The 52,779-nt window shown below is 56.2% G+C and carries 43 protein-coding genes and 1 pseudogene; 20 read left to right on the top strand and 24 right to left on the bottom strand.

Annotated elements, in window-relative coordinates; genetic code table 11:
* The 5 genes from kdgD to JWR17_RS01605 form a co-directional block, all read right to left on the bottom strand.
* The coding region (gene kdgD, locus JWR17_RS01625; RefSeq protein ID WP_299827653.1) for a 5-dehydro-4-deoxyglucarate dehydratase at positions 1-809 on the bottom strand (809 nt) is incomplete at its 3' end.
* Between the two features lie 243 nt (positions 810-1,052).
* Positions 1,053-1,802, bottom strand: a complete 750-nt coding sequence (locus JWR17_RS01620) for a FadR/GntR family transcriptional regulator (RefSeq protein WP_299827651.1) — start codon at positions 1,800-1,802, stop codon at positions 1,053-1,055.
* Between the two features lie 94 nt (positions 1,803-1,896).
* Positions 1,897-3,633 carry an ABC transporter ATP-binding protein/permease gene (locus tag JWR17_RS01615; protein WP_299827649.1) on the bottom strand — a complete coding sequence of 579 codons (1,737 nt, stop codon included), beginning with the start codon at positions 3,631-3,633 and terminating at the stop codon, positions 1,897-1,899.
* 97 nt (positions 3,634-3,730) lie between these two features.
* Positions 3,731-4,291 (bottom strand): response regulator transcription factor, encoded by a 561-nt coding sequence (locus JWR17_RS01610; RefSeq protein ID WP_299827647.1) that lies wholly within the window; start codon positions 4,289-4,291, stop codon positions 3,731-3,733.
* Positions 4,284-5,546: an ATP-binding protein gene (locus JWR17_RS01605; protein WP_299827645.1), complete on the bottom strand. Its 1,263-nt coding sequence runs from the start codon at positions 5,544-5,546 to the stop codon at positions 4,284-4,286. The genes JWR17_RS01610 and JWR17_RS01605 overlap by 8 nt, the downstream gene beginning before the upstream one ends.
* Positions 5,547-5,809: 263 nt before the next feature.
* Between JWR17_RS01605 and JWR17_RS01600 the strand changes: the two genes are divergently transcribed.
* From JWR17_RS01600 to JWR17_RS01560, 9 genes are all read left to right on the top strand, one after another.
* A complete protein-coding gene (locus JWR17_RS01600; RefSeq protein WP_299827643.1) occupies positions 5,810-6,523 on the top strand; it encodes an SIMPL domain-containing protein in 714 nt (237 codons plus the stop codon).
* 106 nt (positions 6,524-6,629) lie between these two features.
* A complete protein-coding gene (locus tag JWR17_RS01595) occupies positions 6,630-8,228 on the top strand; it encodes an ABC transporter substrate-binding protein (protein WP_299827641.1) in 1,599 nt (532 codons plus the stop codon).
* A 265-nt stretch (positions 8,229-8,493) separates the two neighbouring features.
* Positions 8,494-10,122, top strand: coding sequence for an ABC transporter substrate-binding protein (locus JWR17_RS01590; protein ID WP_299827639.1), 1,629 nt, complete (start codon positions 8,494-8,496; stop codon positions 10,120-10,122).
* Between the two features lie 376 nt (positions 10,123-10,498).
* Positions 10,499-11,875, top strand: coding sequence for an OprD family porin (locus tag JWR17_RS01585; protein WP_299827638.1), 1,377 nt, complete (start codon positions 10,499-10,501; stop codon positions 11,873-11,875).
* A 92-nt stretch (positions 11,876-11,967) separates the two neighbouring features.
* Positions 11,968-13,563, top strand: coding sequence for an ABC transporter substrate-binding protein (locus JWR17_RS01580; RefSeq protein WP_299827636.1), 1,596 nt, complete (start codon positions 11,968-11,970; stop codon positions 13,561-13,563).
* A gap of 75 nt (positions 13,564-13,638) precedes the next feature.
* The gene (locus tag JWR17_RS01575) at positions 13,639-14,649 is read left to right on the top strand and encodes an ABC transporter permease subunit (RefSeq protein WP_299827634.1); all 1,011 of its coding nucleotides are present in this window, start codon (positions 13,639-13,641) and stop codon (positions 14,647-14,649) included.
* Positions 14,650-14,659: 10 nt separating this feature from the next.
* Positions 14,660-15,571 (top strand): ABC transporter permease subunit, encoded by a 912-nt coding sequence (locus JWR17_RS01570; protein ID WP_299827632.1) that lies wholly within the window; start codon positions 14,660-14,662, stop codon positions 15,569-15,571.
* Between the two features lie 10 nt (positions 15,572-15,581).
* The gene (locus JWR17_RS01565) at positions 15,582-16,550 is read left to right on the top strand and encodes an ABC transporter ATP-binding protein (RefSeq protein WP_299827630.1); all 969 of its coding nucleotides are present in this window, start codon (positions 15,582-15,584) and stop codon (positions 16,548-16,550) included.
* Positions 16,550-17,533 (top strand): peptide ABC transporter ATP-binding protein, encoded by a 984-nt coding sequence (locus tag JWR17_RS01560; RefSeq protein ID WP_299827628.1) that lies wholly within the window; start codon positions 16,550-16,552, stop codon positions 17,531-17,533. The genes JWR17_RS01565 and JWR17_RS01560 overlap by 1 nt, the downstream gene beginning before the upstream one ends.
* A gap of 93 nt (positions 17,534-17,626) precedes the next feature.
* On the opposite strand, the gene JWR17_RS01555 is transcribed toward JWR17_RS01560, so the two are convergent.
* Both JWR17_RS01555 and JWR17_RS01550 read right to left on the bottom strand, forming a co-directional pair.
* A complete protein-coding gene (locus tag JWR17_RS01555; RefSeq protein WP_299827626.1) occupies positions 17,627-19,999 on the bottom strand; it encodes a sulfite reductase flavoprotein subunit alpha in 2,373 nt (790 codons plus the stop codon).
* 119 nt (positions 20,000-20,118) lie between these two features.
* The gene (locus JWR17_RS01550; protein ID WP_299827624.1) at positions 20,119-22,413 is read right to left on the bottom strand and encodes a TonB-dependent siderophore receptor; all 2,295 of its coding nucleotides are present in this window, start codon (positions 22,411-22,413) and stop codon (positions 20,119-20,121) included.
* Between the two features lie 191 nt (positions 22,414-22,604).
* Between JWR17_RS01550 and JWR17_RS01545 the strand changes: the two genes are divergently transcribed.
* From JWR17_RS01545 to JWR17_RS01525, 5 genes are all read left to right on the top strand, one after another.
* Entirely contained in the window at positions 22,605-23,285 is a 681-nt protein-coding gene (locus JWR17_RS01545; RefSeq protein ID WP_299827622.1) for a Fe2+-dependent dioxygenase, read from the top strand.
* A 4-nt stretch (positions 23,286-23,289) separates the two neighbouring features.
* On the top strand, positions 23,290-24,099 hold the full coding sequence (locus tag JWR17_RS01540; RefSeq protein ID WP_299827620.1) for a tetratricopeptide repeat protein: 810 nt from the start codon (positions 23,290-23,292) through the stop codon (positions 24,097-24,099).
* A 249-nt stretch (positions 24,100-24,348) separates the two neighbouring features.
* A complete protein-coding gene (locus JWR17_RS01535) occupies positions 24,349-25,569 on the top strand; it encodes an alpha-xenorhabdolysin family binary toxin subunit A (RefSeq protein WP_299827618.1) in 1,221 nt (406 codons plus the stop codon).
* A gap of 37 nt (positions 25,570-25,606) precedes the next feature.
* The gene (locus tag JWR17_RS01530) at positions 25,607-26,602 is read left to right on the top strand and encodes an alpha-xenorhabdolysin family binary toxin subunit B (RefSeq protein ID WP_299827616.1); all 996 of its coding nucleotides are present in this window, start codon (positions 25,607-25,609) and stop codon (positions 26,600-26,602) included.
* Between the two features lie 102 nt (positions 26,603-26,704).
* Positions 26,705-27,535 carry a hypothetical protein gene (locus tag JWR17_RS01525; protein ID WP_299827614.1) on the top strand — a complete coding sequence of 277 codons (831 nt, stop codon included), beginning with the start codon at positions 26,705-26,707 and terminating at the stop codon, positions 27,533-27,535.
* Positions 27,536-27,600: 65 nt separating this feature from the next.
* Here the strand turns inward: JWR17_RS01525 and JWR17_RS01520 are convergent, their stop codons facing one another.
* The 5 genes from JWR17_RS01520 to JWR17_RS01500 form a co-directional block, all read right to left on the bottom strand.
* Positions 27,601-28,764 carry a type III PLP-dependent enzyme gene (locus JWR17_RS01520; protein WP_299827611.1) on the bottom strand — a complete coding sequence of 388 codons (1,164 nt, stop codon included), beginning with the start codon at positions 28,762-28,764 and terminating at the stop codon, positions 27,601-27,603.
* Between the two features lie 427 nt (positions 28,765-29,191).
* A complete protein-coding gene (locus JWR17_RS01515) occupies positions 29,192-30,352 on the bottom strand; it encodes an ABC transporter ATP-binding protein (protein ID WP_299827658.1) in 1,161 nt (386 codons plus the stop codon).
* A gap of 14 nt (positions 30,353-30,366) precedes the next feature.
* Complete coding sequence (locus JWR17_RS01510) at positions 30,367-31,020, bottom strand: ABC transporter permease (RefSeq protein WP_299827609.1); 654 nt, start codon at positions 31,018-31,020, stop codon at positions 30,367-30,369.
* Positions 31,021-31,033: 13 nt separating this feature from the next.
* Positions 31,034-31,927, bottom strand: a complete 894-nt coding sequence (locus JWR17_RS01505; protein ID WP_299827607.1) for a glycine betaine ABC transporter substrate-binding protein — start codon at positions 31,925-31,927, stop codon at positions 31,034-31,036.
* 16 nt (positions 31,928-31,943) lie between these two features.
* Positions 31,944-32,657: an ABC transporter permease gene (locus JWR17_RS01500; protein WP_299827605.1), complete on the bottom strand. Its 714-nt coding sequence runs from the start codon at positions 32,655-32,657 to the stop codon at positions 31,944-31,946.
* Between the two features lie 351 nt (positions 32,658-33,008).
* On the opposite strand from JWR17_RS01500, the gene JWR17_RS01495 reads away from it, so the two are divergent.
* Positions 33,009-34,592: a peptide chain release factor 3 gene (locus JWR17_RS01495; RefSeq protein ID WP_299827604.1), complete on the top strand. Its 1,584-nt coding sequence runs from the start codon at positions 33,009-33,011 to the stop codon at positions 34,590-34,592.
* A 122-nt stretch (positions 34,593-34,714) separates the two neighbouring features.
* Here the strand turns inward: JWR17_RS01495 and JWR17_RS01490 are convergent, their stop codons facing one another.
* The 5 genes from JWR17_RS01490 to JWR17_RS01470 all read right to left on the bottom strand — a co-directional run bounded on the left by JWR17_RS01490 (position 34,715) and on the right by JWR17_RS01470 (position 39,665).
* A complete protein-coding gene (locus JWR17_RS01490; RefSeq protein ID WP_299827603.1) occupies positions 34,715-35,620 on the bottom strand; it encodes an NAD-dependent epimerase/dehydratase family protein in 906 nt (301 codons plus the stop codon).
* Between the two features lie 112 nt (positions 35,621-35,732).
* Positions 35,733-36,875: an alpha/beta hydrolase gene (locus tag JWR17_RS01485; protein WP_299827601.1), complete on the bottom strand. Its 1,143-nt coding sequence runs from the start codon at positions 36,873-36,875 to the stop codon at positions 35,733-35,735.
* A 112-nt stretch (positions 36,876-36,987) separates the two neighbouring features.
* Positions 36,988-37,884 (bottom strand): LysR family transcriptional regulator, encoded by an 897-nt coding sequence (locus JWR17_RS01480; RefSeq protein ID WP_299827599.1) that lies wholly within the window; start codon positions 37,882-37,884, stop codon positions 36,988-36,990.
* A gap of 298 nt (positions 37,885-38,182) precedes the next feature.
* The gene (locus tag JWR17_RS01475) at positions 38,183-38,767 is read right to left on the bottom strand and encodes an NAD(P)H-dependent oxidoreductase (RefSeq protein ID WP_299827597.1); all 585 of its coding nucleotides are present in this window, start codon (positions 38,765-38,767) and stop codon (positions 38,183-38,185) included.
* 136 nt (positions 38,768-38,903) lie between these two features.
* Positions 38,904-39,665, bottom strand: a complete 762-nt coding sequence (locus tag JWR17_RS01470) for a sulfite exporter TauE/SafE family protein (RefSeq protein ID WP_299827595.1) — start codon at positions 39,663-39,665, stop codon at positions 38,904-38,906.
* 96 nt (positions 39,666-39,761) lie between these two features.
* Between JWR17_RS01470 and JWR17_RS01465 the strand changes: the two genes are divergently transcribed.
* A complete protein-coding gene (locus tag JWR17_RS01465; RefSeq protein ID WP_299827594.1) occupies positions 39,762-40,679 on the top strand; it encodes a LysR substrate-binding domain-containing protein in 918 nt (305 codons plus the stop codon).
* 64 nt (positions 40,680-40,743) lie between these two features.
* Positions 40,744-41,088, top strand: coding sequence for a cupin domain-containing protein (locus JWR17_RS01460; RefSeq protein WP_299827592.1), 345 nt, complete (start codon positions 40,744-40,746; stop codon positions 41,086-41,088).
* Between the two features lie 66 nt (positions 41,089-41,154).
* Here JWR17_RS01460 and JWR17_RS01455 read toward each other — a convergent pair whose 3' ends face one another.
* The 7 genes from JWR17_RS01455 to JWR17_RS01425 form a co-directional block, all read right to left on the bottom strand.
* The gene (locus JWR17_RS01455; protein WP_299827590.1) at positions 41,155-42,297 is read right to left on the bottom strand and encodes an acyl-CoA dehydrogenase family protein; all 1,143 of its coding nucleotides are present in this window, start codon (positions 42,295-42,297) and stop codon (positions 41,155-41,157) included.
* On the bottom strand, positions 42,294-43,454 hold the full coding sequence (locus tag JWR17_RS01450; RefSeq protein ID WP_299827588.1) for a CoA transferase: 1,161 nt from the start codon (positions 43,452-43,454) through the stop codon (positions 42,294-42,296). The genes JWR17_RS01455 and JWR17_RS01450 overlap by 4 nt, the downstream gene beginning before the upstream one ends.
* A 305-nt stretch (positions 43,455-43,759) precedes the next feature.
* Positions 43,760-44,512, bottom strand: coding sequence for a histidine utilization repressor (gene hutC, locus JWR17_RS01445; protein ID WP_299827586.1), 753 nt, complete (start codon positions 44,510-44,512; stop codon positions 43,760-43,762).
* 21 nt (positions 44,513-44,533) lie between these two features.
* Positions 44,534-45,826 (bottom strand): HAMP domain-containing sensor histidine kinase, encoded by a 1,293-nt coding sequence (locus JWR17_RS01440; protein WP_299827656.1) that lies wholly within the window; start codon positions 45,824-45,826, stop codon positions 44,534-44,536.
* A 113-nt stretch (positions 45,827-45,939) separates the two neighbouring features.
* Entirely contained in the window at positions 45,940-46,827 is an 888-nt protein-coding gene (gene mmsB / locus JWR17_RS01435; protein ID WP_299827584.1) for a 3-hydroxyisobutyrate dehydrogenase, read from the bottom strand.
* Positions 46,828-46,930: 103 nt separating this feature from the next.
* Positions 46,931-48,469, bottom strand: coding sequence for a CoA-acylating methylmalonate-semialdehyde dehydrogenase (locus JWR17_RS01430; RefSeq protein ID WP_299827582.1), 1,539 nt, complete (start codon positions 48,467-48,469; stop codon positions 46,931-46,933).
* 79 nt (positions 48,470-48,548) lie between these two features.
* Positions 48,549-49,877 (bottom strand): MFS transporter, encoded by a 1,329-nt coding sequence (locus tag JWR17_RS01425; protein ID WP_299827580.1) that lies wholly within the window; start codon positions 49,875-49,877, stop codon positions 48,549-48,551.
* 182 nt (positions 49,878-50,059) lie between these two features.
* Between JWR17_RS01425 and JWR17_RS01420 the strand changes: the two genes are divergently transcribed.
* From JWR17_RS01420 to JWR17_RS01410, 3 genes and pseudogenes are all read left to right on the top strand, one after another.
* The gene (locus JWR17_RS01420; protein WP_299827655.1) at positions 50,060-51,007 is read left to right on the top strand and encodes a LysR family transcriptional regulator; all 948 of its coding nucleotides are present in this window, start codon (positions 50,060-50,062) and stop codon (positions 51,005-51,007) included.
* 306 nt (positions 51,008-51,313) lie between these two features.
* Positions 51,314-52,165: a TIM barrel protein gene (locus JWR17_RS01415; RefSeq protein WP_299827578.1), complete on the top strand. Its 852-nt coding sequence runs from the start codon at positions 51,314-51,316 to the stop codon at positions 52,163-52,165.
* 13 nt (positions 52,166-52,178) lie between these two features.
* Positions 52,179-52,779 (top strand): annotated as a pseudogene (locus tag JWR17_RS01410) (2-oxoglutarate and iron-dependent oxygenase domain-containing protein); the annotation flags it as partial.

Here is a 52,779-nt window from a genome sequence, read left to right as displayed (position 1 = left end):
ATCTTCGCGCCAGCTTTAACGATGCTGACGGCGTAACCCGACTTGCGGTTACGAATGTCCAGGTATGGCAGGAAGAAATCATCGATCAGTTTGCCGACGGTGGCGTGGTCGTCACGGGCAATGGCATGGTAGAAATCCATGGCCATTTTTGGCAGGAAGTTGAACACCGCAGACGAATAAACCGGAACGCCCAGCGCCTTGTAAGCAGCGGCGTAGACTTCGGCGGTCGGCAAACCGCCCAGGTAGCTGAAGCGGTCGCCGAGGCGACGACGGATGGACACCATCAGCTCGATATCGCCCAGGCCATCTTTGTAGCCGATCAGGTTCGGGCAACGCTCGGCCAGACGCTCAAGCAGAGGAGCGGTCAGGCGGCAAACGTTACGGTTGTAAACGATTACGCCGATTTTGACCGACTTGCACACGGCCTCAACGTGGGCGGCAACGCCGTCTTGGCTGGCTTCGGTCAAATAGTGCGGCAGCAGCAACAAGCCTTTAGCGCCCAGACGCTCGGCCTCTTGAGCGTATTCGATGGCTTGACGGGTAGAGCCGCCGACGCCGGCCAGGATTGGTACGCTGGTCGCGCAGGTGTCTACAGCGGTCTTGATGACTTCAGAATATTCGCTGGCAGCGAGGGAGAAAAACTCACCGGTGCCGCCTGCAGCGAACAAAGCAGTAGCGCCGTACGGGGCGAGCCATTCAAGGCGTTTGATATAGCCAGCCTTGTGGAAGTCGCCCTGAGCGTTGAAATCGGTAACAGGAAAAGACAGCAGACCTGCGGAAAGGATGGACTTCAGTTCTTGTGGATTCATTATTCGAACACCCTGCATAGCAAATGTGGAAGGAAGCGCACCAGCCGTTAGCCGATGTTGTATGTCATCGTACAACTAGAAATAGAATGACTCAAGGGGGTATTGAAGAATTTGACGAGTGACACAAACCTGTGGAACGGCCACACCTGTAGGAGCCCACGTGTTGGCGAGCGGCTTGATGCGGTGCGTCAGGTCTGACGCCTCGCCAACAAGTTGGCTACTAAGGTGTGTTGCCAGCAACTATCAAGCCTGCTGTTTTTCAGCCTCTTCATGGGCATGGCGCAGGCGTTCGCGGCTGTTGGTCAGGTGCAAGCGCATGGCGGCCCGGGCGGCGTCGGAGTCTTGTCGGGCGATGGCTTCAAAGATCTCTTCATGCTCGCGGTTAAGGCGACTCATGTAGTGCTGCTGATCATCGTGGGCCAAATGTGCAGAGTTGAGACGAGTCCGTGGAATGATGCTGGTGCCCAGGTGCGTCATGATATCGACGAAGTAACGGTTACCGGTCGAGAGAGCAATTTGCAGGTGAAACTGGAAGTCGGACGACACGCCGTCGCTGGCGTTTTGTGCCCTTTCGATAAGCGCGTCCAGCGCCGTGCGCATCGCCGCAAGCTGTTCCGGGGTCCGGCGCTGCGCTGCCAACCCGGCTGATTCCACTTCAAGGCTGATACGCAACTCAAGAATCGCCAGCACATCGCGCAACGTGACAATGGTCGCCGGGTCGATACGGAAACCACTCGGGCTCGGCGTATCCAAAACAAAGGTGCCAATGCCATGCCGCGTTTCCACCAGCCCGGAGGCCTGCAGACGCGAAATTGCTTCGCGCACCACGGTGCGGCTTACGCCCTGCTCTTGCATGATTGCCGACTCGGTCGGCAACTTGTCTCCACGTGTCAGTTGGCCGCCACGAATCCGCTCGGAGAGTTCGGTGACTAGCTCTTGGGCCAGGCTGCGATGCTTTCTGCGAACACGTGGCGCAGGGACTTGATTATCCATATCCGAGATCAATCTCTAAAACTCTATAAGTGCACATGATAGCTCAACCGGGTTGTACGATCACATTCGTAAAACCCGGTCGCTTTGAGAAAGGCTAAATTACCGCCTCTGGCAGGGGCTGTTCACGCAATTGGCCGCCATCAATGCGCAGATGACGACGGTGGAAGCGTTTGAGGCTGGCGCGGTGGCCGACGCTGAGCAGGGTGACCTGCGGTAATTCATCGATCAGCGCCTGATACAGCGCGCCTTCGTCTTCTTCATCCATGGCCGACGTAGCTTCGTCCAGGTATAGCCAGCCAGGCGCATAAAGCAGCGCTCGGGCAAACGCTACACGCTGCTGCTCGCCTGGGGATAACATGCGCTGCCAGTGATCACTTTCATCCAGACGTGCGACCAGATGGCTCAAACGGCAGGCCTCCAGCACCTGAGCGTAGCGCTCGGCGGGATACGCTTCCGGCGCCTGTGGATAACTCAACGCTTCACGCAAGGTGCCGATTGGCAGGTACGGTCGTTGCGGCAGGAATAGATAACGCTCGGCGGGTAACGTCACGTGGCCCTGCCCGTCGCGCCAAAGTCCGCCCAAGGCTCGCAGCAAGGTGCTTTTGCCACTGCCGGATCGACCACTGAGCATCACTCGGTCACCTTGAGCAATGTCCAGATTAGCGCCAGCCAGCAAATCGCGGCCGTCGGCCAATTTCAGCGCCAGGTGATCGAAATGCAGTGCGTTGCCGTCACGGTCCAGCTTGATCTCGGAGGCGTGAGCTTCGTTGTCGCTCATGCCCTGACGGAAGCTCAACAGACGATCACAGGTGGCACGCCATGAAGCCAGAGAGGTGTACGCGTCGATGAACCAACTGAAGTTCTCTTGCACGTTGCCGAACGCCGAGTTGATCTGCATCAGCCCGCCCAGTTCGATGGCGCCGGAGAAATAACGCGGAGCCGCCACGACAAATGCAAACACGGTCGCGATCTGCGAGTAACCGGCAGTAAAGAAGGTCAGCCGCTTGGACACCTTCATGATGTTCCAGTAGTTACTCCAGATCATGCCGAAGCGCGAGGTCAGTCGCTGATTCTCGTTGGGCTCGCCATTGGAGAAGGCGATGCTCTCAGCATTCTCACGCACCCGCACCAGGGCAAAACGCAGGTCAGCTTCGTAACGTTCCTGCTGGTTGCTCAGCTTGATCAAGCGCTGGCCGATTTTGTGCGTCAGCCAACTGCCCGCCGCCGCATATAGCAGCGCGGCCCAAAACATGTAGCCAGGAATGGTGACGCCGAAAATCTCGATACTGCCCGACACGCCCCACAGAATGACCGAGAACGACACCAGACTGACCACGGTGCGGATCAGGCCCAGCGCCAGGCTCAAGGTGCTGGAAGTGAAACTGTTAAGGTCTTCGGACAGTCGTTGGTCGGGGTTATCGGTGTAGCCATGTTGCTCGAGCTGGTAGTAGTTCTTGTGCGCCAGCCATTTGGCGAAATGCTGCTCGGTCAACCACCGACGCCAGCGAATGGTCAGCATTTGCGTCAGGTAAAGACGGTACACCGCGGCGAATATCGCGATCGCCGCGATGCCGCAGAAGTACAAGATCAGGTGGGTAAACGCTGCCAGGTTTTTTTCTTGCAAAGCGTTGTAGAAGTCTTTGTACCAGCTGTTGATCATCACCGAAATCGCCACGCTAAACAGCGACAGTGCGATGACGGAAACCAGCAAAAGCCAAGCCATGCCTTTTTCTTCGCTGCGCCAGAACGGCGTTATCAGCTTCCAGACCCGGCGGAAGAATTCTCCTCTGACGGCGTCGTTGACCCCAGAATACTCGGCGTTGCGATTCATATTTCAAGCTCGATAGGGATAGAAAAAACGCGTCGAGCCGATCATAGATGATCAACGCGGCGCTTCGCGAAGCCCGAAGACTTTGTTCAGCCCCTGTTCAGCGCCTGACCGGGCGCTTCTGCAATTTACGCTGCAAGGTCCGGCGATGCATGCCCAACGCCCGAGCGGTCGCGGAGATGTTGCCCTCGTGTTCGGTCAACACACGCTGAATGTGTTCCCACTGCAAACGGTCCACTGACATCGGGTTTTCCGGCACCAAGGTGTCCAGGTCTGCGTGTTCTGACAGCAAGGCAGCCAAAACGTCGTCAGCGTCGGCCGGTTTGCACAGATAATTGCAGGCCCCACGCTTGATGGCTTCGACCGCAGTGGCGATGCTCGAGTAACCGGTGAGGATGACTATGCGCATTTCCGGATCGATTTCCAGCAGCTTCGGCAACAGCACCAGCCCCGAATCACCGGTCATTTTCAGGTCCAGCGCGGCGTACTCCGGAACGTCGCTTTGCGCCAGCATCAGGCCTTCTTCGGCCGAACTGGCGGTGCTGACGCGAAAACCGCGACGGCTCATGGCCCGCGCCATCACGCGGGTGAAGGTCGCGTCATCGTCTACCAGCAATAAATGCGGCAGTTCTTCGCCTTCGACTTGAATCTCGTCACTCATGCTTGTCTCCTCGGGCGTCACGGGGCAGGCGCAGCTCGGTGAGCGTGCCGCCCTCTTCGTGACTGTAGAGTTTTACCGAGCCACCCGCGCGAGTCACGCTGGCCTTGCTCAAAAATAGACCGAGGCCGAAGCCTTTGCCTTTAGTCGTAAAAAACGGTTTGCCGATTTGTTCAGCGATGGCCAGCGGCACGCCAGCGCCGTGGTCACGAATGCTGATACAGACTTCCAGCAAGTCCCAATCCAACCGCACTTCCAACCCTTCCGGAAAGGCATCGGCGGCATTGTTCAGCAGATTGAGCAGCGCTTGGGTCAAGTCCTGCGGGGGGGCGAGGCGGGGCACCGGTCCCAGGCCCAGCAGCTGGAAGCGATAACTGGCTTCCGGGCGCATCAAATGCCAGCGGTTTAGCGCTTCGTCGAGCCAGCCGGTCACGTCGCGCTCTTCCAGCTCCATGCGGCGATTGGCTTCAGCAGCACGCACCAACTGTTGCAGGGTTTGCTTGCACTGTTGAACCTGCTCTTGCAGCACCGCGAGATCCTCCTGCAACAGCGGGTCTTTATGGTCTTCGCGTATTTCCCGGATCAGCACGCTCATGGTCGCCAAGGGTGTACCCAATTCATGGGCTGCGCCAGCCGCCTGGGTCGCAATGGCCAGTAGTTGCTGGTCGCGCAGGCCTTCTTCCCGACGCTCGGCGCGCAGTTGTTCCTGGCGGCGAAGTTCTTCGGCCATTTTTGCCGCAAAAAAAGTGATGACGCTGGCGGCCAACGCAAAGCTCAGCCACATGCCGTAGATCTGCATGCTTTCCCGGGCGATAGGGAACCTGCCCATGGGGTAGAACTGCACCAGTAGCAGCGTATAACTGGTCAGCGCCAAGCCGGAAAGGATCAATGAATACAGCCACGGCAAGGTCACTGCGGCGATCGTCAGCGGTACCAGGTAGTAGGAAACGAAAGGGTTGGTCGATCCGCCGGAGTAATACAGCAATACGCTGTGGATCAGCATGTCGAAAGCCAGTTGCACCGCGTATTCCAGCTCCGTGACCGGCCACGTGGTGCGCAAGCGGATGGCTGTCAGTACACACAGCACCATGGAGACCCCGAGGGTAATCGCCAATTGCATCCAGGGCAGCGGCAACAAATCCAGCAGATAAGCCACGCCCACCGAACCCGCTTGCGCGGCCAGCACCAAGGTACGAATGACAGTGAGGCGCCAGAGGTTCTGACGAGTAGCTGAAAGCAGTTGGACGGGGGCGAGCATGAGCTCTCCTGATGAGCGCTGCAGGTGAATCGGGGCGAGTATAACGAAGCAAATGTAAAAACACCGTGACTGCGTCAAAGCGCCACAGCTATATAGAAGACGTCCTATCCATAGGAGCCAACTTGTTGGCGAGGCGTCGTAGCTGACGTGAGAACACAGTTGCTACAGTAAATCCCTCAGGAACCGGATTGGATGATCTACAGTCTGATGGTTTTCTGTGTGACGGCTAACCGTTGCAGATGCTTTATCAACAAGGAGTTTTTATGTTCAGCCTTCGCCCCGCCGCTGCCCTTTTCACCCTCGGCGTCGCTACGCTTATCAGCCTGCCTGCCCTGGCCGAAGAAGCGCGTTACAACCAGGTGTCCGTGCGCGCTGAAGTCAGCCAGGAAGTTCCTCGCGACTTGATGATGGTCACGCTGTTTACCGAAGCGCAGAACAATGACCCGGCCAAGCTCGCCGCGCAAATTACCGAGTCGCTGAACAAAGCATTAGGGCAAGCCCGGGAAGTCAAAGACGTCACTGTTCGCCAGAGCACCCGCAACAGCTCGCCGATTTACGATGACAAGGGGCAAAAAATCACCGGCTGGCGCGAACATGCCGAGCTGCGTCTGGAAAGCGCCGACTTTGCCGCACTGTCCAAACTCACGGCAGAACTGCTGGACGGTCTGAAAATCGGCGGTATGGACTTTGCCATCGCACCGCCTACCCGCAAAACTGCCGAAGACTCGCTGCTTAAAGATGCCGTTGCGGCGTTCAAGGTGCGGGCGCAATTGGTCACCGACGCCCTGGGTGGCAAGAGCTACAAACTGGTTAATCTGAACCTCAACACCTCGGGCTTTCCACAACCGTACCTGCGTGCGCCGGTCATGATGATGAAAGCCGCACGCTCTGACGCCGCCCCGACTCCGGATGTAGAAGCCGGCACCAGTCAGGTCAGCGTTAACGCCGACGGTGTCATCGAAGTACAAATGCAGTAATTGGGCTCCAAGCCCTACGTAGCCTAAGCAGTGCGGTACTCTTTGTTGTCTACTCGTCTGTCAGACCTCTCAGACAACGCGACTACCGCACCCCTTCGAGGCTTCCATGGGAAAAACATTCCAACCCTTGTTGCTCGCCACTGCCCTATTGGCCTGCGCCCCTTTCGCCCAGGCTGCCAGCACCCTGGTGTATTGCTCGGAAGCCAGCCCGGCGGGGTTCGACCCAAGCCAGTACACCAGCGGCACGGAATTCGATGCCTCCGCTGAAACGGTATTCAACCGTTTAACTCAGTTCGAGCGTGGCAGCACCAACGTCGAACCTGGCTTGGCAACTGCCTGGGATGTTTCCAGCGACGGCCTGAGCTATACCTTTCACTTGCGCCCGAATGTGAAGTTTCACACTACTGATTACTTCACGCCGACCCGGGATTTCGATGCTGATGATGTGCTGTTCACTTTCAATCGCCTGCTCGATCCAAATCACCCGTTTCGCAAGGCGTACCCGTCCGAGTCGCCCTACTTCAACGACATGGGCCTCAACACCACAATCAAAAGTGTCGACAAGATTGACGATCACACCGTGCGTTTCAGCCTGAACAATGTCGATGCAGCATTCATCCAAAACCTGGCCATGAGCTTTGCCTCAGTCCAGTCCGCCGAATACGCCGCACAGCTACTCAAAGAAGGCAAAGCCGCCGACATCAATCAGAAGCCGATCGGCACCGGGCCGTTCGTGTTCAAGCGTTATCAGAAAGACTCGCAGATTCGTTACAGCGCCAATACCGCGTATTGGAAACCGGAAGACGTGAAGATCGACAACCTGATCTTTTCGATCAATACCGATGCCGCCGTGCGTGTGCAAAAACTCAAGACGGATGAATGTCAGGTCAGTGGTTACCCACGGCCGCAGGACATCGAATTACTGGAGAAAGACCCCAACATCACCGTGCTCAGCCAGCCCGGCTTCAACCTGGGGTTCCTGGCCTATAACGTGACCCACAAACCCCTGGACCAGTTGAAAGTGCGCCAGGCGCTGGACATGGCCATCGACAAACCCGCGATCATCAAAGCGGTTTATCAAAGCGCTGGGCAGCTGGCGCAAAACGCCTTGCCGCCGAACCAATGGAGTTATGACCCGACGATCAAGGACGCACCGTACGACCCGACCAAGGCCAGGCAATTGCTCAAGGAGGCGGGTATCGCACCGGGCACGGAAATCAGCTTATGGGCCATGACTGTGCAACGTGCATCCAACCCGAATGCGCGAATGTCTGCGCAAATGATCCAGTCCGATTGGGCAAAAATCGGCATCAAAGCCAACATTGTCAGCTACGAATGGGGCGAGTACATCAAGCGCGCCAAAAATGGCGAGCATGACGTCATGACCTATGGCTGGACCGGTGACAACGGCGATCCGGACAACTGGCTGGGCGTGTTGTATAGCTGCGCAGCGGTGACCGGCAGTAACTTCGCTAAATGGTGCGACCCGGCCTACGACAAACTCGTGCAGCAAGCCAAAGTCACTAGCGACCGGGGCGAACGGATCAAGCTGTATCAACAGGCGCAGCATATTTTGAAGGAGCAAGTACCGATTACGCCGATCGCCAACTCGAAGGTCTTTCAGCCAATACGCAAGGAAGTACACGACTTTAAACTAAGCCCGTTTGGCCTTACCCCCTTCTACGGCGTAAGCCTCAGCAAATAGCCTCCAGTAACACCTTTGCTCTAAGCGGGTGCATTCCACCCGTTTGGTTGCACTTTCCGGGTGCGCACATGTTTCTAAAAGCGACCACGCAAACGATCAAATGCGCGCCATATTATATTTATGCGACATTCCTGTACGTTCGTGCCACTGTTTGCTACTTCATTGGCGCCATCATCTTGCTTTGGGTATGGCGCCTGCATAAGTATCCGCTCGGTCGACTCACAAGGTCGCCCTCTACTAAAAAATGACAACAACTGAGGCCACCATGCTCAAACAAGCGGTCATTCCGTTTTTACTCAGTGCAGGCTTACTCGCCTGTGCGCCTTTCGCTCAAGCAGCGCCGTCCTCCCTGGTGTTTTGCTCAGAAGGCAGCCCGGCCGGTTTCGATCCAGGCCAATACACCACCGGAACCGACTTTGACGCAGCGGCCGAGACAATGTTCAACCGTCTCAGCCAATTCGAGCGCGGTGGAACCGCAGTCGTTCCGGGCCTGGCAACCAGCTGGGATATTTCCCCTGATGGCCTGACTTACACCTTCCACCTGCGTGACGGCGTGAAGTTTCACACCACGGATTACTTCAAACCAACGCGCACGTTCAACGCCGACGACGTGCTGTTCACGTTCAACCGCATGCTGAACAAAGATGACCCGTTCCGTAAAGCCTACCCGACCGAGTTTCCATACTTCACCGACATGGGCATGGACGAGAACATCACCAAGGTCGAGAAAGTTGACGACCACACCGTCAAGTTCACGCTGAAAACGGTTGATGCCGCATTCATCCAGGATTTGGCCATGAGCTTCGCGTCTATTCAGTCCGCTGAATACGCCGCAAAACTGCTCAAAGAAGGCAAGGCTCAGGACATCAACCAGAAGCCAATCGGCACTGGTCCGTTCGTGTTCAAGAGCTACCAGAAAGATTCCAACATCCGTTACACCGGCAACAAGGATTACTGGAAGCCTGAAGACGTCAAAGTCGACAACCTGATCTTCGCTATCACTACCGACGCGTCGGTACGGATACAGAAACTGAAGAAAGGCGAGTGCCAGATCACCCTGTACCCACGCCCTGCGGATCTTGCCACGCTCAAAGCTGACACGAACCTCAAGATGCCTGACCAGGCTGGCTTTAACCTGGGTTACATCGCTTACAACGTGATGCCGAAAATCAAAGGCAGCGACGAGCCTAACCCAATGGCTCAGCTGAAAGTTCGTCAGGCGCTGGACATGGCCGTGAACAAACAGCAGATCATCGATTCGGTGTATCAGGGCGCGGGCCAACTGGCTGTAAACGCCATGCCGCCGACCCAATGGTCGTATGACACCACCATCAAAGACGCAGGCTACAACCCTGAGAAAGCCAAAGCGCTGCTCAAGGAAGCCGGGATCAAGGAAGGCACCGAAATCACCCTGTGGGCGATGCCGGTTCAGCGCCCTTACAACCCGAACGCCAAGTTGATGGCTGAGATGCTTCAGTCCGACTGGGCCAAGATCGGCATCAAGGCCAAAATTGTCACCTACGAATGGGGCGAGTACATCAAGCGCGCCAAAGCGGGTGAAAACGGCGCGATGTTGATTGGTTGGAGCGGCGACAACGGTGACCCGGATAACTGGTTGGGTACGCTGTTTGGTTGTGATGCGATGAACGGCAACAACTTCTCGAAGTGGTGCGACAAGCCGTACGACGACATCATCAAACAAGCCAAGGCAACTCCTGACCAGGCTAAGCGCATCGAACTGTACAAACAGGCGCAACACCTTCTCAAAGACGCCGTGCCGATTACTCCAATCGCGCACTCAACCGTCTATCAGCCTATGCGCAACAACGTGCAGGATTTCAAGATCAGTCCGTTTGGCCTGAACTCCTTCTACGGTGTAAGCGTTAGCAAATAAGAACTATGTCACTGCGCCGTTACATACGGCGCAGCGACATTGATTCCCATACGCCACGACACGCTACGTGAAGTAATCAACTGCCTGAATTGCAGTTGCCTACTGCTATTGCGGAATTTTCCTACGAGTTCTATAGCACTCCGGGCTATTTACTGCACAGCCCGAACACTCTAGCTTCGAGGCCTCAGGAAGTTTGTTATTCGCAAAAAGTTAAACCGTTCTTATGCACGGGGGAGTATTTCGTCCCGAGCAAAGCCGTTCCAACGATTTGACAGTTGGCACTTGCCAACACTTCGAACAGAACGGTCGCAGAGCACCATCCAAGCCAGATCCACCAAAAAAACTGGCCCTATAAAAGCAGTAAGGGAGCTTCAACGTGAAAAAAACAGGTACGGCATTATTAGCTTTGTCCATCTCCACATTAGGAGCAATGGCACAGGCAGAGAGCGTCAGTCAGGGTTTCGAACCGACAACGGTTAATTCCACCAACGCTCAGGATGACGCCAAAGGCTTCATCGAAGGCTCACAAATCAAGGGTTCGACAAAGAACTTCTTTTCGAAAGAAGAAAGTAGCCGTAACGACCTTTTCCATTACCAAAAAAACGGTACGACTGTCTCTACGCCTCGTCGCAACAGCTGGACACAGGGCACGATCATTGATTACTCCTCGGGGTTCACCCAGGGCGTGGTTGGCTTCGCCACCGAAGCTGCTATTTACAACGAAGTGGCACTCGAACAAGGCCATGCGCGCATCGCCGGTGGCGGCAACCGAACGCTCACAGACAGCGACGGCGATGCCATCAATCAATGGAGCAAGCTGGGCCTGGGTAACGTCAAGGCCCGTATTTCCAACACGGTCGTCACCGCTGGCCGCCAGTCGATGAACACGCCAATGGTTGCCTTCATTGGCAACCGTGTGCTGCCTTCAAGCTTCCAGGGTTTTGCGGTACAGAGCGACGAACTGAGCAATATGTCGTTCCAGGCGGGCACTTTCGACCGCGTGTCGCCGCGAACCGAACAAAGCCTGACCAAGTTCCGCTCCGAATATGCCAGTAGCTCCGCCACCTCCGACCGCTTGAGCACGGCCGGTGTTGACTGGAAACCTTCGAAAGCGCTGACCGCAAGTTTTTATGCGTCGGACCTGGAAGACTTCTGGAAGCAATACTACGTGGGCATCAACCACGACTTGGGCGACTCCCAGGTGTTGGCGTTGAGCACTGGGTTTAACTACTACAAAACCAAAGACAGCGGCCAAAGCAAACTCGGCGCAATCGACAACGATACGTTCAGCTTGTCCTTCACCCTGGCGCACCAGGCCCACAGCTTCACCGTGGCCTATCAGCAGGTTGAAGGCGACACCTTCTTCGACTACGCCCACGAAACCAACGGCATCTTCCTTGCCAACTCCTTGCTGTCGGACTTCAACGGCCCGAACGAGAAGTCGATTCAAATCGGCTACGGCTTGAACATGGCCGAATACGGCGTACCGGGGCTGAAGTTCAGCATCTACTCGGCACGCGGCTTCGACATCGACGGCACACACTACAAAGGCACGGCGTACGACGTGACGTCCATGAACGGTGAACACCACCAGGAATATGGCTTCGGCACGGCCTACACCCTGCAAAGCGGGCCCCTCAAGGCCAGCTCTGTGAAAGCAAGCTACACCACGCACCGCGCCACTGAAAACCAGGTTGACGGCAACATCCGAGAGTTGCGAATCGTGACCACGATTCCATTCAACATTCTCTAATCCGCTAACCACGGCGCCTGATGGCTGGCTCGCGGGGCAACCTGCGGTCAGCTAGCCAGGTGTCACCACTTAGATGTTTACGGAGGGTTTATATGAAATTGCTTTGTCTACGTACCTCGATTGCGCTAGCTGTTTTCAGTGTCGCCCTCAGCGTTTCAGCCAAACCCCTGGTGGTCTGCACGGAAGCCAGCCCTGAAGGTTTCGACATCGTGCAATACACGACCGCCGTTACCGCCGACGCGGCTGCCGAGACCATCCTCAATCGACTTGTAGATTTCGCACCTGGCACCACCGATGTCATTCCGGGTTTGGCCGAGCGCTGGGAAATCAGCCCAGACGGCCTGACCTACACCTTCCACCTGCGCCAAGGCGTGAAATTCCAGACCACCGACTATTTCAAACCGACTCGCACCTTGAGTGCCGACGACGTGCTTTGGAGCTTCCAGCGCCAACTCGATCCAAAGCATCCATGGCATGACAAATCGTTGATCGGCTTTCCCTACTTCGAAAGCATGGGCTTTACAGAACTGCTTAAAAGCGTCGAAAAACTCGACGATTCCACGGTCAAGTTCACCCTCACCCGCCCCGAGTCACCGTTCCTGCGTGACATGGCCATGGCTTTTGCCTCGATCTACTCGGCTGAATATGGCGACCAGTTGCTCAAGTCCGGAAAAACCGATGACTTGAACAGCAAGCCCATCGGCACGGGTCCGTTCATCCTGGTTCGCTATGCCAAGGATGCCCAGATCCGCTATAAAGCCAACCCTGATTACTGGAAGGGGCAAGTGCCCAGCGAAGCGCTGATCTTTGCGATTACGCTCGACAACAACACCCGTCTACAAAAATTAAAAGCTAACGAGTGTCAGATTGCGCTTTACCCGAAACCTGATGATATCGCCAACATCAAGGCTGACCCCAATCTCAAGATCGACGAGATGGAAGCCATGATGACCAGCTATATCGCGATGAATACTTCTCACAAGTATTTGAGCGACGTACGCGTGCGCCAGGCAATCAATATGGTGTTCGACAAAAAGTCCTATATCAAGGCACTGTTCGGCATGGGCAAAGCGACCGAGGGCGTTAACCCGTACCCACCGACGCTGCTAGGCTACGACGCAGATATTCAGAACCCACCCCACGACCTTGCCAAAGCCCGCGAACTGATTAAACAAGCCGGCGTGCCTGAGGGAACCGTTTTCACGCTGTTTACCCGTAACGGCGGCGCGGTTACAAACCCTAACCCGCTGGTTGGGGCACAGATGTTGCAATCCGATCTGGCGCAAATCGGTATCAAGGTGGATATTCGCGTTCTGGAATGGGGCGAGATGCTCAAACGCGCCAAACATGGCGAACATGACATGGTATTTGCGGGTTGGGCCGGTGATAACGGCGACCCGGATAATTTCCTCACCCCAAATCTGAGTTGCGATGCGGCGAAAAATGGTGAGAATTACGCGCGCTGGTGTGACAAGACGTTCGAAGACGCTATCTCGTCGGCTCGCGCCAACACTGATCCAGCTGAACGTGCCGCACTGTATAAGCAAGCCCAGCAAGCGTTTCACAAGGAACAACCGTGGATCAGCCTGGCTTATCCCAAGCTGTTCACTGCCATGCGCAAAAATGTCGAGGGTTATCACATCAGCCCTCTGACCACTAATAACTTCGCCACCACACAGGTGAAGTAGAAAAAAATACCGGCGTCGCTCATAACCTGAGCTTCGCCGGTGCACGCCTAACCGGCTGATGAGGTACACCACAAGATGTTTAGTTTTATTGCCCGCCGCGTGGGGTTGTTGATACCCACCTTCTTCGGCATCACGCTGCTGACCTTTGCCCTGATTCGCTTGATTCCGGGCGACCCTGTGGAAGTGATGATGGGGGAGCGCCGGGTTGACCCGGTGATGCATGCCCAAGCCATGGAACGCCTTGGTCTGAACAAACCGCTGTACGCTCAATACCTCGATTACGTTGGTAAGCTCGCCCACGGCGATCTTGGCGAATCGTTGCGCACCCGTGAAAGCGTGTGGACTGAATTCACCGCGCTGTTCCCCGCCACTCTGGAACTGGCGACTGCGGCCCTTATTTTCGCTGGCATCCTTGGTCTGTTGGCCGGGGTGATCGCAGCACTCAAACGAGGATCCCTGTTCGACCATGGGGTAATGGGTATCTCGCTCGCGGGATACTCAATGCCTATCTTCTGGTGGGGCCTGATCCTGATCATGTTTTTCTCGGTGACGTTAGGCTGGACTCCCGTGTCCGGACGCATCGACCTGCTGTATGACATCCCGCCCAGAACCGGCTTTATGTTGATCGACACCTTGCTCAGCGACGAGCCTGGTTCGTTCCTCGATGCGCTGCATCACCTGATTCTGCCGGCCATCGTGCTGGGGACCATTCCCTTGGCGGTGATCGCCCGGATGACCCGCTCTTCGATGCTTGAAGTACTGCGTGAAGACTACGTGCGTACCGCCCGCGCCAAAGGCCTGTCGCCTGCCCGTGTGGTATTCGTCCACGGCCTGCGCAACGCATTGATTCCGGTATTGACGGTGTTCGGCCTGCAAGTTGGCACATTGCTCGCCGGTGCGGTTCTGACCGAGACCATTTTCTCGTGGCCTGGTATCGGCAAGTGGCTGATCGAAGCTATTGGCGCCCGGGACTATCCCGTGGTGCAAAACGGCATCCTGCTAATCGCCTGCCTGGTGATTCTGGTCAATTTCGTAGTAGACATCCTCTACGGCTTTGCCAACCCACGCATTCGTCACCACGGCTGAGATCATTCCTATGAGCACCACTACTCCCGCGGTAGCAGTCGATCAAAGCCTGCTGTACCCGTCGCCATACAAAGAATTCTGGAGCGCGTTTGCGCAGAACAAAGGTGCCGTTGCCGGCCTGATGTTCATGATCCTGGTGGTCTTCTGCGCACTGTTCGCGCCGTGGGTCGCCCCTCACGACCCAAGCGAGCAATACCGTGACTTCCTGCTGACCCCACCGGTCTGGCTGGCGGGCGGTCAATGGCAGTTCCTGCTGGGCACCGATGAGCTGGGTCGCGACCTGCTATCGCGCCTGATCACGGGTTCGCGCCTGTCGCTGCTGATTGGCATGTCCTCCGTCGTCATGTCATTGATTCCAGGGATTCTGATGGGCCTGCTGGCCGGGTTCTTCCCACGCATTCTCGGTCCGTCGATCATGCGTCTGATGGACATCATGCTGGCGCTGCCTTCGCTGCTGCTGGCCGTGGCGATTGTCGCGATCCTCGGCCCTGGCCTGATCAACACCATCATCGCTATTGCCGTTGTGTCCCTGCCATCGTACGTACGACTGACCCGTGCTGCGGTCATGGGCGAACTGAACCGCGATTACGTGACCGCTGCTCGTCTGGCTGGCGCTACACTGCCGCGCCTGATGTTCGTCACCGTGCTGCCTAACTGCATGGCACCGCTGATCGTGCAAGCGACCTTAAGTTTCTCCTCGGCGATTCTCGATGCTGCGGCATTGGGCTTCCTCGGCCTGGGCGTGCAACCGCCAACCCCAGAGTGGGGCACGATGCTGGCCTCGGCTCGGGATTACATCGAACGCGCCTGGTGGGTGGTAAGTCTGCCTGGCCTGACCATTTTGCTCAGCGTGCTGGCAATCAACTTGATGGGTGACGGCCTGCGCGATGCGCTGGACCCGAAACTCAAAAATGCCGCCTGAGGAGATTCGTATGTCACTTCTAGAAATCAAGAATCTCAACGTCCGCTTCGGCGACGCCACGGCCATTCCGGTGGTCGACGGTCTGAGTCTCAGCGTCGAAAAGGGCGAAGTACTGGCCATTGTCGGCGAATCGGGCTCCGGTAAATCGGTGACCATGATGGCGCTGATGGGCCTGATCGACAAACCGGGCGTCGTCACCGCCGACTCGCTTAACTTCGACGGCAGTGAACTGCTCAAGCTCAGCAACCGCCAACGCCGGCGCATTATCGGCAAAGACATGGCGATGGTGTTCCAAGACCCGATGACGGCCCTGAATCCCAGCTACACCGTGGGTTTTCAGATCGAAGAAGTCCTGCGTCAACACTTGAACATGAATGGCAAGGCCGCGCGGCAACGTGCGCTGGAGCTGCTTGAAAAGGTAGAGATCCCCGGCGCTGCGGCCCGTTTGAATGCCTACCCGCATCAACTCTCGGGTGGTATGAGCCAACGTGTTGCCATTGCCATGGCCATTGCCGGCGAACCAAAGCTACTGATCGCTGACGAACCGACCACGGCGTTGGACGTGACGATTCAGGCGCAGATCATGGACCTGCTGTTGAGCCTGCAAAAAGAGCAGGACATGGCCTTGGTGCTGATCACTCACGATTTGGCAGTGGTCGCTGAAACCGCTCAACGGGTATGCGTGATGTACGCCGGCCAGGCAGTGGAAGTGGGTCAGGTGCCGGGCTTGTTTGACGTTCCCGGTCATCCGTACAGCGAAGCATTGCTGGCAGCGATCCCGGAGCACAGCATGGGTGCCGACCGTCTGGCGACCCTGCCAGGCATGGTGCCGGGCCGTTATGACCGACCACAAGGGTGCTTGTTGTCGCCGCGTTGCCCGTACGTTCAAAACAACTGCCGGACCCAGCGTCCAGCACTGGACTTGAAAGCCCACAGCTTCGCCCGCTGCTTCTATCCGCTGAATCAGGAGGTCGCGTAATGACCGTCGTTCTTACTGCACGCGACCTGACCCGTCACTACGAAGTCTCACGCGGCCTGTTCAAGGGCCATGCACTGGTTCGCGCCCTTAACGGCGTGTCGTTTGAATTGGAAGCCGGCAAGACATTGGCCGTGGTCGGTGAGTCCGGTTGCGGAAAATCAACGTTGGCCCGCGCCCTGACCTTGATTGAAGAGCCCTCTTCCGGGTCTTTGAAAATCGCCGGCCAGGAAGTGACCGGCGCCAGCAAAGCCGAACTCAAACAACTGCGCCGTGATGTGCAGATGGTCTTCCAGAGCCCCTACGCGTCGTTGAACCCACGGCAGAAAGTCGGCGATCAACTGGGCGAGCCCCTGCTGATCAATACCAATCTGTCGCGCACAGAACGCCGGGAAAAAGTACAGGCGATGATGCAACAGGTCGGTCTTCGTCCTGAGCATTACCATCGCTACCCGCACATGTTTTCTGGCGGCCAGCGTCAGCGTATCGCCCTGGCTCGGGCGATGATGCTGCAACCTAAAGTGTTGGTGGCGGACGAACCGACGTCGGCGCTGGACGTGTCGATTCAGGCTCAGGTGCTTAACCTGTTCATGGATTTGCAGCAGCAGTTCAACACTGCTTACGTGTTCATTTCCCACAACCTGTCGGTGGTGCGTCACGTTGCCGACACCGTATTGGTGATGTATTTGGGTCGTCCGGCGGAAATGGGCCCCAAGGAAGAGATCTATAACCGGCCCTTGCACCCGTACACGCGGGCGCTGCTGTCAGCGACGCCGACGATTCATCCGGACCCGCTGAAGCCGAAGATCAAAATCATCGGCGAACTGCCGAACCCGCTCAACCCGCCAACCGGCTGCGCATTTCATAAGCGCTGCCCGTACGCGACCGAGCGGTGCGTCACCGACGAACCTGCCTTGCGTCTAGTCGACAACCGCCAGGTTGCCTGCCATTACGCCGAGCAGTTCATCGAAGGGAATACTGCTTAATCGTCAAATTGCGCTGACTCTGTGGGATCGAATTTATTCGCTCCCACAGGAATTGCGTTGCATCACCGCCTCCTACAGATTTACGCGAACGCCTCAATACACCTCCCGCCGAAAGCGCCCCTGCTCGACCAACTGTTCAACCTCGCCCGCGCCCAGCAATTCCACCAGCACTTCCTCGACCCCCATCGCCATGCCTTGCAAGCTGCCGCAGATGTAGATCGATGCGCCATCGGCCAGCCACCTGCGCAATTCATCCGCTGACTCTCGCAGCCGATCTTGCACATAAATTTTCTCCGGCTGATCGCGGGAGAACGCCAAATCCAGTCGCGCCAGATCGCCGTTCGCCAACCAGCCTTGCAGTTCTTCGCGGCAATAAAAATCGTGGGCCACGTTGCGTTCGCCAAACAACAGCCAGTTGCGCGTTTGCCCTTCAGCGATCCGCGCCTTGAGCAGACTGCGCAAACCGGCCAGACCCGTGCCGTTGCCCAACAAAATCATTGGCACCGGTTCACTCGGCAAATGGAAACTGCTGTTTCGCCGCAGACGCACACTGATGGATGACCCCAACAAGGCGTGCTCCGTCAACAGACCAGAGCCCAGCCCGAGGCTTCCGTCCGGATGGATCTCTTGTCTGACGATCAACTGCAAGCTGCCGTCTGCCGGAATCGAGGCGATGGAGTATTCACGTGGCACTGCACCGTTGCTCGGCATAACTTCCAGCAAATCGCCTGCTGCCCAGACGCACTTCGCGGGCGGCATCAGGCTCAACAGGAACACCTTCGATCCGACGCTTCCCGGGTTTAATAACTCACGCTGACTCAGGGTCCAGCGCTCGAACTCAGGTGCTTGCCACGCCGCGGTCGACTGGCTCCCCGTCAACCCATCAAGCCGCTGTTGCCATTGTTGCAATGCACCGTTGTCGCCGCTGTCGACTTCAATGGGAGCAAACAACAAACTGCCACCGTGTGCTGCCAACCAATCATGCAAGCGTGTGGCAAAGGCGCAGAAGTGTTGGTACTGCCGATCACCCAGCGCCAATACCGCGTAGTTCAGGTCAGGTAGCGACAATGATCGACCCAGCAAGGTGCGTTCAAAACCACGGGCGCTGTCTGGCGCCTCGCCGTCACCAAAGGTACTCACGACAAACAGCGCGTTACGGCTCTGCTGCAAATCCAGCTCAGTCAACCGCGCCAATGGCTGCACACGCACTGACAATCCAGCGGACTGCAACTGCCCGGCAGTCTTCCACGCAATCTGCTCGGCGAAACCGCTTTGGCTGGCAAAACCGATCAACCAGACCGGTGCAGCGGTGTCGACATTCGATGCCAACGCACCACGAGCGATTGCTACCTGGCGCTTCTTACGGCGCCGATCCAGATACAGCAGCCAACCGGTGATGAAAAACAGCGGCATCATCAAGGCTGCAAGCGACATGACGATGCGCCCGACGATGCCAAAATAACTGCCAACATGCAGCGCGTAATTACTGACGACTAGTTTGGCCGACAGGCTCTTGTCTGCATAACGCGACTGCCCGCTGACAGCGCCCGTCGCCGGGTCAAGAGTGATCTGGTTTAGCGCCCGTGGGTGTTCGGCGTTACGCAGCAGGTAGAAAACCGTTGCGGGCTGGCCGGCAACCGGCGGCAAACGCAGGTTCCAGCTTTCCAGCTCGGGGCCCGCAACAGCCCGAATGCTGTCCCACACTTTGACGTAATCCACGGTCGGCAACGGGCCTTCTGGCGCCTGCTGGCCACGGCCACCGCGACCGCCTTTGCGCATCTCGCCTGAAGGAGCATCACCGAGCAATCGGTTTACGCCATTGCTGTACCAATCGTAGGACCACATCAAACCGGTCAAGGCCGAGACCAAATAAAACAGCAGGCACCAGGTACCGAAAATCGAGTGCAGATCCCACTTGAACGCTCGACCCTTTTTCGCCCAGTCCATCGTCAGCCATACCCGCCAACTGAGCAACTGACGCGGCCAGCGCATATACAGGCCGGACAAACAAAAAAACACCAGGATCAACGTACAAGCGCCAGTGAGCTGTTTACCGAACTCTCCCAGCACCAAATAACGGTGCATCTGCAAATCCAGCTGGAAAAAATACTCTCCGAACAACTCGGTTTTCATGATCAGCCCGGTATAGGGATCGAAGTATTTCAACTCCCCACGGCGTTGGCCCGGCGGCGGCGTAAACGATACGCGTGCGGCTTTATCACCGACAGTATCGAGCCACAGCGCGGACACTGTGTTGCCAGTGCTGGCTTGGAGTTTCTGCACCAGTTCGACCGGCTGCAAAACCCCGCCAGCACGTTGTTCCACCTGCAATGCGTGGGGATTAAGAATCTCGAGAAGCTCATCCTGAAACGAGGTAATCGCTCCGGTAATCCCCATGATCGCCAGCACCAGACCCGCGCTGATGCCGAGGAACCAGTGCACTTGAAACAGGGCTTTCTTCAACACCTTAATGACCTCGATCCCATCAGCAAGGGCGCATTATGCGGCCTGAATAGAAAATATTCTCATCCGCAGATGAAGAAACCCCGCGCGGATGACCGAGCGGGGTTCTAAGACTTATGGGGTTAAAAGTGGAAGTTGACCCCCATCAGCGCCGTGCGACCTGCTGCCTGGGTAGCAAAGTGCGCGGCATAGCTTTTGTCGTAATAGGTTTTGTCGGTGAGGTTTTGCAGATTGAGTTGCAGATCAACGTTCTTGGTCAGCTTGTAGCTGGCCATGGCGTCATACCGCGTGTAGGACGGTACATATACGGTATTACCGGCATCGCCATAAACATCACCGACATAAAACGCGCCTCCGCCCACCGTGAGTTTTGGCATCACTTCATACGTGGTCCACAGGCTGCCACTGTTTTTTGGCGTGTTTGGCATTTCGTTTCCCGCAGCCGAAATACCACCCACGGTAACCGCGCCGTTACGGCCGGTCAGACCCGCATCAACCAGCTCGCTTTTCAAGTAGCTATAGCCTGCGAAAACCTGCCACTTCTCGGTGATCTTGCCGCTGGCTGACAGTTCCACACCATCAACCCGAGATTCACCGGCGTTTTCGTACGTGTTGGTCTGCACCAGCACCCGGGTGTTTTGTTTCTCGGTACGGAAAACCGCCGCGGTTAGCGACAGGCGATCATGAAATACGTCCCACTTGGTACCCAACTCATAATTCTTGGTGGTTTCTGGTTCCAGATCACTTTGGAACGTGCTATTTCCAGCCGTCAGCGGATTGCCATCACTGCCCTCGTTGAGCGAAGCGCCAGGCGGTGTTGCCGAAGTGGCATACGACACATAAATGCTGCCGTTCTCGACCGGTTTCCACACCAGGCCAGCCTGCCAGTTCCAGAAGTTACTGTCGTTACTGGTCTTGCCGGCGGTGGTGTTCTTCGCCTTGGTGTCGAAGGAGTCGTAACGCAGTCCTACGTTGAGCAACCATTTTGGATCCAGCTCAATCGTATCGAACGCATACAACGCGCGCGTGTTGCCCACCGTGTTAGTACCTGCGTAGTTGCGCACTACAGTGCCGGTGAAGTCGTCGCCAGGAGTGGGGTTACTTAACGAGGTGCAGGTGCCACTGGCAACTACACCCGGACGGCAACCACCCCCGGCAGGGTTGGCGTTCGGAGTAACCGTATAGCCGGTGACGGTACTTTCTTCACGGGTGATCTCCAGGCCGGTCGAATAGTTGTTTTTCAAACCGAACGCGCGAAACTCGCCAAATAAATCCGTCTGGTTAGTGGTGGTTTCTGTGCTGCTGACGCGGGTGTTGGCACGGCGCCACACGGTGCCGTATTGGTTTACGTTGTGCTGGCTATCGTCCGGCTGTGTAACGACGTAATCCTGACTGGTACTGCCGTGGCGCAACGTATTCTTCAGGGTCATCTGGTCGTTGATGTCGTGCTCGATGGAGAAGGTACTGATGTCGGCGCGGGTCTTGCGGAAGTCTCGGTCCTTCAATCCGTAGAAGTTATTGCTGTCGCCACCATCGTTGGGCTTATCGTGCACGTGGGCAGCGGTGGCCGAGGCAGAACTGTAACCGTACGGAATGCCAGAGTCCGGCAGGTCATTACTTTCCAAATGGTAGTAATTGACATTGACCCGTGTCGGTGTGCCCAGGCCGAAGGTTACCGACGGCGCCACGCCCCAGCGGTCGTAGTTGATCGTGTCACGACCGGCCACGTTCTGCTCGTGGCTCATGAGGTTCAAACGGAACGCTGCGGTGTCGGTAAACTTGCGGTTTACGTCCAGCGTGTAGCGTCGAGTCTGGTCGGAGCCATAGGTGAAACCACCGTTCAGAAAGTCGTTTTCTTGCGGTGCTTTGCTGACGATATTCAAGCTACCACCCGCGGAACCACGACCACCAAATGCGGAGTTCGGGCCTTTACTGACTTCAATCGATTCGATGTCGAAGATTTCCCTCGATTGCGATCCGGTGTCACGTACCCCATCCAGGTAGGTATCGCTTTGGGCGTCGAAGCCGCGAATGAATGGCCGATCACCCTGGGGGTTGCCGCCCTCGCCGGCACCAAAGGTAATTCCCGGCACGGTGCGCAATGCATCCTGCAACGAAGTGGCCCCCGTATCCTTGAGAACTTGCTGCGGTATCACGGTCACCGAGCGCGGTGTATCAACCAGCGGCGCGGTGTATTTCGACGAAGAAGCTTTCTCTACCTGATAAGAGGTTTGCGCTTGGCTTTCCCCGGTAATACTCGTGGCATCAAGAGATATCGCAGTGCCGCGAGGCGCGTCGTTAGTACCTTCAGCGGCCTGTGCTAGTTGCGAGGCAGAGAACGCAGAAATGGCAACGCCAATCGCAGAGGCAACTAGACGCGGTGACTGAGCCGAGGGCTGAACGTGGTGTCGCGACATGGGTGGATTCCTTCCCCAAAGAACTAAGGTCGCGGAATATAGATGAAATAATTCTTTATCGCAATTGCGAATGATTGACATTCGAAATCGTGTGTAGGTTCTTTAGATGAATTTATCACTACCCAGAAACCGGTTTACACATCTGATGAGAATTACTATCATCCGTGATTTGTTCTCACAGGAACATCCGAATGCTCCTACATATCCCCGGAATATTTTCCCGCGACGAGGTCGTGCGTATCCGTGCGGCGCTGGAACAAGCGGACTGGGCGGATGGCAAAATTACCGCTGGGTTTCAGTCGGCGAAAGCCAAACATAACCTGCAACTGCCTGAAGGCCACTCCTTGGCAGTGGAAGTAGGAGCGGCTCTGATCGAGCGGCTGTGGGCCAACCCGCTGTTCATGTCGGCGGCCCTGCCGCGCAAAATCTTCCCGCCGCTGCTTAACTGCTACACCGCTGGCGGCAGCTTCGATTTTCATATCGACAACGCGGTTCGTCAGGCCAGGAACAGTCCGGAACGGGTGCGCACCGATTTGTCGTCGACCCTGTTTTTCAGTGACCCCGACGAATACGACGGGGGCGAGTTGGAGATACAAGACACGTTCGGCACCCGGAGCATCAAATTACCAGCGGGTGACCTGTTGCTGTATCCGAGCACCAGCCTGCATAAAGTCAATGCCGTTACACGCGGCGCTCGCTATGCCTCATTTTTCTGGACTCAGAGCCTTGTTCGCGAAGACAGCCAGCGCGCCCTTTTGTTTGAAATGGACGCCGCGTTGCAACAGCTGACTCAAGACCTGCCCGACCATCCTTCGCTGATCCAATTGACGGGCACTTATCACAACCTGTTGCGCCGCTGGGTTGAGGTGTAATCCTGTGACCTATGCACTGCGACGAACAGAAACCCTCAATGGCGAGCAGCTCAGGTCCATGCTGGCAGATAACCCCTCACGTGCGGCCCAGGCGATACTCAGTGCGGCCAAAGCGCGTTTAGTTGATGCCCAGGCGTTGCTTGGACAACTTCTGCTGGACGGCACCGGCATTCAGAAGGACCCGGCACTGGCGGTGGTCTGGTTCCAGATCGCGGCCAGAAACGGCCATGTCATGGCGCACAACATGCTCGGCCGCTGTTACGAGCAGGGTTGGGGTGGTGAGCTGGATTTGGCACGTGCCGCTGTTCATTATCAGACGGCTGCCGAGGCAGGACTGGATTGGGGTCTGTACAACATTGCAAACTTGTTGGCGACCGGCCGAGGCGTAGCCCAAGACCAGACTCAAGCGCTTGAGTGCTACCGCAAAGCCGCTCATATGGGCCACGCAAAGTCCATGAACTTGCTGGGGCGCTATCTGGAAGAGGGACGCTACTGTGCCGTCGACATCCCAGCGGCACATGAGTGGTACCGGCGCTCCGCAGAAGCCGGCGACTTTCGAGGGCAGTTTAGCTATGCGGCAGTTCTAGCTGAACAACACCTTATTCCTGACGCGTTGACGTGGTTGGATCGCGCATTAATGAGTGGAAACCTGAATTTTCTGCGCGTCAGCCGAACGCATCTTCTATACGCCAAACATCCTGAAATACGCGCCAAAGCATCTTGCTACCACCGACGAGCTGCGGAGCTGGGTAGCGAGTCTGATCGGGTTGCCCAGGCATTGATTGAAACCGTCCCTGACGTCAATGCTTCGTAGCGATACCTGAACGACGGATTAATAAGCAGATACATATTCTATTTTTGACAACGTCCAGCACACGACGCCGCCATCGGCAAAGCCCTACCTGATTTACGCATTTTCCTACAGCCTACGCCCGCCTTTCACTTTTGACACCCCAAACTTAAATCCTCTAGCCTGCAAGCAAGTGCATAACCAGCTGTATTGCACTTAAAGATTATTTTCACGCCAGGAAGGCGTTAATAACTAAGCAACGGATTGAATATTATGACTGACACACCTACTGGCAATATAATCACCGATAACGCCATCGGCGCCTATGAAACTTTCATCACAATGTCGTCAGGGAAACACCCGGAAAGCAACCGTGCACAAGGCATCATCTTAACCCAATCGCAGATCGTGGCTATTCGCAAGTATGCCTACAAGGCGATAAGGTTGCCTACGTCTATGGTAGATGTAAAAGCCTATCTCAACTTTAACGTTGACGCAGGCATTGGTAACAAGCCTGAAGATTTCCGGGGAAGTTTTATTATCATCCATAACCACGCCAAGCGGTGGGACAGGATTTACCGCGACATCAAACTCGTCACCACAGAGCTGAAACTGTTTGGCGCGAAGATGATCATTTATGGCAACGCCATGGACCGTATTATTGGGGAAATCAAAGCCGCTAACATCTTGAAAGGTCTGGGCATTAGAAGCTATGCCGATTTGGCGGCTGCGAAGATAACGATGGGCACCGCCTTCCCCGATCTCACGCTAGACGCCGAGGACCTCCAGATAGCAGCGACGTTCGGCGAATGTATCTCGATCATGCTGAGAGGTGTAACGGCTCAACATCGCAAGGCGCAGGCGATTAATGATGCATTAAGCAGTTTTGCAAACGACCTTGCTAACAATGTACAACAACAAATCAGTACCCGACTGGCCGCCGTTGAGGCCCCCTCACTGAATGCTAAAGTTAAGGCTTTAACCGATAAGATCGCAGAGCGAGCGGTGGCGATTGATGAAAAAACAAGGGAATACAAATCAGCCGTAGAAAAATCATTGAGTGCCGCTGCCGGGTTGAATCTTTTTGGCTTGGGAATGGCTATTTACATCGGCGTCGAGGCAGAAAAAATCCGTAAAGAACGGAATGCCCTAAGCGACTTGCAACAAGCAGATATCTCGCTTCTGGAAGCCCAGGAACAAACACTTGGACGACTTGCCCAAATCAAGCTGGACCTGCAGAACCTCGACACGCTGATCTTTAGCGCTGATAAAGCCACTAAAAACCTAGTGTCTGTGTGGGATTCGATCACGCTATACGCGCAGAGCTCAAAAGAAGCGACTGAAGAAATTACTGATGGCATGAGTGCAATTATGTTTTCCATCGAGTTCGCCTTAGTTGTGGAACCCTGGAAGCAGATGAGCAATGACGTTGAGGATTTGCAGCAAGTTTTCATTGATGCCGATACCGAGTTCAACCAGATTTACCAACCTTAAACCCATACTAATTAGCGAATCCACCACCATGACTACTATGAAGACCGTCACCCCCCAAGCCTTAGAACTTACAACCCCTGATCTGGACGTTATAAACAGCAGCTTAACCGCCATGCTAAAGGCGTGGTCCGTCGCTGATGTTGCCTTCAGCAAAACTCAGTACCTGCCGGATCTACACGCCAGCTGCCGCAGATGGTATTCCAATGCAGTCAACAGCCGTGCGACCCTGAACAAAGTCTGCCGTGCTGTCAGCATTGAATTCACTACGGCCGTCAAAAAATTCAATGCGTTGAACAACGCGTCGGTTGGATCCACCGACCCGGTGTTCCTGGAGGAGATTAACGTATCACTAAAAAAACTGCAGACTCGCCAGGTTAATTTTATGGGCGTTGAGTACAGCAAGTTAGCAAAAGCGTTGGATGCTATCGACAACGCCTTGAACACGTCTGGTACAAAGTCGTATCTGATTGGCCTGGAAAAAGATACCGCTACATTCGTTGAGCGCATTGACAACCTCAAGCAAGACGCAGACACACTGACCGACCAGCGCAAAGTCTTGACCGACGCCATTGAAGCGCTTGAGGGAACAGGCTTGATCAACACGGCCCAGGACTTAACCCTTACCGGTGAAAAAATTATCTCCATGGGACTGCTACCGCCTCAAGCGGCACTGATAGCCTTGGCCCTTGAGCAAATGAGAAAAACGCTGGAGGACGCCAACGCGGCCCTCAACTATCTTTCTCTGATTGCAGCCAGGAACATAGTTCGTGAGCGAATCGAGGCTAAAACCACTGAAGTAGCTGCGCTGGAGCAAAGCAACTCGTTGGTTGCGCAACGCGTACTTTATCTTAATGCCATTCACGATCTAAACGATCAGCAATTAGAGCTGGCCATGGAATTCAAAAAAGTGGTCACATCATTCCGTTCTTTCCTGGCGGTAATCACTAAACAATTAACAGACGAAGACGACGGTGCCGCTGAATTTTTTGCGGGCCTGGACAAACTAACCGTTTACGTGAAGCTTATTGGCTAAGCCGCACGGCAATACTCTCGACGATGATCAATAGCAGCCGAACTCACTGCCAGGCCGTTACGTTCGGCTGCTCCTGCCTCAGCATTCACTGGTGAATTACTAATGAAAAACGCATCAGCCTATTTAGGCATGTTTGACATACTTGAAAATTACAAATCATTCCTTAGAGCGCTTCCCGATCAAGTTGAATCCGTTATCGTAACGCTTGATTTGCAATCGCTCAGTGAGTACAGACGTGTCTTGGAGCCTTCTATCAGGCTAGTTGTGCCCATCGCGCGAAATCGACTGAACTCATGGCTGGTGGATCTAAGCAGAACGCAAGCCGAGCACGCCAACGTCATTCTTTTCATAGATGACTTGATCACGCTGTCCGACCAACTGGCTGCGGCCACTGCAACGATGACGACTGCGCAGAGAAAAATGCCGCTCCATGGCCTGGATTTTCAGCGGGCACCCTTTACGTTGGCAGACCATTTCAAGGTGATTAAATCGGCCACTATCAAGGGAATGGTTGATCAGTCAAGACGGTACCTTAATGACTATTCGAAAAAAAGCGCCGACACAACGTTTTACTTATCAAATGTAACAGATAGCATCCCTGAAATCGTGCCGCGCATCAGTGATTTTATGAAAGGTGCAATCAGTATCTACGCACGGCATAAAAAGATTGATTTAACCAAGCCTCATAACGACAAAGCACTGAACGCAGTGAGTGAAGCGGAAAAAAACACGGCAAGCATTTATAAGAGGACTCACTCGAGTGCAGGTGACGTGCGGTCCTACCGTGCGCTCATTGATGAGCTGCTATACCGAACCACCAGAATCTTCGCTCAGATGTTTGTAGACCGCTTACAAATCCGAGAGTTCGAGACGCATCTCACTGACAGCGTAATACTCCTGAAAGAGCTTAAATACGAACTGCAGCAAGTTTGAAGGCTGTCATCGGGCGTCCCACAGTAAAAAGGGCCCTAAAGGACCCTTTTATCCTGTCTGTAGACTTATACGTAAAACGATTTCAACGGCGGAAAGCCATTGAATTCAACCGCGCTGTAACTGGTGGTATACGCACCGGTAGACAGCCAATACAAGCGGTCACCAATAGCGAGGTTCAGCGGGAGTCCGTACTTGTAGTTTTCATACATGATGTCGGCGCTGTCGCAGGTAGGACCGGCGATAACAACTTCTTCAAGTTCGCCTTTCTTTTCGGTCCAGATGGGAAACTTGATGGCTTCGTCCATGGTTTCAATCAAGCCAGAGAACTTGCCCACGTCTGTGTACACCCATCGCTCAACGGCAGTACGCGACTTGCGCGCGACCAACACCACTTCGCTAACCAGAATGCCAGCGTTGGCAATCAACGAACGGCCCGGTTCCAGGATGATCTCCGGCAGGTCGTCACCGAAGTCTTCCTTGAGGAAGCGGATGATTTCTTCGGCGTAGGTTTCCAGGCTGTTAGTACGGGTGATGTAATTGGCCGGGAAGCCGCCACCCATGTTGATCAGCTTGAGAATAATGCCGTCTTCTTCTTTCAGGCGCTCAAAGATCACTTTGACCTTGGCAATGGCGGCGTCCCAGACGCTGATGTCGCGCTGCTGGGAACCCACGTGGAACGAGATGCCGTAAGGCACCAGACCCAGCTCACGGGCGAGGATCAACAAGTCCATGGCCATGTCGGTCTGGCAACCGAATTTGCGCGACAACGGCCAATCGGCAGTGGTCGAACCTTCGGTGAGGATACGAACGTAAACCTTGGAACCCGGTGCGGCCTTGGCGATGTTGCGTAGGTCAGCTTCGGAGTCAGTGGCATACAGACGCACGCCCTTCTCGTAGAAGTAGCGAAGGTCCTTGGACTTCTTGATGGTGTTGCCGTAGCTCATGCGATCGGCGGTCACGCCTTCGCCCATGACTTTATCCAGCTCATAGATCGAAGCGATATCGAAACTTGAGCCTTTGTCTTTAAGCAGATTGATGATTTCAACGGCTGGGTTAGCTTTGACGGCGTAATAAATCTTGGCGAAATCGAAGCCTGAACGCAGGTCGTCATAGGCTTTGTTGATCATCGCGGTGTCGATGACCACGAAAGGGGTTTCTTGCTGATCGGCAAACGCCTTCATTTTGTTGAAGGTGGTGAGCTCAAAATAGTCTTCGACTTTGATCGGCATGCTGGGATCTCCTACTGGCAAACGGGATTGATCAATGGGTGCGAATGAACGTCCTCCGTGTGTATCCCCACTTTGGTTCGCCTACTTCCCAAGGCCTTCGCCGAAAGCAAAAAGGCCATGAGAAAAAGCGCTTCCCTTGGCCTTGCGGTCTCGTCGTCAGTACTTGAGCCGGATGGATCGTTTCCAGCATGGACGTTCGGCGCGAACTTTAGGACGTGAGAGCGTTGAGATCAACAAAAAATGTCGCGTTTTTGCACACGTCCGTCGCGAGCAGTCTGTCATTGATCTATGTAACCGACCTGTGTGACAGGGTGATGTTCCCGCCTGGAGCAGTGCATATCCCCTGCAGGAGCCAGCTTGTTGGCGTAGCGTCGTACCTTATGTGCCACGCATAGCCTCTCGCCAACAAGTTGGCTCCTACGGAGAACTAGCCTTCAGCCACCAAATCCGCCGGGGAAACAATGCTGGTCTTGCCGCCACGGGACTTACCCGAGCTCAAATACTCGGCAATCGATTCTTGAGTGACCTCACCCAAAAACACCCGTTCGGCGTCCATCACTGGCAGCCACGAACGGTTGAATTCGTACATACGCGACAGCAGGATTCGCAAATGTTCGTCGAACGCTGCGGTGGCGTTGAACTCGCGCAAGAACTGCGCGCAGGTGCCGGTTTGACGGTGCAGGTCGCGACGACGAACGTAGCCAAGGCCTTTGTTTTCGGCGTCAGTCACTACGACGTAACGGCGGTCGAGTTCGTCCATCAATTCCAGCGCTTCGGCGACCGGAGTTTCCGGGCTGACCGACGGTGCGTTATCTGCCGCGTCCTCGGCTTTGACCAACAGCAGGCGTTTCAATGTGCTGTCCTGGCCGACGAAGCTCTTCACGAAGTCATCGGCCGGGTGCGCCAGCAAGGTGTCCGGGTGGTCGATCTGGATCAGCTTGCCGCCGCGGAATATCGCGATTTTATCGCCCAGTTTGATGGCTTCATCGATGTCGTGGCTGACCATGATCACGGTCTTGTTCAGTGCCCGCTGCATCTCGAAAAACTCGTTCTGAATGGACTCACGGTTGATCGGGTCGACCGCGCCGAACGGTTCATCCATCAGCAACAGCGGTGCGTCAGCGGCCAGCGCGCGAATCACGCCGATCCGTTGCTGCTGACCACCGGACAATTCGCGAGGATAACGGCTCAGGTACTGCTTGGGCTCAAGCTTGACCATACTCATCAGTTCGATGGCGCGGTCACGGCACTTTTGTTTGTCCCAGCCCAGCAGGCGCGGAACAATGGTGATGTTTTCTTCGATGGTCATGTTCGGAAACAAACCGATCTGCTGAATCACGTAGCCGATGTTGCGACGCAAGGTCACTTCATCCAGGCCACTGGTGTCTTCGCCGTTGATCAGTACTTTGCCGGAGGTTGGCATGATCAGGCGGTTGATCATTTTCAGCGTAGTGCTCTTGCCACAACCCGACGGGCCGAGGAACACGCAAATTTCGCCCTCGTTGACCGTCAGGCTTACTGAATTAACGGCAGTAACGTCTTTGCCGTTGGTGTGAAAAGTCTTGGTCAGGTTCTGCAGCTCGATCATTTGCTTGGGACTGTTCATTTCAGTAATCCTTTTGGAGTCAGCGTGCGTTGCAGCCATTGCAGAAGCAGGTCGGCGAAGATGGCCAGAAGACTGACCAACACCGCGCCAACGATCAGCATCGACATATCGCTGCGGCTGATTGAAGCAAGAATAAGTACACCCAGACCGCCGGCGCCGATGGTGGCGGCGATGGTCATGACGCCGATATTCATCACCACGGCGGTGCGTACACCGGCGAGGATCACCGGCACGGCGATAGGCAGTTCAACCATGCGCAGGCGCTGGCTGAAGGTCATGCCGATGCCTTTGGCGGCTTCGCGGATACCCGGTTCGACGCCGGTCAGCGCTAAATAGGTGTTTCGCATGATCGGCAGTAGCGAGTACAAGAACACCGCCGTGATGGCAGGCATCGGACCCAGGCCTTGGCCGAACCTGGAATAGAACGGCAGTAGCAGGCCGAACAGCGCAATGGACGGCACGGTCAGCAGCACGGTAGCGCCGGCTTGCAGCGGCCCGGCCAGGGTTGGAAAGCGCGTCATCACCACGCCAAGTGGCACACCGACCAGAATCGCCAGGGTGACCGCGATCCCCACCAGCGTAATGTGCTGCCAGGTGAGGTGCAGAATCAGCGGCCAGTCCAGGTGGGAGAAGGTATTCAAGATGTTCATGTCTTCTCCTTGATCAGTTGAGTGGGTGTTCGCGCAAAAAATCTGCGGCGACGATGGAAGGGCTGTCGTGGTCGACATCCACCCGCGCGTTCAATGTGCGCATAGTGTCGTCCCCTAACAGTTCGGCCAGCGGCTTGAGTTGCGCAGTAAGGTCCGGGTGGGCATCGAGATAGTCCTTGCGGATCACTGGAGCTGCCGTGTAGTCCGGAAAGTAATGCCTGTCGTCGGCCAGCAGTTTGAGATGGAAAGCATTCAAACGACCGTCGGTGGTGTAGACCAATCCGGCAAATACCTGCGCATTACGCAGCGCGGTGTACACCAGACCCGCGTCCATCTGCCGGATGTTCTCGCGAGTAAGGTCCATTCCGTAAGCCTTGACCATGCCGATCAAACCGTCTGAACGGTTAGCGAACTCGGTGTCCAGGGCAACGATATGTTTTTCCTTGGCCTCGTCTTTCAAGACCGTGGTCAGGTCGCTGATGCTATTGACCTGCGGGTATTGATCGGCGATTTTCTGCGGCAGTGCCAGCGCGTAGGTATTACTGAACCTGGACGGCGCCAGCCAGACCAATCCCTTCTTCAAGTCCAGCTCTTTAACCCGGGCATAGGTCTGAGCGCTGTCGAGCTTTTCATCAACGTGGTTGTAAGCCACCAGCGACACGCCGGTGTATTCCCACATCAAGTCCAACTGACCGCTTTCCTGCGCGCTGCGTGCCAGGTTGCTACCCAGGCCGCCCGTGACCTGTACGTCGTAGCCTTTGGTTCTGAGGTACTGCGCGGTAATTTCCGCAAGGATCGTTTGCTCGGTGAATACCCGGGCGCCGAGACGAATCACCGGTTTTTCAGCGGCGTTGGCAAAACCCGCGAGCAGCAAGGCAAAGCCTATGAATAAGCATGATTTTTTCATTGGATTTTCCTTTCTCTCAGCGGGACAGGCCGCGTTCAAGCCAGAGGCGGCTCGACAACGTCACCAGGCCATCGAGCAACAGCGCGAGCAAGGCGGTACAGGCGGCGCCGAGCAGCAATTGGGGCTGATTGTTCAGGGCAATGCCGGGGAAAATCAGGCTGCCCAAACTGTTCGCGCCAATCAGGAACGCCAGCGGTGCGGTGCCAACATTGATCGCCAGCGCTACGCGTACGCCACCAATAATGATTGGCACGGCATTCGGCAGCTCGACACGCAGCAGCACCTGGCGCGGCGTCATACCGATGCCGACGGCAGCTTCCTTGAGTGAACCTTGAACGTTTTTCAGGCCTTCATAGGTGTTGCGCACAATAGGCAACAACGAGGCGAGAAACAGCGCGAAGATAGCCGGCCCGCTGCCGATCCCGAGAATCCCGAGGGCAATGGCCAGTACGGCGAGGGGAGGAACGGTGTTGCCGATGTTGAATATCTGCATAAAGCGTTCGGCGCTGCCAACCATATTCGGTCGGCTGAGGACAATACCGGCCGGGATACCGACCACCAGCGCTGCCAACATTGAAACCACGACTAAAATCAAATGCGCCTGCAGGTAGAACAACAGGTCATCCTGGTACTTTACGATGGTACTGATGCCGATCCAGTGGACCAGCAGGGCCAGAAGCGCAATAACAACCGCACCTCCCAATAGCCCCTTGCCATAGCGATTAGCCACAGGCGGACTCCTTTTTTCCGTCGGCGAACGCGTTGCCGTAGCTGGTCACTTCAAACAGCTCGAAGAGCTTTGACAGCCGCAATAACGTTCGCGAAGAGCAGCGGGTGGGTCGCCGGTCAGGGGTTAACCTCGGCGAAAACACAAGCCATTAGCGTAGCTTCGTCAAGCTAACGTGTTGATTTATCAGCCCCTGGTGCAGGCCATATCAGGGGAGTGGACGTCTCGACTGCGCAAAAGGTTCCCACAAAAGATAGTAATTGGCCACCGGCCATCGACTGAACGGTTCGGTTATTGCATTCAATTGAGCTATAATCTGCGCCCTTTTTTTCATCACCTGCCAGGCGATTTCCCATGACCAACCAGGCCGCCGAAGTCGCGAAACGCCGCACCTTCGCCATCATTTCTCACCCGGATGCGGGCAAGACCACCATCACGGAAAAACTGCTGTTGATGGGTAAGGCGATTGCCATCGCGGGCACGGTGAAATCACGTAAGTCCGACCGCCACGCGACGTCCGACTGGATGGAGATGGAGAAGCAGCGCGGCATTTCCATCACCACCTCGGTCATGCAATTCCCGTATCGCGATCACATGATCAACCTGCTCGACACGCCGGGCCACGAAGACTTCTCGGAAGACACCTACCGCACACTGACGGCGGTGGACTCGGCGTTGATGGTGCTTGATGGCGGCAAGGGTGTTGAGCCACGGACCATCGCCTTGATGGACGTTTGCCGCTTGCGCGACACGCCGATCGTCAGCTTCATCAACAAGCTCGACCGTGACATTCGCGACCCCATCGAACTACTGGACGAGATCGAGGCCGTCCTCAAGATCAAGGCGGCGCCCATCACTTGGCCGATTGGTTGCTACCGCGATTTCAAAGGTGTGTACCACCTGGCCGACGACTACATCATTGTGTATACCGCCGGTCATGGTCATGAGCGCACCGACGTTAAAATCATTGAGAAGCTCGACTCCGACGAAGCCCGCGCCCACTTGGGTGACGAATACCACCGTTTCGTTGATCAGTTGGAACTGGTGCAGGGTGCTTGCCATGAATTCAATCAACAGGAATTCCTCGACGGCCAACTGACGCCGGTGTTCTTCGGCACCGCGTTGGGCAACTTTGGTGTCGATCACGTGCTGGACGCGGTCGTTAACTGGGCGCCACAACCCTTGGCCCGCGTCGCCAACGAACGCACCGTGGAACCCAACGAAGAGAAGTTCAGCGGCTTCATCTTCAAGATCCAGGCGAACATGGACCCCAAGCACCGCGACCGGATCGCATTCATGCGCGTCTGTTCGGGTCGTTACGACAAGGGCATGAAAATGCGCCATGTGCGTTTGGGCAAAGAAGTGCGGATCGGCGATGCGCTGACGTTCTTCTCCTCTGAGCGCGAACAATTGGAAGAAGCTTTCGCCGGCGACATTATCGGCTTGCACAACCACGGCACCATTCAGATTGGTGACACCTTCACCGAAGGGGAGAACCTTGGGTTTACCGGCATCCCGCACTTCGCCCCGGAATTGTTCCGCCGCGTACGCCTGAAAGATCCATTGAAGTCCAAGCAATTGCGTCAGGGTTTGCAGCAGTTGGCCGAAGAAGGCGCCACTCAGGTTTTCTTCCCCACACGCAGCAACGACATCATTCTCGGCGCTGTGGGCGTGCTGCAGTTTGATGTGGTCGCGAGTCGTCTGAAGGAAGAATACAAGGTCGAATGCGCTTACGAGCCCATCACCGTGTGGTCAGCCCGTTGGATCGATTGCAGCGATAAGAAGAAGCTTGAAGAGTTTCAGATCAAAGCCGTGGAAAACCTTGCGGTGGACGGCGGCGGTCACCTGACCTACCTCGCACCGACCCGGGTCAACCTGGCATTGATGGAAGAACGCTGGCCCGACGTGAAATTCCGCGCTACTCGCGAGCATCACTAAGCGCTGACGAAAACCAGATCTGCAGGAGTTCCGCCACGTCTCCGACGCCCCGCTGGCGCACAGCAAACACAAAACCTACAGATTATTTTTAATCAATAAGTTATGTGTTGGCTCTTGCAGATTTATACCCGGCCCTGGATCATTTCATTAACGATCCAGTCAATCACCGACGTACGTTTCGGCGCCCAGCCCAGCAGTTCCCGGGCATGTGTGCCGCGCACTCGGCTGTTTGAGCCCAGTCCATAGTTAGCCATTTCATAACCCCACTCGGCTTCGGCGTCTTTGAGCGGCCAATCCCGCGCAGCGCCCAGACCTAACGCTTGGGCAATCGCGTTGCTCATGTCACTGAACGCCGCTTCCCCGCTTTCCACGAAGTAGAACGTACCGGCCGGATTTTTTTCCAGCGCCAATGCGTACAGCTCAACCACGTCTTCAATATGAACGTTGGACCAGATGTTCTGCCCCGGACCCACATGCCGAACGATGCCGCTTTTCTGTGCCTGTTTCAGCAAGCGTGGCAACTGCACGCTGTCACGTTTGACACCCAGGCTGTGACCGTAAATCAGCGTGTTGCAGATCACCGCCGAACGTACGCCTAGCTTTGCTGCATCCAGCACCAGATTATCGATGGCAACGCGAGCGGCTTTATCTGCAGTCGGCTCTGGCAATTGATCTTCAACATAAATCACATCGCTGAACTTGCCACCGGACGCATCGCCAACAATGCTTGAACCGCTGGTGTGCACAAAGGCCTTGTTGGAACCTTTAAGGCCGGCAATCAACGCCTCAACAGCCCCACGATGATCACTGCTGGCGGCGTTGATTACGGCATCGGCCCTGCTCGCTTGCTCGGTCAACAGTGCGCTGTCGTCCAGTGTGCCAAGCACCGGCGTAATGCCCAACGCAATCATTTCGTCCGCCTGTTCGGCACTGCGCACCAGACCGGTGACGTGGTGACCTTTTTTGACCAGACCGGTGGCGATGGAACCACCAATGAAACCAGCGGAACCAGTGATGAAAATATTCATGGGGTAACTCCTAATGGGTTCAAAAAATCTAAACCCATTATCAGGAAGTCAGCGCCCATGAAAAATGGCTGCCGGACCAAATGACTGTTGCGCTGATGTCACAAATAGCCAGTTATTGCAGCCAGCCCGCGTTCCCCAACCATCCTGGCGCAGCTTTCTGCAGCCATTCGCTGGCGGCCGGGTTGTGCTTTACCCGACTGTCGAGAAATGCCTGGCTGACAGCCTGAATGGAAGCGACTTGTTTATGATCCGGAACCGGCTCGGCCCCAACAGGACTGTGCCCACCTTCAGACCCTACGAGTTTGGTCTTGGCATGGCTTTTCCCGCCGGGGGTGTGTTCGTCGCCTGGCGGCGGTGCTTTAGGTGCCTTTCCCTCGGCTGGAACCGGCACCAGATCCGAGCCGGACAAGGTCTTGTAAGTGGCGCGCGCCAACTTCAAGCGATAACTGCCGGCAGCCGTCACCGACGCACCGAGTAATTCCCGCTGCTGATTTGAGCTGACCCAATTGAATGGGTCTTCGTCGTCCGGGCTGGTGATCGTCAGCACCGGCGAAGCCATACGCGCAAACGCCTCGGGCCTGGCCTCGACGTCGACATAGGGACTGAGCAGCAGCACGGCTTTGGGCTGCACATCAACGCCCGATGCACCGCCGGCTTGTCCCGCACCTGCCACCGCAGCAGCCGTTTGCGCACCCAGGTCAAAACCGGCCACGGTTACTTGATTCCAATCTATAGCCGCCAACTGTGCGTCGCCTTTGGCCGCTCGCGCCCGAACGTCAGTTAGCACCTGTTGCAGCGTGTTCAGCCGGTCACGCAAGGACGCGCTGGAATAACGATCAGCCGCCAATTCACGAAACACGCCAGCCTGGGCCTGGCCCGTGAGGTAGAGTGCTGGCCCGTAGGCTTGCCCCTGAACCGACAACACTGCATAGCCAGCTTGCGCCCAGGCGTCGCGCCATTGCTCGCCCGCTGTGGCTGGCTCACCAAGCCCTGGCAGGTAAATAATCAGCGGCAAACGCTCGTGGCTAATAGGGGCCAGCCAGGCGACATCCACCGATTGCCGTCCTAGCTGCCACGTATCATCCCAACCGGATACCTCGTTATGGGCCGGTTGATACGCGGTGATCAGGTCTTTGTTAATCAGTTCGATAAACTTTATGTGCGGTTCCGCCGGGTTGGTAGCGCAGCCAGTTGTCAGACCTATAGTGCCAATCAGCACACCCACAGCAAGCCAGTGTCTCGGTTGAAAATTCATGCGCCCCACACATTCATCCCTATCAGTTAGCTCGGCTATAGCGAGCAAGCCTAACTGCAGCGGCCTCACGCAACGAGCCCGGCACAGTAAATAATCGGTAAAGGCTTGATCCTCACGCGGCGTAATTTGCCAGCTTTTTTTGGATAAAGTCTAAAAAGCATTGAATACGCAGCGCCAACTGCGAATTTCGGTAGTACACCGCGTGGATCGGCTGCCGATAACCGCTGTTGGCCTCGGGCAGAATAACCTGCAAGCGCTTGAGGCGGATGTCTTCGTGGGTCATGAAGTGCGACAGACAGACAATGCCCTCCCCGGCCAAGGCTAATTGACGCAATGTTTCTCCGCTTGAGGCAGACAAGGCCGGCTGGATCTGCAGTCGATCCCCTTCGGCATGCCGCAGCGGCCAATGATTCAGGGTTTCGGTTTGAGTAAAACCGATCAGCGAATGATCGGCCAGCGCCTCAACGGTGGTCGGTGTGCCGTGTGTTTTCAGGTAAGCGGGACTGGCGAGGATGTTCAGCGGGCTACTGCCCAGGGAGCGTGCGTGCAGTGTCGAATCGGCCAGCGTGCCGATGCGAATCGCCACGTCGGTGCTCTGCTCGAGCAGGTCGATGATCAGGTCATTGCTGTTGAGTTCAAGCAGAATATCGGGGTACAGCGCGCGGAACTCGGCCACATACGGCACCACCGCATGCAACATGAACGGCGACGCGGCGTTGATTCGCAGGCGTCCGGCGGGGGTATGTTGGCGCAGAGACAAGCGCTCTTCCAGGTCATCCATCTGGGCGAGAATGTGTTTGGCCTTTTCGAGGAAGAATTTGCCTTCTTCGGTCAGGTCCATCCGCCGGGTGGTGCGGTTGATCAACGTGGTCTCCAGCTTGGCCTCAAGCCGCGACAACGTCCGGCTGATCGCCGACGGCGTTTGCCCCACCTGCTCGGCAGCGGCCGATATCGAACCGCTTTCGATCACCGAAACGAACACCTGCAACTCATCAGATCTGGCTTTCACTGTTGTCCCCCGCTCAAAACTGGCTAGATACTAGCGTTGTTTTAAGCAAAAGACAGATCAGATCATCAGTGCGTAGCTGCACCCCCTGTAGGAGCCAACTTGTTGGCGAGGCAGGCGCCGCAGTAAGCCGCAGTAAACTGAACCCACCGTGGTGGTGCTTATATCGCCAACACGTTGGCTCTTATCAAACAACGAATAACTTATTGACCGAAAAAATAATCTCTAGGTTTTGTGTTTGATGCGCGACAGCGCGGCGTCGAAGACGTGGCGGACCCTCCTACAGTGATTGCGCTGTTGGTTAAGCGTTAAACGCCGCTGCCAGGTGCGCCTCATAACGCTTCACGTCAGCCTCGATCGCCGGGACTTTCATTACGTCCACTGAGAGGAACGTAGGCAAAGCCGTCAGACCCAAAAACTCGTTGGCCTTGTGGAACGGGAAATACACCGCATCCACGCCTTTGCCTTCAAAGAAGTCAGCCGGGTCGTCAAACGCTTGCTGCGGTGCGTTCCAAGTGGCGGAAATCATATAGCGCTTACCGTGCAGCAGGCCACCGCTGCCATAGCGTTGCGAGGCGTCGGAGCGAGTGCGGCCGTCGTTGGCGTACAGGCTGCCGTAGCCTTCGGTGAAGACTTCGTCGAGGTATTTTTTGACGATCCACGGCGCGCCCATCCACCAGCCCGGCATTTGGTAAATAATGACATCGGCCCAGACAAACTTGGCCACTTCTTCAACGACGTCGTAGCCGGCATCAATCTGGGTTTCTTTGATGTCGAAGCCCGAGCGGTCAAGGAAGGCCAGTGCGGCGTCGTGCAACGTGGCGTTGTACAAGCCATCGGAGTGCGCGAACTTCTTGCCGCCGTTCAGTAGCAAAATCTTTTTCATGGGAGTTCTCATTGAGAAGACGGGAAATCGGATGGCGGCAGAATACCGATGCACCGTCGACGGAATAAGCCCGAAACGCACAAATCACATTTGACCCACACGCACTAATCACCAGAACATTGTTGCAGTGAACCGATTAACCTGCCGCCAGATGCAATCCGAGCAATCCCATCCCAACGAAAAACACTTGTTTAAACACCACCGCGCTGATGCGTTGACGCAGCCACTGGCCAAGCAACATGCCTAGTAGTGCAGGCACTAACGCCACCACCGAGGCGCCCATCTCGCCGCCATCTAGCGCTCCACGCCAATACAACCCCGCTGCCAACGCCAACGTGGAGACGGTGAACGACAAGCCCAGCGCCTGAACCAACTGGTTACGGTCCAGGCCCAGCGCTTGTAAATAAGGCACCGCAGGAATTACGAATAACCCAGTGGCTGATGTCACGATGCCCGTGATCAATCCACATAGCGGCCCGAGCCACGCCTCAAATCGCTGCGCAACGTGCAGAGGCGGCAGCAACAACCCGCTCAGCGCATACAGCACCAATACCCCGCCCAATACGCGACCCATGGATTGATCCGAGCCCATGCCCAACCAGAGCGTACCGAGGCCGGTGCCGAGAAAAATCAATAACAGCATCGGCCACAATCGCCTGATCAATGCCCGCAATTGCCCGCCCGCCGCCAGTTGCCAGACGTTGGTCACCGTCGCCGGAATAATCAACAAAGCGGCAGCCTGCGTCGGTAGCATAGTCAGCCCTAACAAACCCATAGCCACCGTCGGTAAGCCAAGACCAATAACGCCCTTGACCACACCGGCCATCATAAAGACGCACAACACCAGCAAGGACAGTGTCCAGCCAAGATGTTGGTAAAGTTCGAAAAGTATATTCATGAACCAATACTGTAGCCGTCAGACGTTTCTGAAAAGCTGCCATATACTGAGCCTGCCTCAGGTAGAGACAGAGGCTGCTTAAACAGGTGAACTCAAATGCACTTTGACCTGATCGACCTGCGGCTATTTCTCAATATTACCGAGAGCGGCAATATCACTGCCGGCGCTGACCGCAGTCATTTGTCACTGGCCTCCGCCAGCGCACGGATTCGGGCGCTGGAAGGATCGCTGGGCACTCCATTATTGGAGCGCGGACGACGTGGCGTGACGCCGACGCCTGCGGGCAAAGCGATGGCCCGGCACGCCCGCTTGATTTTGCAGCAAGTCGAGCGCATGCAGTTTTGTTTGACGGACTATGCCAAGGGCTTCAAGGGCCAGGTCCGACTGCTGTGCAATACCTCGGCACTTACCGAATACCTGCCGGAGCTGTTAGCGGACTTCTTGATAAAACATCCCTCCATCGACGTTGACCTGGAAGAACACCCAAGCCTGCGAATCCTCCACGCCGTACGCCAGGGCGCGGCAGACATCGGCATCATTTCCGACGCAGTTGACGCCAGCGACCTACAAACATTGCCCTTCCGGGATGACCCGCTGGCGTTAGTCATGCCACCGGAGCACCCGCTAAACACACACCAGTCCCTATGCTTTGCGCAGACTCTGGACTACGAGCATGTAGCCTTGACTGCCAGCAACGCGATGGCGATTTATCTCGAAGAACAGGCCTTGCACGTGGGCAAGCGTTTGCGCATTCGGGCCCGGGCCGAAGGCTTTGCAGGGGTGTTGCGCATGGTCGCGCGGGGTGCGGGGCTGGGCATCGTGCCGCAAGCGGCGGTTGATCGTTATGAGCACACGCACACGGTAAAGAGCGTTCCGTTAAACGACCCGTGGGCTGATCGAAAACTGGTCCTGTGTGCGACGGATTTTTCCGCGCTGCCGGGGTATGCCAAGGCGTTGATAAAAGACCTGAGCACAGCGTTTCTGGACACTTCAGTGTCGAACACAGACAACTGACGATCAAGCAACCGCCCTATGGTGTTCCCGCGCTGTTAACCGCGCGCCCACCTCTGGAGTTGCCATGTCTACGCCGATTACCGTTCTTCGTGATACTCATCCGCTGCCCGTGCTTGATGCCTGTAAATGGGAAAAGCTCGAAGGTGATCCGCACACCGTCAACCTCAACGCCTACACCTCCGAAGACGGCAGCAAGATTATGGGCACCTGGATCTGTACTCCGGGCAAATGGCGCGTGGACTACGTGAAGTGGGAATACTGCCATTTCCAGGAAGGCTATTGCATCATCACCCCGGACGGCATGGCGCCGATTCACCTGCGTGCCGGCGATATATTCATCGTTGAACCGGGGATGAAAGGTATCTGGGAAGTCGTCGAAACGGTCCGTAAGTATTTTGTGTTTGCTTGAGGCTAAACGCCTGAGTCAGCAGCGAGTATAGACGCTACTTAAGCGTTGTTTGACAGGCCCCTGCCACTACTTAACCCCATCCAGCAAACCACGGGAAATTATCATTTTCTGTATTTCCGAAGTGCCTTCGAAGATGCGCAAAATCCGCGCGTCACGCACGAAACGCTCCAGCGGAAGGTCGCGGATATAGCCGTAACCGCCGTGCAGTTGCAGGGCGGCGTCGGTAATGAACCCGGCGCATTCGGAGGCAACCAGTTTGGCGGTGGCCGACTCCAGGCTGAAACGTTGGCCACTGTCGCGACGCGCGGCGGCTTTCCAGGTAAGCATGCGCGCACATTCCAGCTGAGCGTGCATTTCCGCCAACCGCCACTGGGTGCCTTGGTAAGCGGCCAACGGCTTGGTACCGATCTGGCGTTCGCGCACCCATTCAAGGCTGCAGCGCATGGCGGCGCTGGCGATGCCCAGCGACATGGCTGCCACCTCGACTCGCCCGCGGTCCAGAACCGCCATCGCCGTATTGAAGCCCTCGCCCTCAACGCCCAGCAGTGCTGAGTCCGCAAGCCAGCAGTCCAGTGCCAACTCGTAAATCGTGCTGCCGCGCAGGCCCATGGTTTTTTCCGGACTGGAGAATGTGATCCCATGCGTGCCCTGAGGAATCAAAAAGGCACTGATCCCTTTGTGCCCGGCGTCGGCATCGGTTTTGGCGTACAGCACAATAAAGCCCGCTTCCTTGGCATTAGTGATGTAGTGCTTGTTGCCACGCAAACGCCATCCACCGTCTTCACGAACCCCACGGCAGCGCATGTCGGCCGGGTTAGAACCGGCGGCGGGTTCGGTCAGTGCGAACGCACCGAGCCACTCACCGCTGGCTGCTCTCGGCAGCCACTCTTGCTTTTGCGCCTCGGTGCCGCCCAGCAAAATCGAATCAGTGGCGAGGAAGTGCGCAGTCAATGCTGATGCGGTGGATGCACAGGCCCCGGCGACCGCCTCGACTACGCAACTCATGGCCAGGCTGCCAATTCCCAGTCCACCGTAGGCTTGGGGCAAATTGATGCCCATGAAGCCCAGGTCGCCCAACGCCTTGATGCTGTCCGCACAGAAGCTTTCGCTTTCGTCATAGTGCTGCGCCAACGGCCGTATGACTTCCCTGGCCACTTGTTCGGCACTTTCAATCACTGCCTGCTCCGTTTCGTCCATTTGAAAGTTCATGCGCGTGCTCCTGTTTGACTGAAGCCGAAGGTGTGGTTGTCAGCGCCGAGGATTGGCGCGACGGTGGAGACGTGGGGTTTACAACCATTGAAAAATACCGGCTGCGGAACCAGCGGCAGATAAGAGCCTGCGGGCAAGAACTGAAGTTGGCGTACCCGCGCCTGTTCGCTGCTGGCGGCTTCGGCGAGGTTCCAGACGGGTGACGAAGGCACGCCCGCATCCAGCAGCACATCACACAACGTGTCGACCGAAAACTGACCGGTCCAACCTTCGATGATCGAGCGCAGAAGCGGCTCGTTACGCGTGCGCTGAGAGTCATTGACGAATCGTGCATCAGCCGCTAATTCAGGCATGCCCATGCACTCGCACAGCCGGGCAAACAGACGTTGGCTAGCGACCGCAATCACCACCAGGCCATTTAAGGCACGGTAGGTATCGAACGGCGTCGACACCGGGTGACGATTACCCACGAGGCCGGGCGCCTCCCCATTGGCGTACAGGTTCGACAGCCCGGTCATTTGCAGGCTGAACAAAACATCGAACATGGCCACATCAATGTATTGCGCGCCGGGAGCATGCCGCTCACGAGCAAACAAAGCGGAACTGATCGCCCATGCCGCGTAGACCCCGGCGCAAAGATCGCCGATGGCTTCGCCGCTGCGCGTCGGCCCGGTGCTGCTGAAACCTGTCACGCTCATCAGCCCAGACATGGCCTGGGCAACGATGTCATAAGCCGGCCGTTTCGAGAGAGGCCCGCTTTGGCCAAAGCCAGAAATGCTCGCGTAAATCAGCTGCGGGTTGTACTGCTTGAGTGAATCGAAATCGATACCTAAACGCTGAGTAACCCCCGGACGAAAGTTTTCGACTACGACGTCTGCACTCGCCACTAATTCATAAAACCGCGCCCGCTGCGACTCGGACTTAAAGTCAATTTCCACGCTGCGTTTACCGCGATTGATCATCCCGAAGTAAACGCTTTGTCCATCTTGAAAAGGCCCGAGATGGCGAGCGTCGTCGCCCTCCTCTGGCATTTCGAATTTGATAACGTCAGCGCCGAGGTCCGCCAGCATCGCGGTGCAATGCGGGCCGGCCAAAACCCGACTGATGTCCAACACGCGAACACCTTGAAGTTGCTGAGTGAAAGGACTGCTGCCCATGGTCGTACTCCCGGGTGATACCCCAATAGTGGACGAAACCGGTGCTAGCCGCTGATGCGTCAACGCTTATACCAGCCTGTATATACAAGCTGATGCAAATGCAGGGCCATAAATCTAATAGTCGATTAGACAAGCAGAATATTACGGAATATTTTTTATAAAAATCAGTACGTTAATTTTTATTAGCGGAAGTACCTGAGGGCATCACCGACTGGGATGCCGGTTTTTTCTGCGGCAGAAATGAACCTGTTTGTAACAACTCAACGTCAGATCGCACCAAAACGTAACGCAAAGATACTGATCTGTTACTGACCGAATTTGCCTTCCAGTCGATAGCGGGACCCGGGGTACACCAGCCGCGCGCTGCCGACCTGACCTTTGGCCGACCAGGTGCGGCGGCGGATCAACAGGCAAGGCTCATTACGCTTGATTTGCAGTAATCGGCACTCTGCCGACTTCGCATGGATGGCTTCGACGGCGTGCTCGCCCTCGGTCAAAGGCGCCAGCTGGATCAGATAGGCATATGGCGTGATGCGGGTGAAATCCTGCTCCAGGTATTTCGGAGCGATCAAGGCATTTACGAATCGCTCTTCAATCTGCACTGGCACGTCATTCTCAAAATGAACAACCACCGAGTGAAACAAGCGTTGCACCCCCTCCAGGGCGAAAGGCAACGCAGGTTCGGCTTTCGCAGGGACCTCTTCTAACGTGATCACTTCGCAGCGATGAACGTGACCGCGAGAAGCAATTTCTTCGGCAATATTATGAATTTCAAACAGCGCGGCGTGGCCCTTCGCCTCGGCAACAAAGGTCCCAACGCCCTGAACACGAATCAGCAAACCTTCAATCGTCAACTCACGCAAGGCCCGATTGATGGTCATCCTGCTGACGCCCAGCAGGTTCAGCAGTTCGCTTTCCGACGGCAGTTTTGAATTCGGCAGCCATGCCCCCGAGTGAATCTTTTGAATGATGGCGTGCTTGACCCGCGCATAGAGTGGCGAGGGCGTCTCGATCTCAAAGGAATCGAGGGGAGAATTACCGTCTGTAGATTTAGACACGGGGGGACTGCTCTCACTCTGTTATTGGGGCGCGACGACCGGGAGGGGATCAAGCTCAACCGTAAAGCAACATCCGCTGGGCTCCAGGCTTCTGAGCGTTACGTTCCAGTGCTGGTTGTTGCAGATACGCTGCACCAGTGAAAGTCCCAGCCCAAGCCCTTCGCCCCGCTGTTCGTCGCCCCTGACGAAGGGCTGGAACATGGCTTCATGAAGGCTTTCGGGAATACCTATGCCGCTGTCTTCCACGGTGAACCCGTGTGGGTTCAATGTCAGGCGAATGACGCCCGCGTCGGTGTAGTGCCAGGCATTGCGCAACAGGTTGCCCATCACCGAATGCACCAGTGTGGCGTTGAATAGCGTTGGCAAGGTCTCACCGGGATCGAATATCAATTCCAGGCCTTTCTCCGCTATCGGCTTGCGCCACAGGTCGACCAACTCTTCAGCGACCTCCAGCAATGTTGAGCGCGGGCCGTGGCGGCTTTCGTTACCTTCAACCCGCGCCAGCATCAGGAAGGTCTCAACCAACTGGCTCATGCCGGCACTGGCCCGGGCAATTCGCTTTACCTGATTGCGCGACCGATCATCAAGCACCGGACTTTCCAGCAACAATTCGCATGAACTGGCTAACACCATCAATGGTGTTCGCAGCTCATGGCTGACGTCACTCGTAAACAGTTTTTCGCGAACCAGTGCCGCGCGCAGACGACCCAGGGTGGCGTCAAAAGACACGGCCAGTTCGCCGACTTCGTCGCGGGCATAATTGGGGGACAACGCTGGGGCGAGTTCAAGAATCTGGTCGCGGTAGCGAACCTGACGCGAAAGATTGACCACCGGCGCCATCACTCGGCGCGCCAACAGTCGGCCCAACAAAATCGCCAGCAGAATGCTGAGGATGAAACCGACAAACACAATCCCGAACAGAATCCGTTCGCGTTTTTCAAAATTGCGTTGGTCCCGCAGCAGCACATATCGACGCCCAGCCACCGTTTCGGCCATGGCGTAATAGGCTTCTTCGCCGCGGTGAACCTCATGAAAGCCTGGGGGTAAGTCGGTTAAATCGTCGGCCATGGCAAGATCGCCCGCGCCGCCTTCGACGTAGAACAACTCTTCTTTCTCTGGCTTGTGGCTCCAGTTTTCGACGTTGTCCATGACCATTAACCGATGCAGGTCACGGCCGAGGCTGGCGGTGGTCAATCGTTTCTCGACCACATGCACCGTCGCGATAATGCCAACGGCGAACACACCGGCCACCAGCACGCTCATCAGCGCGAAGACCACTACGATCCTCTGCTTCAAGCTGTGCTTGATGCCCATGGACTTCCAGAACTTCAGCGACATTCAGGCTTACACGCATATAAGGCAGGCGCCGGAATCGATGCCAATAGGCGGGATGATACCCGCCTATTGAGGACCTTCAAACTCCGGGTTTATTCAGGCTTGCGATAGGACTCGATGATGGCCGAGAAATCCTTGCCACCGTCACCCCGCAGGCTCATTGCCTGGTACAGCTGTTGGGCCACGGCGCCGAGGATCACCGGCTGATGGGCGACACGTGCTGCTTCGGTAGCCAAACCCAGGTCCTTGAGCATTAATTCGGCACCAAAACCGCCGGTGTAGCCGCGGGAAGCGGGCGCGGTTTCGACGATGCCAGGCCAAGGGTTATACACCTCGGAACTCCAGCAACGCCCGGTTGAGCTGTTGATGATGCCGGCCAAAATACCGGTATCTATCCCCAGCGTATTGCCCAAGGCCATGGCTTCAGCAACACCGATCATCGAGATGCCCAACAGCAAGTTGTTGCAGATTTTGGCGATTTGCCCGGTGCCGACGTCGCCGCAATGGACGATGTTTTTACCCATCTGTGCCAGTACGGGCTTCAGTATTTCGAAATGTTCCGGGCTGGCGCCGACCATAAACGTCAGCGTGCCGGCTTGTGCGCCGCCGGTGCCGCCCGACACCGGTGCGTCGCCGAGCATCACCCCTTGCCTGGCCGCAGCCGCCGCGACATCGCGAATGGTCTGCGGATCAATGGTGCTGCAATCAACCGCAGGCACGCCCTGACCAATACCGGCCAATACGCCGTCGTCGCTGAGGTACACGCTACGCACATGCACTGCGGCGGGCAGCATGGTAATGACCAGTTCAACGCCTTGGGAGGCGTCTTTGGGCGACGCGCTGACCGTGGCGCCCAACGCGCCGAGTTCCGCCAGCACGGCCTGGTTAAGGTCGAACAGGTTCAAGGCATGGCCTGCTTTAATCAGGTTACGGGCCATGGGCGCGCCCATGTTGCCGAGACCGATGAATGCGATTTTCATGGTGTTCTCCTTAATCTCCAGGAACCAACTCGTTGGCGAAGCGCCCTACCCGGCACGTCAAAAACTCGCCAACAAGTTGGCTCCTACAGGGGGTATTGGCTACTCAGCGCAGATTGATGGTGGTGTTAACGCCATCGTTTACGCTGTCGTCATCGAACCAGCGGCTGGTGACCGTTTTGGTTTGCGTATAGAACTGCACCACTTGCTTGCCGTACGGGCCCAGATCGCCGAGTTTCGAACCACGCGAGCCGGTGAAGCTGAAATACGGCACCGGCACAGGGATCGGAATATTGATCCCGACCTGGCCTACGTCGATCTCGTTCTGAAACTTGCGCGCCGCTGCGCCACTTTGGGTGAACAAGCCAGTGCCGTTGCCGTACGGGTTGGCGTTGACCAGGGCAATCGCCTGATCCAGGGTGTCGACTTCCAACACCACCAGCACCGGGCCAAAGATTTCCTGGGTGTAGATTTGCATTTCAGTGGTCACGCCGGAAAACAGGGTGGGGCCGACAAAATTGCCCCCCTCAAAACCTGGAACCGATACGCCACGGCCGTCCAGCTCAAGCGTGGCGCCTTCGCGGACACCGCTTTCGATCAGGCTCAGCACGCGTTCTTTCGCACGCTTGGAAATCAAAGGGCCGACATCGGTGCCCGCTTCGCTCCCGGCATTCACCGTAAGTTTTTGCGCCAATGCCTTGAGGTCCGGCAGCCATTGCTTCGCCGCGCCCACCAATACCACCACCGAAGTAGCCATGCAGCGCTGACCGGCCGCACCGAAACCGGCGCCCACCAGTGCATTGAGGGTTTGTTCGCGGTTGGCATCCGCCAGCACCACCGCGTGGTTTTTCGCGCCCATCATGGATTGCACGCGCTTGCCGTGCTGACCAGCCAGGTTATAAACATGCGTGCCGACTTCGGTCGAACCAACGAAGGACACGGCCTTGATGTCTTTGTGGGTGCAGATGCCATCCACTACTTGCTTGCCGCCATGCACGACATTGAGCACGCCAGCCGGCACACCGGCTTCGACTGCCAGTTCAACCAGCAACATGGTGGACATCGGGTCTTGCTCGGAAGGTTTGAGTACGAAGGTGTTGCCGCAGGCGATGGCCATCGGGAACATCCACAGCGGAATCATCGCCGGGAAGTTGAACGGGGTGATCCCGGCGCAGACGCCGATGGGTTGACGCAACGTGTAGGTATCGACGCCGCCAGCAACGTTTTCCGAGAATTCGCCCATCTGCAAGGTGCCGATGGAGCACGCGTGTTCAACCACTTCCAGACCGCGAAAAATGTCGCCCTCAGCATCGGCAATGGTTTTGCCTTGTTCAGCACTCAAGACCACGGCGATGCGCTTGGAGTGTTCACGGACCAGCGCTTGAAGCTTGAGCATGATGCGCATCCGCGCACCAATTGGCGTGTAGCGCCAAGTCTGAAAGGCCTGCTTAGCGGAAGCGACCGCGGCGTCTACTTCGGCGTCGGTAGCGAACGGCACTTGCGCCAGCACTTCTTGGGTCGCCGGGTTGACGATGTCACGCCATTGCATGGTTTGTGAATCGACCCATTCACCACCGATCAGCAGTTTGACCCGGGGAACAGCACCAGCGGTGTTGTTGATTGTCAGGCTCTGTAAAGCGTTCATTCAATTTCTCCAGTATTCAAGCGGCCCCGGGAGGGGCGGCGAACGATTCAGATCAAGCACTGTGCTTTCACGATCTGATTCACGGGGCGCGATAACGCGCAGGATCGGGCTTCATCAACGCGGTGCAGAACAGCGCGATAACGGCCATACCGATTAGGTAAACGATGACGTAGTGCGGGCTGCCATCAGCATAGGCGAGTAATTTGGTGGCGATCATCGGGGCGAACCCGCCCCCCAGCACGCCAGCCAATTGCACGGACACCGAGATGCCGCTGTAACGAATCTCAGCCGGGAATTGCCGGGCGAACAGTAGCGATTCCGGGGCGTACATGATCGGGAAGACCACGCCGACCGCCAGTACCATGGCCCACCAGACCAGCACCGGCTCGCGGGTTTCGAGCATGGCGAAGAACGGATAAATAAACGCACACAGCAGCAATAACCCAGCGAAGTACAAACGGCGCTGGCCAACCTTGTCCGAGAGATACCCGCAGAACGGCATGGTGAATAACGACAAGGCCGCACCCGCTGTAATGGCGTTGAGCACATCAGCCCGTGGTATCTGCAGTTGGCTGGCGGCGTAGGCCAGGGCGAACGTCACCGACATGTAGAACCAGGCGTTTTCCGCCGTGCGGGCGCCGATAATGGTCAGGGTTTCCCGGGGGTGTTTACGCAGCACTTGGAACAGGGGGACTTTGACGGCGGTGTTCTGCGTTTTGACTTTTTCGAACGCGGGTGACTCAGGCACTTTGAGGCGGATCAACCAGCCGATGCCGAGCAGCACGACACTGGCAATAAACGGCAGGCGCCATCCCCAGGAAAGCATGTCTGCCTCAGGCAGTTTAGCCACCAGGCCCATGGCCAGCGACGCCAGCACCAAACCCGCACCAACACCGGTTTGCGGCAGGCTGCCATAAAAGCCTTTTTTGCCTTCGGGCGCATGTTCGACGGCCATCAACACCGCCCCTCCCCATTCGCCGCCGACCGCCATGCCTTGCAGGAAGCGCATCAGCACCAAAATCACTGCGGCCCAATAACCGATTTGATCGTAGGTCGGAATCAGCCCAATAACGATGGTTGGAATGCCCATCATCATCAGCGTGAGCAACAGCATGGACTTGCGCCCGATACGGTCACCGAAGTGGCCAAAGATAATGCCGCCCAACGGACGGCCGAGAAAACCCACGGCATAGGTGGCGAAAGCAGCCAACACTCCGGTGATAGGGTCTAACGCGGGGAAAAATATTTTGCCGAAAATGAGTGCGGCAGCAGTGCCGTAGAGGAAAAAGTCATACCACTCGATGGTGGTACCGGCCATGCTTGCCATACCGGCGAGCCGATAGGATGCGATCTTTTTGGCAGGACTGACGCCGATTGAACTTGCGCCCACAGTTGCAGCGTTCTTCATAAACTCCTCCGCTTATTATTTTTGTGCAGGGTGTCATGGCATGTAGCTTCGTTTAGCGATGTGTTGAGCGGCCTTGCTGAATTGGGTCTCCTGAGCCGCAGATCCTGAAGTTGGTCATGGACGTGTTTTGGAGTATAGATGTGCAAACATCTAATAAGAACGCACATAAAAGCCGGACCAATATGCAAAAAAACATCACGTCTTTGAATCTGCTGAACTGGGACGACCTGAAATTCTTCCTCGAAGTCGCCCGCACCCGCAAAGCCAGTACCGCGGCCAAACGCCTGGCGGTGGACTACACGACGGTGTCACGGCGGATCAATTCACTGGAAGCCTCGCTGGGCACGTTACTGTTCGAAAAGTCGCGCAGCAATGGTTTCATCCTGACCTCTGAAGGCCAGCGTTTGCTGGGGTATGCGGAGTCGATTGAAAGCACGCTGCACTTGGCCTGCGAGCAGGTTTCGGGCTCTGGGGTGGCACTCTCAGGCCACATACGGATGGGATGCACCGAGGGTTTCGGCAGTTTCTTTATCACCCCGCAGCTGACCCACTTTCTCGATGCCTATCCGGCAATATCCGTGGATATCCTGCCGCTGCCGCACTTCATCAGCTTGTCCAAGCGCGAGGCGGACATCGTTATCGCACTGGAGCGTCCGGAACACGGGCCGTATGTGTGCTGCAAGCTGTGCGACTACAGTTTGCGGCTGTACGCGACTCAGGACTACCTCGACAACCATGCGCCCATCCAACGTAGCGCGGACTTGGCCAGTCACCCGTTTATCAGCTACGTCGATGATTTGGCGTTCAGCTCAGAGTTGCTTTACCTGAGCAACCTGCTGCCCGGCGCTAGCGCCAGCCTACGCAGCACCAGCGTCATCGCCCAATATGTAGCAGCACTGCAAGGCCGGTCATTGGCGATCCTGCCGTGTTTTCTTGCTGCGCAAGACTCACGGTTGTTGCCGGTGCTGGAGAGCGAAGTGAACATTACACGGCAGTTTTGGATGTACTGCCGGGAGGACTTGAGAAAGCTCAAGCGGATTACCTTGTTGTGGGATTACATCCGGGCGGTGACTGAGCTTAACAGCCCGTTATTGCTGGGGGAGACACAGGTTCAACTGTTTGTAGACTGATCATGGTGGGCAGGCTAGCCCTCTATGGCTGATATGGATAGCTGGGTGTCCGTGACACGTTCGCTCCCACTGGAAGATCTGTAGGGGATTTATAACCTTCGGGACATAGTTTAGAAATCTCTGAACTATCGATTTGAGCTTTCCTATTCTTCCTTTTCCTAAACCCCACCTAAGATCACCCTGATACGGGACCGGACCTCAGAGATTCGGCCCAAGGATTACCTTTCTGCTGCTGCCCTTTATTGCTCGATACGGTCTTGCCGTTGTTGTGCTGTGCCGTAGCCCGAGGAATCTTTGAGGTCGTCAATGAAACTGGAAATATTCCGCACGTTGTGGGGCTATACCGCCAGCAAAGCGCAGGCGTTGGAAGAGCTACTCGAAGCCGGTTTTGACGGCATGGAAGCGCGTCTTCCGCTGGAAGCCAGCGAGCGTGCGGCGTTCGCCGCCTTTCTCCGGGCTAATCGGCTTGGCTATATCAGCACTGTGTTCACCGCTTACAACGTGCTGCCCGAGCAAGCAGCGCCGGTGGACGAACACCTGCAAGACCTCGATAAAAAGCTCGCATGGGCCGCGGAGCTGTCGCCGCGGTTCGTCAACGTGCTGGCGGGCAATGACCGCTGGCAGTTGCCGCAACAGGTGGATTTCTTCGGCAGCGCGCTGGAGCTGGCGCGCAAACACGGCCAAGTGTGCAGTTTTGAAACCCACCGCTCACGCTCGCTATTCAATCCCTGGGTGACCCTGGAACTGATTCGCCAACTGCCTGACTTGCTGTTCACCAGCGACATCAGCCATTGGATCGTCACCTGCGAACGCTTGCTCGACGACCCCGAAGATGACCTCAGCGCTTTCGTTGAGCGTGTCCATCACATTCAAGCACGGGTTGGATACGACCAAGGCCCGCAAGTGCCGCACCCCGCCGCCCCGGAATACGCTAAAGAACTGGCCTTCCATCAGCAACACTGGGAGGCGATCTGGCGCTCGCAACAAGCGCGTGGCTATCAAGTCAGCACCCTGACGCCCGAATTTGGCGCTGACGGTTATTTGCATCATTTGCCATTCACCAATGTTCCGGTGGCTGATCTTTGGTCACTGAACGTTTGGATGGGCCAGGCCGAACGCGAACATTTCAAACGCTTCACTCATTCGTCCCGCCATTAAGGAGCGCTTAACCATGCCCGAATTGTCACCCGGCACAGCGCCTGCGCTGGCCGCCAACTTCAACAGCATCCCGGTAGTGGACATTGCCGGGCTGTTCAGCGCCGACCTCGCCGAGCGTCAAGTGGTGGCCGACCAATTGGGCGCCGCTGCGCGTGAGGTTGGCTTTCTGTATATCAAGAACCACGGTATCGAAGCGCAACTGATCAAAGATTTGTACCGGGCTGCCAAGGACTTTTTCGATCAGTCCTTCGAAACCAAAATGCAGCATTACATTGGCACCTCTAAAACCCATAAGGGCTTCGTGCCCGAGGGCGAAGAAGTTTATGCCAAGGGCAAGCCGGATCACAAAGAGGCTTTCGATGTCGGTTTCGAAGTGCCTGCCGATGATCCTTTGGTGTTGGCCAATACCCCTTTGCTTGGCCCAAATGAATGGCCACTGCTGCCCAATTTCAAAGAGTCAGTCCAAGCCTATTACGCTGCGATTTTTGCCCTGGGTCGCCGGTTGTTCGATGGCTTTGCACTGGCATTGGGCCTGGAATAGGGCTATTTCGATGCGATGGTCACCCCGCCGCCCTCGAAATTACGCTTGATCCATTATCCATTCGACGGCGCCG

This window comes from Pseudomonas sp., assembly GCF_028293835.1.
Classification (GTDB): Bacteria; Pseudomonadota; Gammaproteobacteria; order Pseudomonadales; family Pseudomonadaceae; genus Aquipseudomonas.
This window is presented reverse-complemented; position numbering and strand designations above follow the sequence as displayed.

Bases quoted from the DNA above. Each gene is read 5' to 3' on its own strand.
- JWR17_RS01600 (WP_299827643.1), top strand. From the start codon at position 5,810: ATGTTCAGCCTTCGCCCCGCCGCTGCCCTTTTCACCCTCGGCGTCGCT.
- JWR17_RS01470 (WP_299827595.1), bottom strand. From the start codon at position 39,665: ATGAATATACTTTTCGAACTTTACCAACATCTTGGCTGGACACTGTCC.
- JWR17_RS01430 (WP_299827582.1), bottom strand. From the start codon at position 48,469: ATGAACGCTTTACAGAGCCTGACAATCAACAACACCGCTGGTGCTGTT.
- JWR17_RS01595 (WP_299827641.1), top strand. From the start codon at position 6,630: ATGGGAAAAACATTCCAACCCTTGTTGCTCGCCACTGCCCTATTGGCC.
- JWR17_RS01605 (WP_299827645.1), bottom strand. From the start codon at position 5,546: ATGCTCGCCCCCGTCCAACTGCTTTCAGCTACTCGTCAGAACCTCTGG.
- JWR17_RS01450 (WP_299827588.1), bottom strand. From the start codon at position 43,454: ATGGGCAGCAGTCCTTTCACTCAGCAACTTCAAGGTGTTCGCGTGTTG.
- JWR17_RS01550 (WP_299827624.1), bottom strand. From the start codon at position 22,413: ATGTCGCGACACCACGTTCAGCCCTCGGCTCAGTCACCGCGTCTAGTT.
- JWR17_RS01570 (WP_299827632.1), top strand. From the start codon at position 14,660: ATGAGCACCACTACTCCCGCGGTAGCAGTCGATCAAAGCCTGCTGTAC.
- JWR17_RS01510 (WP_299827609.1), bottom strand. From the start codon at position 31,020: ATGAACATCTTGAATACCTTCTCCCACCTGGACTGGCCGCTGATTCTG.
- JWR17_RS01485 (WP_299827601.1), bottom strand. From the start codon at position 36,875: ATGAATTTTCAACCGAGACACTGGCTTGCTGTGGGTGTGCTGATTGGC.
- JWR17_RS01610 (WP_299827647.1), bottom strand. From the start codon at position 4,291: ATGAGTGACGAGATTCAAGTCGAAGGCGAAGAACTGCCGCATTTATTG.
- JWR17_RS01490 (WP_299827603.1), bottom strand. From the start codon at position 35,620: ATGAATATTTTCATCACTGGTTCCGCTGGTTTCATTGGTGGTTCCATC.
- JWR17_RS01505 (WP_299827607.1), bottom strand. From the start codon at position 31,927: ATGAAAAAATCATGCTTATTCATAGGCTTTGCCTTGCTGCTCGCGGGT.
- JWR17_RS01530 (WP_299827616.1), top strand. From the start codon at position 25,607: ATGAAGACCGTCACCCCCCAAGCCTTAGAACTTACAACCCCTGATCTG.
- JWR17_RS01515 (WP_299827658.1), bottom strand. From the start codon at position 30,352: ATGATCGAGCTGCAGAACCTGACCAAGACTTTTCACACCAACGGCAAA.
- JWR17_RS01465 (WP_299827594.1), top strand. From the start codon at position 39,762: ATGCACTTTGACCTGATCGACCTGCGGCTATTTCTCAATATTACCGAG.
- JWR17_RS01565 (WP_299827630.1), top strand. From the start codon at position 15,582: ATGTCACTTCTAGAAATCAAGAATCTCAACGTCCGCTTCGGCGACGCC.
- JWR17_RS01535 (WP_299827618.1), top strand. From the start codon at position 24,349: ATGACTGACACACCTACTGGCAATATAATCACCGATAACGCCATCGGC.
- JWR17_RS01560 (WP_299827628.1), top strand. From the start codon at position 16,550: ATGACCGTCGTTCTTACTGCACGCGACCTGACCCGTCACTACGAAGTC.
- JWR17_RS01420 (WP_299827655.1), top strand. From the start codon at position 50,060: ATGCAAAAAAACATCACGTCTTTGAATCTGCTGAACTGGGACGACCTG.
- JWR17_RS01415 (WP_299827578.1), top strand. From the start codon at position 51,314: ATGAAACTGGAAATATTCCGCACGTTGTGGGGCTATACCGCCAGCAAA.
- JWR17_RS01475 (WP_299827597.1), bottom strand. From the start codon at position 38,767: ATGAAAAAGATTTTGCTACTGAACGGCGGCAAGAAGTTCGCGCACTCC.
- JWR17_RS01575 (WP_299827634.1), top strand. From the start codon at position 13,639: ATGTTTAGTTTTATTGCCCGCCGCGTGGGGTTGTTGATACCCACCTTC.
- JWR17_RS01525 (WP_299827614.1), top strand. From the start codon at position 26,705: ATGAAAAACGCATCAGCCTATTTAGGCATGTTTGACATACTTGAAAAT.
- JWR17_RS01495 (WP_299827604.1), top strand. From the start codon at position 33,009: ATGACCAACCAGGCCGCCGAAGTCGCGAAACGCCGCACCTTCGCCATC.
- JWR17_RS01520 (WP_299827611.1), bottom strand. From the start codon at position 28,764: ATGCCGATCAAAGTCGAAGACTATTTTGAGCTCACCACCTTCAACAAA.
- JWR17_RS01425 (WP_299827580.1), bottom strand. From the start codon at position 49,877: ATGAAGAACGCTGCAACTGTGGGCGCAAGTTCAATCGGCGTCAGTCCT.
- JWR17_RS01455 (WP_299827590.1), bottom strand. From the start codon at position 42,297: ATGAACTTTCAAATGGACGAAACGGAGCAGGCAGTGATTGAAAGTGCC.
- JWR17_RS01590 (WP_299827639.1), top strand. From the start codon at position 8,494: ATGCTCAAACAAGCGGTCATTCCGTTTTTACTCAGTGCAGGCTTACTC.
- JWR17_RS01460 (WP_299827592.1), top strand. From the start codon at position 40,744: ATGTCTACGCCGATTACCGTTCTTCGTGATACTCATCCGCTGCCCGTG.
- JWR17_RS01545 (WP_299827622.1), top strand. From the start codon at position 22,605: ATGCTCCTACATATCCCCGGAATATTTTCCCGCGACGAGGTCGTGCGT.
- JWR17_RS01615 (WP_299827649.1), bottom strand. From the start codon at position 3,633: ATGAATCGCAACGCCGAGTATTCTGGGGTCAACGACGCCGTCAGAGGA.
- JWR17_RS01580 (WP_299827636.1), top strand. From the start codon at position 11,968: ATGAAATTGCTTTGTCTACGTACCTCGATTGCGCTAGCTGTTTTCAGT.
- JWR17_RS01440 (WP_299827656.1), bottom strand. From the start codon at position 45,826: ATGGGCATCAAGCACAGCTTGAAGCAGAGGATCGTAGTGGTCTTCGCG.
- mmsB (WP_299827584.1), bottom strand. From the start codon at position 46,827: ATGAAAATCGCATTCATCGGTCTCGGCAACATGGGCGCGCCCATGGCC.
- JWR17_RS01620 (WP_299827651.1), bottom strand. From the start codon at position 1,802: ATGGATAATCAAGTCCCTGCGCCACGTGTTCGCAGAAAGCATCGCAGC.